The following is a 53,353-nucleotide window of genomic DNA, read 5'->3' as shown; positions in this document are numbered from 1 at the left end:
GCGGGATGTTCAGCCGCCACAGCATGCATTCGGCCCGGGCGCGGGCCTCGGCTTCGGGGGAGCCAAGCGCGCGTAGGGGTTCGGCCACGACATCGACGGCGGGAACGCGCGGCAGGACGCGCAGGAACTGGCTGACATGGCCAAGCGTCTCGCGGCGCAGGCGGGTGATGGCGCGGGGCTCGGCGCCGACCAGTTCGGTTCCGGCGATGCGGATGCTGCCCGCGCCCGCAAGGTAATTGCCCTGGATCATCCGCATCAGCGTGGACTTGCCCGCGCCTGACTGGCCGACCAGCCCCACGCATTCGCCCGGCCCCACATGCAGCGACGCGCCCGCCATCACCGGGATCACGGTGCCGCCCTGATTGTGCAGCGTGAAGGATTTGGAGAGGTTCTCGACGCTGATCATGGTTCACACCTGAAGCACGGATGAGACAAGAAGCTGCGTATAGGCGTCCTGCGGATCGTCCAGCACCTGATCGGTGAGGCCCTGTTCCACCACCCGGCCCGATTTCATCACCATCAGCCGGTCCGCCAACAGGCGCACCACCGCCAGATCGTGCGTGACGATGATCACCGACAGACCCATATCGCGCACGAGGCCGCGCAGCAGGTCCAGAAGCCGCGCCTGCACGCTGACATCCAGCCCGCCCGTCGGCTCGTCCATGAAGACCAGGCGCGGCCCCGTCACCAGATTGCGCGCGATCTGAAGCCGCTGCTGCATGCCCCCGGAAAAGGCGGTGGGACGGTCGTCGATCCGGGTCTCGTCGATCTCGACCCGGTCCAGCCAGTCGATGGCCTGCGCGCGGATCCGCCCGTAATGGCGCGCGCCCGTGGCCATCAGCCGTTCGCCCACATTCGCGCCTGCGCTGACGCCCATCCGCAGCCCCTCGCGGGCATGCTGATGGACATAGGCCCATTCGGTGCGGGCCAGCCGCCGTCTTTCGGTCTCGGGCATGGCCAGCACGTCGCGCCCGTCATAGGTGACGCTGCCCGCATCGGGGCGCTGATGCCCGGCCAGACAGGACAGCAGCGTGGACTTGCCCGAACCGCTTTCCCCGACCATGCCCAGGACCTCGCCCGGCCACAGGTCGAAGCCGACGCCGGTGCAGCCGATCCGCGCGCCATAGCGCCGTTCAAGGCCCCGGACGGACAGGATCGGCGCGCTCATGCCGCGGCCCCCTTGCTCTGGCCCGCCAGTCGGCCGGCATGGCCCGCCCGCACGCGGCCCATGCAGAAATCGGTGTCCGAGCAGACGAACATCCGCCCCCCACGATCGTCGGTGATCACCTCGTCCAGATAGCTGTCCGACGCGCCGCAGAGGTCGCAATCATGGTCGGGTTTTGACGCCACGAAGGGGTGATCGTCGAAATCCAGGCTGACCACCTGCGTATGGGGCGGCAGAGCATAGATGCGCTGTTCCCGTCCCGCGCCGAACAGCTGGATCGCGGGGCAGCCGGACAATTTCGGATTGTCGAATTTCGGGATGGGCGAGGGGTCCATGACATAGCGCCCCTCGACCTTGACCGGATAGGCGTAAGAGGTCGCGATCTGGCCGTGCCGGGCGATGTCCTCGTAAAGCTTCACATGCATCAGGCCGTATTCTTCCAGCTCGTGCATCTTGCGCGTCTCGGTCTCGCGCGGCTCGAGGAACCGCAGCGGTTCGGGGATCGGCACCTGATAGACCAGCACCTGATCCTCGGTCAGCGGCGTCTCGGGGATGCGGTGGCGGGTCTGGATCAGGGTCGCCTCGCGTGTGGCCTCGGTCACGGCGACGCCTGCGGTTCGCTGAAAGAACTTGCGGATGCTGACCGCATTCGTCGTGTCGTCGGCGCCCTGGTCGATGACCTTCAGCCGGTCCTCGGGGGTCAGGCAGGCGGCGGTCAGTTGCACGCCGCCCGTGCCCCAGCCATAGGGCATCGGCATCTCGCGGCTGGCGAAGGGGACCTGATAGCCGGGGATCGCCAGCGCCTTGAGGATCGCGCGGCGGATCATGCGCTTGGTCTGCTCGTCGAGATAGGCGAAGTTGTAATCGCTCATAGCAGGCCCCGTTCGGTCAGATCGGCCTCCAGCGCCTGAGGCGTGTTGAAGTGATGGGCCTGCATCCCCGCCGCCTGCGCGCCTGCGACGTTCCTGGGGCCGTCATCAATGAACAGGCATTCAGCCGGTGCGACCCCGGCACGCTGGCAGAGCGCGGCGAAGATGCGCGGATCGGGCTTGATGATCCCCTCTTGCCCCGAGACGACCGTGACGCCAAAGGCTTTTGCCAGACGCGGATGGGTCGCAAGGCCGATGGGCCATGTCTGGGCCGACCAGTTGGTGATCGCATGGATGGCAAACCCGCGCGCGCGCAGGCGGTCCATCAGCGCCCATGACCCCTCGATCGGTTCGCGGATCGAGGCCGCGTGCCCCTCCAGATAGGTCAGGAACAGCGCGCGGTCATCGGCATCGGGGATCTCGCGGGCGAGGTCCGCGAAGGTCTCGCCCCCGTCGGCGCGCAGGTTCAGGCTGAAGAAGTCGATCCGCGCGAGGAAGGCATCCACCGCCGCGCGGTCGGGCAGGGCGTGCAGAAAGGCTGCATGGGGGTCCCACCGGACCAGCACGTTGCCGATGTCAAAGACGATGGTGGTCAGGGCGGTCATGGCTGGGCCTCTTGCGCTTCGGCCCGCAAGCGTCGCACCAGTTCCAGTTCGGCCTGGAAATCGACGTAATGGGGCAGCTTGATATGTTCGAGAAATCCGGTCGCCTGGATGTTGTCGCAATGGGACAGCACGAATTCGGCATCCTGCGCCGGGGCGCCAGTGAAATCCTCACCCAGTTCCTGCCAGCGCAGCGCGCGGTCCACCAGGCTGACGGCGATGGCCTTGCGTTCGGACTGGCCCATGACCAGACCGTAGCCGCGCGTGAACTGCGCGGGCTCGGTCCGCGAGCCCTTGAACTGGTTCACCGTCTCGCATTCGGTCAGCTCGATCTCTCCGATCTCGATGGCGAAGCCCAGTTCGGGGATATCCATCTCGACCGGGACGCGGCCGATCCGCAATTCGCCGACAAAGGCATGGGTGCGCCCGTAGCCGCGCTGCGTCGAATAGGCTAGAGCAAGGGTGAACCCCTCATCCGCGCGGGCCAGCGCCTGAAGCCGCAGCGCGCGGCAGGCTGGCAGTTCCAGCGGCTCGCGCGTCAGGTCGGGGGCGGGCGTGTCGTTTTGGGGGACAGCCTCGATCAGCCCGTCGCGGTCAAGGATCGCGGTCACATGCGGAACGGGCGCGGTGTCGGGTGCGGCCAGCGGGGCCGGGTCGATCGCGGCCTGATCCGCGAAATCCAGCAGCCGGTGCGTATAGTCGAAGGTGGGCCCCAGAACCTGCCCGCCGGGCAAGTCCTTGAACGTGGCCGAGATGCGCCGGTCCACGGCCATCGCGCCGGTATCCACCGGGCGCGAGGCACCGATGCGGGGCAGCGTGGTGCGATAGGCGCGGATCAGGAACACGGCCTCGATCAGGTCGCCCCGCGCCTGCCGGATCGCCAGTGCGGCCAGATCGGGATCGTAAAGCGAGCCCTCGGCCATGACCCGATTGACGGCCAGTGCCATCTGCTCGCGGATCTGGGCGACCGACATCAGGGGCAAGGCGGGATCGCCGCGCCGTTCCTCGGCCAGCCAGGCATGGGCATTGTCGATGGCGCGCTCGCCCCCCTTGACGGCGACATACATCAGGCATCCCCCACGACGGTGCTGCGGGGCAGGCAGGCCAGCCGGTCGCCGCAGGTGAAGATGAAGTCCAGCCCCATCGGGAACAGCGCGCGGTTCGCGCGAAAGGGCGCGATGGCGGGCAGGGACAGGCTGGCATGGTTCCGGATGCCCGGCCCGGTCAGGCGGGGGCCGTCCGCGTCCAGCCGGTCCAGCTCCACGATCACCGTGGCCGAGCGGTCGGGATAATCGGGCAGGCCCACGGGCAGCAGGTCCAGCGGCAGATCGGGCCAGCGCCCGACGGCAAGGCTGGCGCCCTCGGGGCCGGTCAGCGGACTGCCTGCGTGAAATTGCAGCCAGGGCGCAAGGCCGGGCAGATCACCGGCCAGATGCAGCGGCGTCGTTGGATCGGCCAGAAGCAGCAGCACGCTTCCCGCCGCGGGCCCGAGCGCAGGCGGCTGCGTCAGGTTCAGGCGCTGGATCGTGCCGGGGCGCGCCATCGCCTGCATCAGCACGCGAAAGCCGCGCGAGGACTGGATCGCGCGATCGGCAAGGCCGGGGATCATCAATCCTCTCCTCTCTGCAGGGTGAAGAATTCGACGCGGGTGGCGGCGGCGCGGGCGGCGCGGCCCTCGCGCGCGGTCTGAGCCTCAAGGCGCAGCGTCTCGACCAGCGGCGCATGGGCGGCGGGATCGGTCTGCATCAGTGCATCCAGCGCGGCGGCGCGGGTGGCATGGGCGTGGCTGCGGCCCTGGACATGGCCGTGCCCCTCGGTTCCGCAGGGCAGGCGCAGGGCGCAGCGCGTCACGGTTATCTCGCCGATATTGAAGGGCGCGCCGGTCGCGCTGATGCGGCCCTGCACCATGACCGTGCCGGTTTCGGGGGCGCGCAGCCATTCATGCGCCGGCAGGTCCGGCAGCAGCGCGGCCAGCCGCTCGGGCGAGGATTTCGCCAGGATGGACAGCCAGTTGCGGCGTTGGGGAAGAGGGGAAGCAGACATCTTGCCGGTCGGTCCGTTTCACTATACAACTAGACAAGTGATAACCCGGCGCGACGCGTTCCACAACCGGAAGCTTGTGAATTTTCCATGACGGACAAGACGCCCCTTTGGCAGGCCATTGCCGCGACCCTGCGCGCCGAGATCGAGACCGGCCATTACCGCCCCGGCGACCGCCTGCCGACCGAGGCGCAGCTGGCGGCCCGTTTCGGGGTCAACCGGCACACGATCCGGCACGCCTTGTCGGATCTGGGCGCGGCGGGGTTGGTCCATGCGCGGCGGGGCGCGGGGGTCTTCGTTCTCGCGCGGCCCACCGATTACGCGCTTGGCCGCCGGGTGCGCTTCTCGCAGAACCTTGCGGCTGTGGGGCGGACGGGCTCGCACCGCTTCACCCGGATCGAGACGCGCCCCTGCGACCGGATCGAGGCCGAGGCGCTTGCCATCGCCCCGGGCGAGGCAGTCCATGTGATCGAGGGGTTGTCGCTAGCGGACGGCCAGCCGCTGGCGCTGTTCCGTTCGGTCCTTCCGGGCTGGCTGGAGGGGCTGCCCGATCAGGCGCGCACCCATGCCTCGATCACGGCGGCGCTGGCGGCTTGCGGGGTGGCCGATTACAGCCGCGCTAGCACCCGCATCACGGCGAAACTGGCCAATGCCACGCAGGCGCTGGCCCTGTAGATCCCGGAAAAGGCGCCGATCCTGCGATCCGTCGCCATCAACCGCGAGGGCGGCCCGGACAATCCCGGGCGCCCGGTGGAATACGGCCGCACCTGGTTTGCGGGCGACCGCGTGTCGCTGGTGCTGACGGGGCTCTAGTCGTCGCCAATCGTGACGCCGGTGATCAGCACATGGGTCTCATTCGCCGCGGATCAGTTTGCGGCGCAGCCAGCCAGACAGGCTGTCCATAGCCACCACCATCACCACGATCAGCAGGATGTAATAGCTGACCTTTTCCCAATCCTGCGTGGTCTGGATCGCCTGCGTCAGCAGAAGGCCGATGCCGCCGCCCACGATGGCGCCGATGATCGTCGCGCTTCGGGTGTTCGATTCCAGGAAATACAGCAATTGCGACAGAAAGACCGGCATGACCTGCGGGATCACCCCGAACCGGTAGCGCTGGACGGCATTGGCGCCGGTGGACTGGACGCCTTCGATGGGCTTCTTGTCGACGTTCTCCAGCGCCTCCGAGAACAGCTTGCCGAAGCTGCCGCTGTCGGTCAGCAGGATGGCCAGCGCGCCGGTCAGAGGGCCGGGGCCGAAGGCGCGTGACAGGATGATCGTGAAGATCAGCGCATCCACGCCCCGCACGAAGTCGAAGACGCGCCGCACGACAAAGCGCAGCCAGCGCGAGGGCGCGAAGTTCTGCGCCGCCAGAAAGGCCAGCGGCAGCGCCACGAAAGCCGCGCCGAACGTGCCGAGGAACGCCATCAGCATGGTCTCGAAGATGGCCCAGTAGACCTCGCCATGACGCCAGATGCCGTTGTTCCAGAAATTGCTGATCGCCAGCGACAGGTTGCTGACATCGGGCCGGATGCGCTCGCCCGCCAGCACCGTGGCGATGACCTGGGTCGCGGACATGCCCGAAAAGGGACTGTTCAGGTCGAAGAAGAACAGCTCCCACCCCCAGAAGTAGCGCAGCGTCTCGGTCCGGGCGCGGGTGACGGTCAGGCGCCCCTCGTCGGTGGTGATCGTCACGCGGCTGTCCGAGGCGTTGATGCTGGCCGGCCAGTCGGGCGAGGGCAGGTCCAGACCGATCGTCTCGCCGATCTCCAGCCGGGCGGTGCCGTGATCGGGGATGTCGAACAGGACGCGCGGGCCGTCATAGGTCACGACCTGCCCGCCGCCCAGCAGGATGCGGGTCTGTTCGCCATCCGTCTGGACCCAGTCGGGGATGCGGTCGGGGGCAAAGGTGGCGCGGTTGTTGCCCTCGATCGAGACCGACAGCGTCTCGCGCCGGTTGTCGCGGGTGACGTGGGTCTTGTAGCTGACCGTGTCGGCCAGCAGGATGCGGGCATTGTCCATCCGCGCCCGCTGCGCGAGGCCGCCCAGATCGAAGGCGAAGAACACATAGACCAGATAGGCGAGGATCACCGACGGGACGGCCAGCGCCAGAAGGCGCTTGCGGCGCATGATCCGCAGGACATGGCTTTCCGGGGCGGGCGTGGCGGTCAGGGTGCTCATGCCGGGGCTCCATGGGTCAGGCGGTGGCGCAGGCTGGCGGAGAGCTGGTCGACCAGCACGATCGTCGCGAAGAGCAGCAGGAAGATCGCCGCCGCCTGATCGAACTTGCCTTGGCCAAAGGTCATGGCATTGCGCAATTCGTAGCCGATGCCGCCCGCGCCCACGAAGCCCAGGATGGCCGAGGCGCGGATGTTGATTTCCAGCCGCAACAGCGAATAGGACATGTAGTTCGGCGCCACCTGCGGGATCACGCCCAGCCACATCCGCTGCGACCAGTTCGCGCCGACCGAGGCCAGACCCTCGACCGGCTTGAGGTCCACGTTCTCGTTCACCTCGGAGAACAGCTTGCCCATCGCGCCCGCCGTGTGGATGGCGATGGCGATGACGGCGGGGACCGGGCCGCCGCCGAGGACGAAGATCAGGACCAGCGCGATCACGATTTCCGGAATGGCGCGGAAGATGTCCGACAGCCGCCGCGCCACCGGCACCATGCGCGGCCAATAGGCCAGCCCCCGCGTCGCGGCGAGTGACAGGAACAGACCCAGGATGCAGCCCAGCAGCGTGGCGACCAGCGCGATGTTCAGCGTCTCGATCAGCGCGGGGATGGCGCGGATCATGTGACCGGGCAGGTTCGCGGCCTTTTCGATGGCCTCGCGGACCAGATCGGCGGGAAAGTCGCCGATCTGGTGCAGCCCCTGCCAGAAGCCGCCCGCATTGCGCCCGTCCGCGATGCGGAAGCCCGAGACGAAGATGGCGACGAAGACGATCAGAAGAAGCCCGCCATAGATGCGGCGGCGGCGTGTCAGCGCCAGATACTCGGTCTGGACATGGGCAAGGGCCGGTGCGGACATGGGAACCTCGGAATGGAAAAAGGGCCGGACCCCGGGCTAGCAGGGTCCGGCCCGCCGGATCGGCAGGATCAGTTCATCTCGGCGCGGCGGATCTCGATGATGGTGTTGTATTCCTCATGCGTGACCGGAGTGAAGCCGGCGGTCTCGCCCGCCGCGACGCCATAGGCGCATTCCGGGTCGTTGGCATGCAGGTTCGACAGCAGGTCGATGATCGTGGCCTTCGTCTCGTCCGACAGTGCCTTGCGCAGCACGACCGGCCCCTCGGGGATCGGCGACGAGCGCCAGATCTCGACGATGTCGTTCATGTCGACGATGCCGCTATCGGCCGCCTTGCGCAGCGCGCCCGAATTGTAGCCGTCCTCCCATTCGCCCTGGGCGTCGGCCCAGACCACGCCCGCATCGAAATCGCCGTTCAGAACCGCGATGATCGACTGTTCGTGACCGCCCGAGAAGCCGATGCGGCTGAAATACTCGCCCTCGGTCATCGAATAGCCCAGCTGCGGCAGTTCCACGTTCGGGATCAGATAGCCCGAGGTCGAGTTCGGATCGGCAAAGGCGAAGCTCTTGCCCTCCATGTCGTCCAGCGAGGTGATGCCGCTGTCGGCGCGCGCGAAACCGATCGAGTGATAGGTGTAGCTGCCGTCGAGGTTCGTCTTGACCAGCACGGGCTCGACCGCTTCAGGGTCGTTCACATAGACCGCCGCATAGGCCGAGGCGCCCAGCCAGGCCATGTCCAGCGAGCCGCCCAGCAGACCCTGAATAACGCCGTTATAGTCGGCGGGCGTGAACAGGCGGACGGGCACGCCCAGGGCTTCCTCGGCATAGGCGCGGAAGCACTCGTTCGAGGCCATGCGGTCCTGCGCGTTCTCGCCGCCCAGCAGGCCGATGCGGAATTCGGTTTCCTGCGCCGTCGCGGCGGCGGCGGTCAGGGCGGTGGTGGTCGCAAGGGCGATCAGCAGCTTGGTCATCGTCATCTCCGATGGATGCGTTGTCAGTGAGAAGGAAGGAATGTCACGCCAGCATCGTGGCGGCGTATTGGTCGTCGGCCTCGTGATCCGTCGGGATCGCGGTCGAGGTCGCAGCCTCGTTGAAGCCCGCATCGGCGCCGTAGATGTCGCGGGCGACGCCGGTGGTCAGCTGGCTGGGCAGGCCGTCGAAGACCACCCGCCCGTCACGCATCCCGATCACCCGGTCGCAATAGCGCCGGGCGGTGTCCAGCGTGTGCAGGTTGGCGATCACCATGCGCCCGTCCTCGACATTGATGCGCTTCAGCGTGTCCATCACGATCTGGGCGTTCATCGGGTCGAGGCTGGCGATGGGCTCATCCGCCAGGATGATGCGGGGGTCTTGCATCAGGGCGCGGGCGATGGCCACCCGCTGCTGCTGGCCGCCCGAAAGGGCCTCGGCGCGTTTGGGGGCCTGCTCGGCGATGCCCAGACGATCGAGGATCGCCAGGGCCTGCACGATGTCGGCGCGCGACCACAGGTTGAACACCGTCTGGATCGTGGATCGACGGTTCAGGATGCCGTGCAGCACGTTCGACACCACGTCCATGCGCGGCACCAGGTTGAACTGCTGGAAGATCATCGCGCAGTCACTTTGCCAGGCACGGGCCTCGCTGCCGCGCAGGGCCAGGATGTCACGGCCCTCGACGATGATCTCGCCACCCGTGGCGGGGGTCAGCCCGTTCATCATCCTCAGCAGCGTGGACTTGCCGGCGCCCGAGCGGCCGATGATCCCGACAAAGGCCGGACCGTCCACCCGGAAGGTGACATGGTCCACCGCGGCCTTGCGGCCGAAGATCTTCGTGACTTGTCTGACGTCCAGCATCGGGTCCTCGTCTTGCCTGCGGCTCAATTAGGAGCAGCGCGTGACGGGGTGCTGACGCTTTCGTGAAAAGACCATGACAGGGGCCGATCCCTGCCGGCGGAGCCTGGGCAGGGGAACATCCGGCGCCCCGCGCGTGTTCGGCTGAGGACGGGCTGGCAGCGAAATCGAGGGACCATGCCTCAATGGCTTGAAACGACGGCGATCTTTCTTCTTGCACAGGTGGTCTCTTGGGCGGCCTGCTATCTGGTGTTCCGGCTGGGGTTGCGCGCGCTCGGGCGGGTGGACGAATTCTGGGCGACCTTGTTGCGTCGGGCGCGGGGGCCGGTGCAATGGCTTCTGATGGTGATCGCTGGCGTCGCGGCGATGAACATCGCCCCCCTCACCCCCGGTCGGCAGAGCCTGATCGCGCATATCCTGCTGATCGCGCTGATCTTCGGGCTGACATGGCTGGCGCGGCGCGCGCTGGACATCTGGATGACGCTGCATCTGCGCCGCTTCCGGCTGGACGTGGAGGACAACCTGCTGGCCCGAAAGCATGTCACGCAGGGCCGCATCCTGCAGCGCGTCGGCTCGGTGCTGATCCTGGCGATCGGGATCAGCGCGGCGCTGATGACGGTCGAGGGCGTGCGGCAATACGGGGTCAGCCTGCTGGCCTCGGCGGGGGCGGCGGGCCTGGTTGTCGGTCTGGCGCTGCAGCCGGTGCTGCGGAACCTGCTGGCGGGGATCCAGCTGGCCATCACCCAGCCCATCCGGCTTGACGATGCGGTGATCGTCGAGGGGGAATGGGGGAATGTCGAAGAGATCACGGCCACTTATGTGGTGGTCCGCGTCTGGGACAAGCGGCGGCTGGTCGTGCCGCTGAACCATTTCATCGAGCAGAGCTTCGAGAACTGGACCCGCAGCGACGCGACGCTGATCGGCACCGTGCTGCTTTATGTCGATCACGAGGTCTCGATCCCCGATCTGCGGGCCGAGGCCGAGCGCATCGTCCGGGCCTCGCCGCTCTGGAACGGGGATGTGTTCGCGCTGCAGGTGACGGATTTCCGAGAAACCGTGGTCGAGGTCCGCATCCTGGCCAGCGCCACCCATGCGGGCCGCGCCTTCGATCTGCGTTGCGAGATCCGCGAGCGGCTGCTGGACTACCTGCAATCCAGCCAGCCGCAGGCCATGCCGCGCCTGCGCGCCACGCTGCGCGAGCAGGCGGCCAGCTAGACGCTCAGCGGGTCGGACTTGGCCAGCGCGTCGAACCGCATCAGCGAGGCGACCAGCGCCGGCATCCGGTCCAGCGGGATCATGTTCGGTCCGTCGGATGGTGCGCGGTCGGGATCCTCATGCGTTTCGATGAAGACGCCCGCGACGCCAAGCGCCACCGCCGCCCGCGCCATGACCGGGGCGAATTCGCGCTGTCCGCCAGAACTGCCGCCCTGGCCGCCGGGCTGCTGCACCGAATGCGTGGCGTCCATGATCACCGGATAGCCCGTCCGCGCCATGATCGGCAGAGCGCGCATGTCGGCCACCAACGTGTTGTAGCCGAAGCTCGCGCCGCGTTCGGTCAGCAGGATGTTGCGGTTGCCGGTCGAGGCGACCTTGTCCGCAACATTGGGCATGTCCCAGGGCGCCAGGAACTGACCCTTCTTGATGTTGACGACCGCGCCGGTCCGGCCCGCCGCCAGCAGGAGGTCGGTCTGACGCGACAGGAAGGCGGGGATTTGGATGATGTCCACGGCCTCCGCCGCGCGGATGGCCTGTTCGGCGTCATGCACGTCGGTCAGGACCGGGCAGCCGATCTGCGTCCGGATGTCGGACAGGATCGCCAGCCCCTCGTCGATGCCAAGCCCGCGCCGGCCCGAAAGCGAGGTGCGGTTCGCCTTGTCGTAGCTGGCCTTGAAGACGAAGCCCGCCCCCGCATCCGCGCAAGCCTGCGCCATCCGCTCTGCGATCATCAGCGCGTGGTCGCGGCTTTCAAGCTGGCAGGGACCGGCGATCACCACCAGCGGCAGGTCGTTGCCGCAGGCGATCGAACCCAGTTGGACGTGGTGGTGCTGTGTCATGTGGATACCTGTTCGCGCAGGATCGAGGCCGTCAGCGACAGCATCAGATAGATGCCCGCAAACAGCAGGAAGGCCACGATCGAGTTCTGGAATGCCTTGGGATAGGTCGCCTCGTCCGGTGCGACGGGGGCGACGGACAGCGACAGATAGCGGACCTGCTTGTTGGCCTCGATCCGCGCGGTCTCCATCTGAGCGGCGGCGGCGGCGAGCAATTCCTGGCGCGTGGCCAGTTCGGCCTCGGCCACGCGCAATTCGCCCGAGATGGCGGTCAGCGAGCGGCGCATCTCGTTGCCTTCGGTCAGTTGCAGGCGGGTCTGTGCGATCTGCTGCTGCAGCCGTTCGATATCGCCACGAGCGGCATCCACGCGGCTCTGGACCGGGCTGGGATTGCTGAGAAGCTGCCCCAGTTCCAGCTGGCGGTTGGTCAGCTGACTTTCCAGCGACGAGATCTGCCCCATCACGACCGAGCTTTCGGCCTGCGGGTCAAGCACGCCCAGCCGCTCCTGCAATTCCTGCACGCGGCGCTGCGCCTGAAGCATCTTCGCCTCGGCATCCTCGTAATTCTCGATGGCGCCGCGCATCTGGTCTTCGCGCAGCCGAGCGGTGAACCGGTCCACCTGCTCCTCCGCGTAGCGGATCAGCGCCAAAGAAAACTCGCGGCTGAGCACCGGGTCCGGCGCGATCACCTCCATGTTCAGGACGCCTTCGGTCGGGTCATAGCCGATCTTGACCGAGTTCTGATAGACGCGGAAGGCTGCCTCGTTGGTGGCATCCTCAGGCAGGCGGCGGATCGCATCCATCGCCGGGTCCTGGAACGCGCGCGTGAAGCCCAGTTCCTCGTTCAGGCGCATCATCGCCTCGCGCGATGTCAGGTAGCTCTGCACCCCGACAGAGTCTGTATTCGCTGCCATCCCGCCCGCACCCAGCAGGCCCCCGATTCCGCCGCCGGAATTGCCGTCCGCGCTTTGAATCTGGAATTGTGAGACGGTCGCGTAGAGGGGGCTGGCGATCATCGTGTAATACCAGCTGACCGCTGCAGTCGGCAGAAAGACGAAGACCAGAAGGCGCATTGCCAACATCAGCATCCGCTTGCGGCGACGGCGTGCCAGATCGCGCTGTATGCGATAGATTTCCGCGGCCCTTTTTTCCTCGGTCAGTGCTTCGCGCGAAGGCAGAGGCATCGCGACGCCCTCGCCATCGGCAGTCAGGGCGCCCCTAGGCTTGCCAACGGGCACGAGCGACTTCGCGTTGCGCGGGCCCTTGGGCGCGTTGCCCGGTGTCTTGTCGGGAGTGGCGGCGCCTTCCCCGGACAGGACCTTGCCGATCGTGGCGCGCTGCGACGGGTCGATACCGCGCTCGCGCAGGCGCAGGATCGCCTCTTCGTCGGACGAGACCGGGATCTGGTGCAGGGCGGCGATGCGGCGGGCGATGCGCAGGTTGCGCTCGGACAGGTTCTCTGCGCGGATCGCGGCCAGCTTCGCCTCGAGATCGGCATCCTTGGCCGGCTGATCCTCGGCGCGGTTTCGGTCGGCGTTCAGGCTGCCGAAGCCGTCATCGACGGGCCCGGTGCCGCTGAGCCGCGCCATCATGTCGGCCCCGTCGCTGTCGGCATCGCCCTGGGGGGCGGCCTGCTGGCGGCGCGTGACCTCGATCCGGACGGGGCCGGGATCGCCTGCGGCGGGCCGGACGGCGGCGGCTGCCTGCTCATCGGGCGCGACCGCTTCCGAGGCCGAGGCGTGATAGCGGCGCGCCTTAGGAGGTGTAGTCATAATATTGTCTGGCCTCGTCAAGGGTCTCGAACATGTAGAGCCGCCCATCGCGCAGGATGGCGGCGCTGTTGCAGAATTTCTCCAGCGTCGAAGCCTGGTGCGACACGATCACGGTCGTCGAGGTCTGCAACCGCTCGTAAAGCACCTTTCCGGCCTTGCGGTTGAATTCGGCGTCGGTGGTCTGGGGCATGCCTTCGTCGATGAGGTAGATGTCGAAATCCAGCGCCAGAAGCAGCGCGAAGTTGAAGCGCTGGCGCATGCCGCTGGAATAGGTGCCGACCGGCATGTCGAAATATTCTTCGATATCGGTCAGCCAGCGGGTGAAGGCGGCGACGTAATCGGGGTCCAGCCCGTAGATCCGGGCGATGTAGCGCGCATTCTCGTTTCCGGTATGCTTGGTGACCAGCCCGCCCATGAAGCCAAGCGGAAACGAGATCCGGCAGTCGCGGCGGATCTTGCCCTCGTCGGGCTTCTCAAGGCCGCACATCATGTTGATGATCGTGGTCTTTCCGGCACCGTTCGGTGCCAGGATTCCGAGCGAATTGCCAAGCTCGATGCGGAAGGACGCACGGTCCAGAATGATCTTGTGCTGTTTCCCCGTCCAGAAGGCCTTGGAAACGTTATCGAATTCGAGCATGGCGATGACTGACCACCTAAACATCTGCGCGAGGTATGCCATGCCGGTAGCCTCGGCCGGACAGGGCGGACCATAGGCTGCGGCCCGCATCCTGTCCAGCATGGCCGCAAAAGACTGACGAAAAGTGAAGAACGCGCCTTTCTTTCACGCAATTCGTCGCTAGATCGGGGCGATGCCCTCGCATCCTCCCCCAGACGATCCGCCCGACCATCCGCTGGTCGCCGACATCCGCCAGTGCCGGCTGTGTGCCGAGCGTTTCGCCGCGACCGCGACGCGCCACGCGCCCCGGCCGGTCGCCTGGTTCCGCCCTTTGGCGCGGGTGCTGATCGTGGGGCAGGCGCCGGGCGCGCGGGTGCATGACAGCGGGCGGCCCTTCACCGACCGTTCGGGCGACCGGCTGCGCGACTGGATGGGCGTCGATGCCCAGACCTTCTATGACCGCGACCGGGTGGCGATCGTGCCAATGGCCTTCTGCTTTCCGGGCTACGACGCGCGCGGGGCCGACCTGCCGCCGCCGCCGCTTTGCGCGGCCACCTGGCGCCAGCCGGTCATGGATCTGCTGAAGCCGCGCCTGACGCTCCTGGTGGGCGGACACGCGCAGGCCTGGCATCTGGGCCGGCGCAATGTCACCCAGACCGTCGCCGATTGGCACAGTCACGCGCCCGCCATCTTTCCCCTGCCGCATCCCAGCTGGCGCAATACCGGCTGGCTGCGACGCAATCCCTGGTTCGAGGCGATGCTGCTGCCCGAGCTCAAGAAGGCCGTCGCCGCCGCTCTCCAGCCTGTTTGAGCGCACAAAATTCGTGCAAAGACTGGTGAATGGCGGGAACCGGCGGTATGGATAACGACTTGTCCCCACGGGACCGTGGGGATGACGAGCGTGGATCACGCAGCGGCGACGCGCCCCCTGCGCGAATTCCCGCGCATCCAAGGCGACAGACAAGACAAGGGAGAAGCCGAATGAGCCTCATGAAATCCGCCCTTCTGGGCAGCGCGCGGGTCCTGGCCTCGGGGCCGGTGCTGGCCCAGCAGGAGCAGTTCATCACGATCGGCACCGGCGGCCAGACCGGTGTCTATTACGTGGTGGGGCAGTCGATCTGCCGGCTTGTGAACCGCGAGACCTCGGAACACGGGCTGCGCTGCACCGCGCCTTCGACCGGCGGCTCGATCGCCAACATCAACGCCATCAAGGCGGGCGACATGACGATGGGCGTTGCCCAGTCGGACTGGCAGTTCCACGCCTATAACGGCAGCTCGGACTACGAGGGCGACGCCTTCCCCGAACTGCGCGCGGTCTTCGGGGTGCATCCCGAACCCTTCACCGTCGTCGCCCGCGCCGATAGCGGCGTGACCACCTTCGAGGAACTGGCGGGCAAGCGCGTGAACGTCGGCAACCCCGGTTCCGGCTCGCGCGGGACATTCGAGATCGTGCTGGACGCCAAGGGCATGTCCATGTCCGACTTCGCGCTGGCATCCGAATTGCGCCCGGCCGAGCAGTCGGCGGCGCTTGGCGACAACCAGGTCGATGCGATCAGCTACACGGTCGGCCATCCGAACGGCTCGATCCAGGAGGCGACCTCGACCGTTGACGCGCGCCTGGTGACGGTTGCGGGCGAGGCCATCGACCGTCTTGTCGAGGAGAACCCCTTCTACGCCAAGGTCACGATCCCCGGCGGCATGTATGCGGGCAATGACGAGGATACCGAGACCTTCGGCGTTCTGGCGACCTTCGTGACCTCGGCCGATGTCCCCGAGGAGACGGTCTATCAGGTCGTGCGCGCGGTCTTCGAGAATTTCGACCGCTTCAAGCAACTGCACCCGGCATTCGAGACGCTGGAGCCCGAGACGATGATCTCGGAAGGCCTCAGCGCGCCGCTGCATGACGGCGCCGCCCGCTATTACCGCGAGCGTGGCTGGATCGACTGATCCGCCCCGGACGGGGCGGCCTTGCGGGCCGCCCTTTCTGCCACAGAACAAGAATGACCAACGCATCGCCGGGGGGCCGTGATGAGTGACAGGGACAGCAGGGACGAGGAGACGCGCCAGCAACAGGCCGCCGCCGTCGAGACAGGGGCCGCGGGTCGCGGCGCGCTGAGCCAGGACGAGCTGGACGAGCTGGTCGCCTCCAGCGATACGGGCGCGCGCACGCCGCCCGGACTGGTCGGCAAGCTGATCCTGGGCGTGGCGCTGTGCTGGTCGCTGTTCCAGCTGTGGATCGCCTCTCCGCTGCCCTTCATGCTGAATTTCGGCATCATCAGCGCGACCGATGCCCGTGCGGTGCATCTGGCCTTTGCGCTGTTCCTGGCCTTCATGGCCTATCCGGCCGAGCGTTCGCCCATCCAGCTTGGGCTGGGCATCCTGGCACCGATCGTGCTGTCGGGGCTGTTCATCTATGGCGCGCCTGCCAGCTTTCCGGCGTGGTGGATCGGGCTGACCGGGGCGGGCGTCATCGCGGCGATCCTGCTGGGCAGCCCAAAGAACCGGGTGCCGGTCTGGGAATGGGCGCTGGCGCTGGTCGCGGCGGGGGCTGCGCTTTACGTCTTTGTCTACAGCGACGCGTTGGGCCGCCGTGTCGGCGCTCCGATCCAGACCGACCTGCTTGTCGCCGTCATCGGCATCATGCTGCTGCTCGAGGCCGCGCGCCGCAGCCTTGGCCCTGCGCTGATGATCGTTGCGACGGTGTTTCTGGTCTATACCTTCCTCGGGCCCTACATGCCCTCGATCATCGCGCATCGGGGCAATTCGCTGTCCGAGGTTGCCAATCACCAATGGGTCACGACCGAGGGCGTCTTTGGCATCGCGCTTGGCGTCTCGACCAGCTTCGTCTTTCTGTTCGTGCTGTTCGGCGCGCTTCTGGACAAGGCGGGGGCCGGGAACTACTTCATCCAGGTCGCCTTTTCGCTGATGGGGCACCTGCGCGGCGGCCCGGCCAAGGCGGCGGTGGTCAGCAGCGGCATGACGGGCCTGATTTCCGGGTCCAGCATCGCCAACGTGGTGACGACCGGCACCTTCACCATCCCCCTGATGAAGCGCGTGGGCTTCTCGCCCGAAAAGGCCGGCGCGGTCGAGGTCGCATCCTCGGTCAACGGCCAGATCATGCCGCCCGTCATGGGCGCGGCCGCCTTCCTGATGGTCGAATATGTCGGCATCCCCTATTTCGAGGTCGTCAAGCACGCCTTCCTGCCCGCCACGATCAGCTACATCGCGCTGGTCTACATCGTCCATCTGGAGGCGATGAAGGCCGGGATGAAGGGCCTGCCGCGCGCCTATGAGCCGCCTCCGATCCTGCGTCGCCTGCTGGTCGCGGCCTTCATCATCGCCGGCATCTGCGCGCTGTCGCTGGTCGTCTATTACACGATGGGCTGGATCAGGCCGGTCTTTGGCGCCAATGCGGGCTATGTCATCTTCGGCCTGCTGACGGCGGCCTATGTCGGGCTGATGTGGATCGCCTCGCGCGAGAAGCCGCTGGAACTGGACGATCCGAACGCGCCCGTCACCGCGCTGCCCTTGCCGGGGCCGACGGTGCGGTCGGGGCTGCACTACATCCTGCCGGTCGTCGTGCTGGTCTGGTCGCTGATGGTGGACCGCCTGTCGCCGGGCCTGTCGGCCTTCTGGGCGACGGCCTTCATGATCTTCATCCTGTTGACGCAGCGCCCGCTGATGGCGGTTCTGCGCGGCGAAAGCGCCGTGCCGGCCCGCATCCGCCAGGGCTTTGACGAACTGGTGGACGGGCTGATCTCGGGCGCGCGGAACATGATCGGCATCGGCATCGCCACCGCGACGGCGGGCATCATTGTGGGCGTCGTCAGCCAGACCGGCGTCGGCGCCGCGCTGGCCGATGTGGTCGAGCTGCTGTCGGGCGGCAACCTGATGCTGATCCTGCTTCTGACGGCCGTGCTGTCCCTGATCCTGGGGATGGGCCTGCCGACCACGGCGAACTACATCGTCGTCTCGGCGCTGCTGGCGCCGGTGATCGTGACGCTTGGCCAGCAGAACGGGCTGATCGTGCCGCTGATCGCGGTGCATCTGTTCGTGTTCTACTTCGGCATCATGGCGGACGTGACGCCGCCTGTCGGTCTGGCCTCGTTCGCGGCGGCGGCGGTGTCGGGCGGCGATCCGATCCGCACCGGGGTCGTGGCGTTCTTCTACAGCCTGCGCACCGCGGCGCTGCCGTTCCTGTTCATCTTCAACACCGACCTTCTGCTGATCGATGTCGGATGGATCATGGGCATTTTCGTCTTCGTCACGGCGACCATCGCGATGCTGCTCTTTGCCGCCGCGACGCAGGGCTGGTTCCTTGTGCGCAACCGGATCTGGGAATCGGCGCTGCTGCTGTTGATCGCCTTCACGATCTTCCGTCCGGGCTTCTTCTGGAGCTACGTCTATCCGCCCTTCGAGGAACGGCCCGGCACCGAATTCGTGCAGGCGCTCGAGGACAGCGCGCCCGGCGACGGGCTGCGCCTGCGGATCGCGGGGCTGAACGATATCGGAAGCCCTGTCGAGTTCGTGGCGATCCTGCCCGTCCCCGCCGGAGAGACCGGCGAGGAGAGGCTGGAAGCCGCCGGGATCGACCTGATCCAGGACGGCGACCGGCTGATGATCGACAACGTGGCCTTTGGCAGCCCGGCGCAATCGGCGGGGCTGGACTGGGATCAGACCATCCTGACGGTCGAGGCCCCGGTCGAGGCGCCCTCGCGCTATTGGGCCTATATCCCTGCCTTCCTGCTGCTGGGCGTCGTGATCTGGCTGCAGCGCCGCCGCCTGCCGGCCCCGGAGCCGGGCCGCGACAAGGAGATGCGACATGCATGAGAGCATCCTTCTGCCCATCGACCTGCAACATCCCGAGACATGGGAGACCGCCCTGCCTGCCGCGATCCGGCTGGCGGGCGAGACGGGGGTGATCCATCTGCTGGGGATCGTCCACGATTTCGGCAGCTCGATGGTGGCGACCTTTCTGCCAAAGGGCTACGAGGCGCGTATCCTGCAGACGATGAAGGACGATCTGGACCGCTTCGCAAGCGAGAACCTGCCCGACAATGACCGGGTCCGGATCCATGTCGGGCATGGGCACGTGGCCGAAACGATCCTGAAATCGGCGAAGAAGTTCGGCGCCGACCTGATCGTCATGGCCAGCCCCAAACCCGATGAGCTGCGCAGTATCCTGGTCAGCCGCGACGTGAACGCCGTGGTGCGCCACTCGCCCGTCTCGGTGCTGGTCGTTCGTTGACAGCGGCGGGCGGCTGGTGAAGCTGGGCGCCATGCAGTCCGACATCCAGATCGCCCGCGCCGCGCGCAAGCGCCCCATCTCCCAGATCGCCGCCGGGCTTGGCCTTGGCGGCGATCAGATCCTGCCCTATGGCCACGACAAGGCCAAGATCACCCATGACGCGCTGGCCGTGCTGAGCGGGCGCCCCGAGGGGCGGCTGATCCTTGTCACGGCGATCAACCCGACCCCTGCGGGCGAGGGGAAGACGACCACCACCGTGGGGCTGGGCGATGCGCTGAACCGGATCGGCAAGCGCGCCACGATCTGCATCCGCGAGGCAAGCCTTGGCCCCAATTTCGGCATGAAGGGCGGGGCCGCTGGTGGCGGCTTCGCGCAGGTCGTCCCGATGGAGGAGATGAACCTTCATTTCACCGGCGATTTCCACGCCATCACCTCGGCCCATAACCTGCTGGCCGCGATGATCGACAACCACATCCACTGGGGCAACGCGCTCAGGATCGACACGCGCCGCGTCACATGGCGGCGGGTGATGGACATGAACGACCGCGCGCTGCGCGACATCGCGGTGGGTCTGGGCGGGCCGGCGAACGGCTTTGCGCGCCAGACGGGCTTTGACATCACCGTCGCCTCCGAGGTGATGGCAATCCTGTGCCTGGCCCGCGATCTGGCCGAACTGAACGACCGCCTTGGCCGGATCGTCGTGGCCGAGGATATGGACCGCAGGCCTGTGACCGCGCGCGATCTGGGCGCGGACGGGGCGATGACGGTCCTGCTGAAGGACGCGTTGCAGCCCAATCTGGTGCAGACGCTGGAGAACAATCCCGCCTTGGTCCACGGCGGGCCCTTCGCCAACATCGCGCATGGCTGCAACAGCCTGATCGCGACCCGCGCGGCCTTGCGCCTGTCCGACTATGTCGTGACCGAGGCGGGCTTTGGCGCAGATCTGGGGGCCGAGAAATTTCTCAGCATCAAGTGCCGGCTGGGCGGGCTGAGCCCTTCGGCGGCGGTGCTTGTGGCCACGATCCGGGCGCTGAAGATGAATGGCGGCGTCGCAAAGGCCGATCTGGCGCAGGAGGACGTCAGCGCGGTGACGCGCGGCTGCGCCAATCTGGGGCGGCATCTCGAGAACCTTGCCCAGTTCGGCCTGCCCGTGGTCGTGGCGCTGAACCATTTCGACGGCGACAGCCCCGCCGAGATCGCCGCCCTTCAGGATTACTGCGCCAGCCACGGCGTGCAGGCCGTTCCGGCGCGGCATTGGGCGATGGGCGGTGCAGGGGCCGAGGATCTGGCTCGCGCGGTTGTCGCGCTGGCCGAGGGCGGTGCCGCGCTTCGCCCGCTTTATGCCGATGACATGCCGCTCTGGGACAAGATCGAGACGGTCTGCACCCGCATCTATCGCGCCGCGCGGGTCGAGGCCGCACCGGGCATCCGCGAGCAGCTTGCCGCATGGGAGGCTGCGGGCCACGGGCCGATGCCGGTCTGCATCGCCAAGACGCAATACAGCTTCTCGACCGATCCGGGGCTGCGCGGCGCGCCCGAGGGGCATGTGGTCCCGGTGCGCGAGGTGCGGCTGAATGCGGGCGCGGGCTTCGTCGTGGCGATCTGCGGCCAGATCATGACCATGCCGGGCCTGCCCCGCGTTCCGGCGGCCTTGTCGATCCGGCTGGACGAGGACGGACAGGTCGAGGGCCTGTTCTAGGCCACCATGGCCGGGGCCGGCGGCTGGTCAAAGACCGTTGCCAGCAGGATCACGCGCTCCAGCGCCGCGGCAAGCTGCGTGAAGGACGCGTCCGACCGGCAGCCTTGGGCCAGGGCGGTGCCTGCGAGCCTGCGGGCAAGGCCATGGGTGCAGGGATCGGGCAGGGCGCCATGGCGCCGCGCCTGCGCGATCAGCGCCATGAAGGCCGGGCCGTCGCCCTGCCGCACCGCACGCATCCAGATCGCGCCGTCATCTGCAGGCAGCCGCCCCGTCTGCCGCACCGGCGCACCGCTCAGCCAGGCCAGTTCCGGCGTGACCAGCCGTGCGGGCTGCCGCCAGCCGAGATGCCGCCGCAGCGCCAGCGCCGCGACCGGATCGCCGAAGACGATCGAGGCCAGCCGTCCCACCAGCGCCCTGTCGGGCAACACCAAGTCCGTGCCCATGTCTGCCAGATGGTTGCGCCCGGTCGCGCGCATCAGCAGAACCTGCCCCAGAAGCCGCGCCCGTGGGTCCAGGTCTTCGGTCTCGATCCGCTGCGCCATCGCGGCGGCCAGTTCCAGCACCGCGCCCGTGATCGCCCGCTCGGGCAGGGCTGCGGGCGCGATGCGGCGGCCGGGCCTTGTCAGCTGAAAGGCAAGCAGCGTCGACAGGGTCGGGCCGATCCCCTCGGCCAGAGGGGTGGGCGTCTCAGGGCGGCGCAGGCGTGCGGGAAAGGCGCCGTCCGGGCCCTGCAGGTCCATGATCCGGGTCAGCATGTCGGCCACGTCATGATGCGGATCGACCAGCAACAGGCCGCAGACCGCCTCGGCCAGAAGCTGCGTGTCGCCCATCTGACGCGCGAGGCCTGCCCAGTCCCGCAGCGCGCGCAGCAGATCGCCGTGCCGGCCGGGCGATGACAGGCGGGGCGGACCTCCGGCCTGCCGCCACCATGCCAGCAGAAGGCGCAGGCGCGCCGACAGGCTGGCGCGATCGATCACCGGGGGCAGGGGCGCCAGCAGCATCGTCTCGGCATCCGGGGGCGGGCTTGCGCCCAGCATCAGGCGCAGCGCCGCTGGCCGGGCCTCGTCATGCGCCAGATCGGCCTGCGCCAGCCGACAGGCGGCATCCTCGGGCGCGACCAGCCGTGCGGCCAGGATCAACCGCGCCCGCGACCCCGGCCCGGACAGATGGTCAAGCGCCGCGCAGCGGACAGTGTCCGGGCAGAGGCGGCGGCGGGCCAGAACCTCGACCGGCGAGGGTCGTCCCGTCAGCGCCCCGAGGATCGGGCCGATGATCGCGGCCTTGGCCAGCGCATCCGTCGCGGGATCGTCGGCAGGCAACGGATCGGGAAGCGCCATCACCGACTGGCGCATCCATTCGACCGCACGATGGCCGAGAAGCCGCATCACCTGTTCCAGACCCTGTTCCATCATCCCGCCACCGAAGCCCGTGACAAGATTTGTCCCGGCCCCGCATCCCGGCAAGCGCAAGGTAGTGACAGAACGAGCCAGTTCAGCGCCCAAGGCGCCGATTGCCTTGCGCTTGCGGGCGCGGTAAAGCGCCCCTCATGAGCAACCGCCCCGAACTTCCGCCCGAAATCGCCCGCCGCCGGACCTTTGCGATCATCTCGCATCCCGATGCCGGCAAGACCACGCTGACCGAGAAATTCCTGCTGTATGGCGGCGCCATCCAGATGGCCGGTCAGGTGCGCGCCAAGGGCGAGGCGCGGCGCACCCGGTCGGACTTCATGAAGATGGAACAGGATCGCGGCATCTCGGTCTCGGCCTCGGCGATGTCGTTCGATTTTGACGCATATCGCTTCAACCTGGTCGATACGCCGGGCCACAGCGACTTTTCCGAGGATACCTATCGCACGCTGACGGCGGTGGATGCGGCGATCATGGTCATCGACGGTGCCAAGGGCGTCGAATCGCAGACCCGCAAGCTGTTCGAGGTCTGCCGCCTGCGCGACCTGCCGATCCTGACCTTCTGCAACAAGATGGACCGCGAAAGCCGGGACACGTTCGAGATCATCGACGAGATCCAGGAGAACCTGGCCATCGACGTGGCGCCTGCAAGCTGGCCCATCGGGGTGGGCCGCGACTTCATCGGCTGCTACGACATGCTGCGCGACCGGCTGGAACTGATGGACCGCGCCGACCGCAACAAGGTCGCCGAAAGCATCGCCATCGAGGGGCTGGACGATCCCAGGCTGGCCGCTCACGTGCCCGCCGACCTGCTGGCCAAGCTGCGCGAAGAGATCGAGATGGCGCGCGAATTGCTGCCCGCCTTCGACCGGCAGTCCTTTCTGGAAGGCCACATGACGCCGATCTGGTTCGGCAGCGCGATCAACAGCTTCGGCGTGCGCGAATTGATGCGCGGGATCAGCGAATACGGGCCTCCGCCCCAGCCGCAGAACGCCGCCGGGCGCCAGATCAGCCCCGAAGAGACGCCCGTGACCGGCTTCGTCTTCAAGGTGCAGGCCAACATGGACCCCAAGCACCGTGACCGGGTGGCCTTCGTGCGCCTGGCCTCGGGTCATTTCGAGCGCGGGATGAAGCTGACCCACGTGCGGTCGAAGAAGCCGATGGCGGTCACCAACCCGGTCCTGTTCCTCGCCGCCGACCGCGAACTGGCCGAGGAGGCCTGGGCGGGCGACATCATCGGCATCCCCAACCACGGCCAGCTGCGCATCGGCGACGCGCTGACCGAGGGCGAGGCCCTGCGCTTCACCGGCATCCCGTCCTTTGCGCCGGAACTCCTGCAGACCGTGCGCGCGACCGATCCGATGAAAGCCAAGCACCTGGAAAAGGCGCTGATGCAGTTCGCAGAAGAAGGCGCGGCCAAGGTCTTCAAGCCGGCCATCGGCTCGGGCTTCATTGTCGGGGTCGTCGGCGCGCTGCAATTCGAGGTGCTGGCCAGCCGGATCGAGCTGGAATACGGCATCCCCGTTCGCTTCGAGGGCAGCCAGTTCACCAGCGCCCGGTGGGTCAGCGGCCCCACGGACAAGGTCGATGCCTTCGCCAATGCCAACAAGGGCCATCTGGCGCATGACCATGACGGCGATCTGGTCTATCTGACCCGCCTCCAATGGGACATCGACCGGATCGGCCGCGACCATCCCGACCTGAAATTGACCGCGACCAAGGAGATGATGGTCTGAACCCGTCTCAGCTTTCGTCGAAGGTCTCGATCATCAGGATGGCGGCGCAATTCGCGGGCTCGATCGTGCCGACCCAGATGTCGTAGAGCCCGCTTGGCGCGGCGGCGATGCGGATGATCGGGTTCAGCCCGTCCTCATCGTCGGAATAGACATATTGCTCGTCGGGCAGGTTCACCAGCAGGGTCGTGTCGCAATCGGCCTGAACCCGAATGTCCAGCAGCCTGCGGTCGCCCTGGCCGTCATATTCGACGCTGAGATCGGGTGCTTCCTGAACATAGCCGATGCCCGGCATCTCGAGGCACGAGGTCAGATTGACCGACCCCCCCGCCACCAGCGGGGTCTGGTAACGCTGGAACAGGCTGTCGGCGCTGGCTTCGATCGTCTTGGGGGCGAAAAGCCGCCAGTTCGGGCAATCCTGCGCGGCGGCGCCCAAGGGCAGCGCCATGACGGCAAGGCCAAGGCAGGCGGACAGACGCAAGGGTGAGGGAAACATCGGGCAGCCTCTGATGCGGCGGGTTCAATGGCCCATCTCCACATGCGCGCCCGCCCGATGTCAAATGGCAAAAAGCGCCGGTCAGCCCAGACGGACCTCCATCGTGATCTCGGCGTTCAGCAGCTTGCTGATGGGGCAGCCCGCCTTGGCCTTTTCCGCCGTCTCGCGCAGCGTTTCGGGATCGCCATCGCCCCGGATCGTGGTGGTCAGATGCGCCTTCTTGACCGCGAAGCCCTCGCCCTCTCGGTCGAGCGAGATGTCCGATCGCGTCTCGATCTCGACCCCGGTGACGCCGGCCTGTTCCAGCATCATCGCCAGCGCCATCGAGAAGCACGAGGCATGGGCGGCGCCGACCAGTTCCTCGGGATTGGTGCCGGGACCGTTCTCGAACCGGGTGCCGAAGCCATAGGCCAGCCCGTCCAGCGCGCCCGACGCGGTCGAGACCGTGCCCTTGCCGCCCTTGAGACCGCCTTGCCATTTCGCCGAACCGCTGCGGGTGATCATGTCCTGCTCCCTTCGTGTTGAGGGGCCGATGCCAGCCGCTTCGCGCCCTGAGGCACGCCGGGACCGGCGGTCCGGCCGCCGTATCTGCGCGCCTCAACACCAGGGGGGTGGTGAAAGTTCCGGAAGGGTCAGCGGCGAAACAACCGCTGATGTTCCGCGATGGCATAGCGGTCGGTCATGCCCGAGACGTAATCCAGCACCAGGCGCGCGCGCTCGGTCTCGTCGTTCAGGGCGCGGGCGGTCTGGTGCCACTGGTCGGGCATCGCCTCGGGATGCGCGAGGTAATGGGGGAAGAGGTCGTTCACCATCCGCGTCACCGATTCGCGTTCCACCACCACCGAAGGCGCGCGATACATGCGCTGGAACAGGAAGGACTTGATCGCCTTGATGTTCTGGTAGAGCGGCTTCGAGAAGCGGATGATCGGCCCGTCCATCGCGCGGATCTCGTCCACATGGCGGGGTTGAAGGCCGGCGAGGCGGTTCTGGGCCACCGCGATCACATCCTCGACCATGACGCCGAAGACGCGGCGCAGGGCCTCGTAGCGGCGGCGCGTCGGGTCGAGGCCGGGATAGAGGGCGTCCACCTCGGCGAAGGCGGGGCCGATCACGGGCAGTTCCGACAGTTCGGCCTCGGTGAACAATTCTGCGCGTAGCCCGTCATGCAGGTCGTGGTGGTTATAGGCCACGTCGTCGGCCACGGCGGCGACCTGCGCCTCGGCGCTGGCATTGCTGTGCAGTTCCAGATCCCAGGCGGTGTTCACCTCGGCCAGGGCATAGGGCAGGGGACCGGTCACCGGGCCGTTATGCTTGGCGATGCCCTCCAGCGATTCCCAGGTCAGGTTCAGCCCGTCGTAATCGGCGTAATGCCGTTCGAGCCGGGTGATGATCCGCAGCGCCTGGGCGTTGTGGTCGAAGCCGCCATAGGGTTCCATCAGAACGGCCAGCGCATCCTCACCGGTATGGCCAAAGGGCGGGTGGCCCAGATCATGGGCCAGGGCCACGGTCTCGGCCAGATCGGTGTTCAGGCCAAGCGCGCCGGCGATGGTGCGGGCGACCTGCGCGACCTCGATCGTGTGGGTCAGGCGGGTGCGGAAATAGTCACCGCGCCATGCCTCGCCATCATGTTCGACGAAGACCTGCGTCTTGTGCTTGAGCCGCCGAAAGGCCGAGGAATGGATGATCCTGTCCCGATCCCGCTGCCAGGGCGAGCGGAAGGTGGACAGCTTTTCGGGAAACAGCCGTCCGCGGCTCTGATCGGGCTGGCAGGCATAGGGCGCGAGGGCGGTCATGGGCGTGGGGCTTCCTTGCGGGACGTGCGCGCCAACCCTATATTTCGCAGCAGAGGTCGAAAACCGGAACGCCCCATGAACCTGCCGCCGAAAGTCACCGAACGCGCCTTTGAGCGCCTGGCCCAGATCAATGCCGGCAAGGAGCCGCAGCCCCTGCGGGTCGCGGTCTTGGGCGGGGGGTGTTCGGGGTTCCAGTATGACATCCGTCTGGACCAGCCCGCCCCCGACGATCTGGTGCTGGAGGGCGCGGGCCAGCAGGTGCTGGTCGATCCGGTCTCGCTGCCCTTTCTGGCAGGCGCGGTGATCGATTTCTCCGAGGAACTGATCGGCGCGCGTTTCGTGATCGAGAACCCCAACGCCTCCAGCAGCTGCGGCTGCGGCACGTCCTTCTCGATGTAAGCGGGCTTGCCAAGCGGGATGGCCGGACGCATGGTCGCGCCATGAAAATCGCAAGCTTCAACATCAATGGCGTAAAGGCCCGGATCGAGGCCCTGACCGCTTGGCTGGGCCAGACCGATGCCGATCTGGTCGTGCTTCAGGAAATCAAGTCGGTGGACGAGGCCTTCCCCCGCGCCCATTTCGAGGATCTGGGCTGGCAGGTCGAGACGCATGGGCAAAAGGGCTTCAACGGCGTGGCGATCCTGTCGCTGCTGCCGCTGGAGGACGTGACGCGCGGCTTGGCCGGCGATGATGCCGACGAACAGGCCCGCTATATCGAGGCGACCGTGACCGGCGCGCAATCCGTGCGGATCGCGGGGCTCTACCTGCCCAACGGCAACCCCGCGCCGGGGCCGAAATACGATTACAAGCTGGCCTGGATGGAACGCCTGCGCCTGCGCGCCGCGGAATTGCTGGCGCTGGAAATGCCGGTGGTGATGCTGGGCGATTACAACATCATCCCCGAAGCGCGCGATGTGGCCAATCCGCAGAACTGGCTTGACGATGCGCTGTTCCGCCCGGAAAGCCGCGCGGCCTTCCGCGCCATCCTGCATCAGGGCTGGACAGATGCCGTCCGCATCCGCGACCCTTGGGGAACGCGCGGGCCCTTCACCTTCTGGGATTATCAGGCGGGGGCGTGGAACCGCGATGACGGCATCCGCATCGATCATCTGCTGCTGTCGCCGCAAGCCGCCGATCTGATGGTCGATGCCGGGGTCGAGCGCGAGGTCCGCGCGGGCGAGAAGCCAAGCGACCACGTCCCGGTCTGGGTGCGGCTGGCCGCCTGAAGCGCGTCAGATCACCAGAACGCCCGAATGCTTGGCCTTGTGTTCGGGCTCGACATGAATGGTGATCTGGGCGTCGGGCAGATATTCCTTCAGCGCGGCCTCGATCCGGTCGCAGATGTCATGCGCCTCGGCCACCGTGGTCTGGCCATCCACGACCAGGTGAAAGTCGATGAAGGTCGCGCGGCCCGCATGGCGGGTGCGCAGGTCATGGGCCTCGATTGCGCCCTCGGCACGGTCCGAGATGATCTGGCGGATCTCGGACAGGGCACGGTCCGACACGGCCTCGTCCATCAGGCCCGACAGCGAGGCTGTCACGACCTTCCAGCCGGACCACAGGATGTTGACGCCGACCAGCATGGCAAGGATCGGGTCAAGGATCATCCAGCCCGTCGCCAGCGCCAGCCCGATCCCCGCCAAGACGCCCATGGACGAGATCACGTCGGTCATCAGATGCTTGCCATCCGCCACAAGGGCAGGCGAGCGCCGCCGCCGCCCTTCGCGGATCAGGACCCAGCACCACAGGCCGTTCAGGACCGAGGCGAAGGCGTTGATCGCCAGCCCCAGGCCCGGCTGTTCCAGCGGGCGCGGCGATTGCAGCGCCGCCCAGGCCTGATGCAGGATCAGCAGCGCCGCCAGGATGATCAGCACGCCCTCAATCACCGCGCTGATGAATTCGGCCTTGTGGTGGCCATAGGGATGGCCCTGATCGGCCGGGCGCTGCGCCACGCCGATCGCCACCAGCGCGGCGATCGCCGCCGCAACGTTCACGATGCTTTCCAGCGCATCCGACAAGAGCGCCACCGAGCCGGTCAGCCACCAGGCCAGCGTCTTGAGCGCAAGGACGGCGACGCCCAGCAGGATGCTGCCTGCTGCAAGTTTCATCGTTGTGGTCATGGCGGCCCGGTCGCGCTGATCTTGTCCCGACTGCCTTTGACAGAAGCGCGCCGCGATCTCAACCGTCAGACATGACGGAATCTTGATTGACGCAACAATCAATATACGTCAGTCTGGCGGGAACATCCTGATCAGCGGCCCATGGGGTCGCGCCGGCGACGATCCGGCGGCCACCGACCCTGCGCCTGCGGGGCCGGGCAGGGCTGCGCGGCTGCGAGCCGGTCCCCTGAAGACGCGAGGCGTATCCCGGCACGAGGACGATCCATGACACCCATCATCACCCTGGCCTATCTCAGCGTGCTTGGCTGCGCCCTTTTCGTGCTGCTGCGCTATCCGCGGCTGAAATGCCGCGGCGAGAGTCCGGTCGGGCTGTTCACGCTGATCGCACTGCTGTTCACGGCGGGGCTGGATATGGGTCTGGTGATGCTGCCGCTGAACGAGTTTCCGATCTACGAGACCGATCCCGCCTTTGGCTTCACCAATGCGCTGGCGATCGAGTTCGGGATGTGGGGTCCGCTGGTCTGGCTGATGTATTTCGTCACGACCTTCTACTTTGTCGCCATCGAGCCGCGCCTGCGGCTGTTCGAGATCCCGGCGATCAAGCTGGTCTACAACCTGACGATCATCGCGACCTGCTCCTTCACCTGCTATCTGTTCATGATCAACCTGCCGGGTTACGCGCCCGACCTGCCGCAGGGCGTGATCTGGGCGCTGGTTCTGGTCGTGATCGCGACCTCGGTCGTCTCCAGCGGCGACATGCGTGTGATGAAATGGCTGGCCATCGTGTCCAGCTACGGCTTTGGGGTGCTGGCCTTCACCGCGCTGGCGATGATCGCCTTCGTCTACAGCCGGGTGGGCCTGGGCGATTTCTTCGGCAGCGTCGCGATGCTGGGCGATTACTTCCGCCATCTGCCGCGCTTTGCGACGCCCATCGGAGATTACCACGAATTCTACCTGTTCTGGTGGTTCGCCTGGTCGATCATGATCGGACAGTTCGTAGCGCGGTTCGTGGGCGGGCTGCCGGTCTGGCAACTGGCGCTGGCGATGGTGGCGCTGCCCGCACTGCCCTTGGGGCTGTGGTTCTCGGTGCTTTACGTCTATCACGCGAACCAGATCGTGATCCCGACCTGGCTGAACTGGTTCATGATCACCGTCGGCGTGGTTTTCGTGATCAACTCGCTCGACAGCCTGATCCGGCTTTACTCGGCCAATCTGGGCTGGACGCGCGAAAGGCTGGGCGGGCGCTATTACCCGGTCCATGCCGTGCTGCAGGCGACGCTGGTCGCGGCCTATGTCTTCACCCCGTTCGAGATCCAGTGGGTCGGGCTGGTCGTGGCGGGGCTTTATGCAGTGATCTACGTCCTGCTGGCGCGGCGCCTGACGAAATTGTCGGCGCTGGCCGGACCCGCCACGCCCGGCTGAGGCCGGGCCGCGGCGGGCTGGCGGTTCATTCCTCGTCTTCCTTGTCGTCACCGAAAGCCGCGTCATCGGCGAATTCGTCCTCGCCCTCGTTGACGTATTTCGCGCTGAGCGTGATCGAGTGATTGTCGTGGATCGGGTCCATGACCACGTCCGAGGGGATTTCCCCGGTGAGCCAGTCCCGCAGCTCCTCGCGGATTTCCTCGATCTCCTGGCCGGTCGCCTCGGCCAGATAGGCGATGAAGGCGCGCTGGTCGCCGTCGATCTCGTCAAGGTCGGCTTCGTCGGCCTCGGGCCATTTGTCCAGGATCGCTTCGTAGAATGCAGGCCAGTTCGCGGCCACATGATGCCATTTCATCAATATCCTCCTGCGGGGATGCCGCCCTGAACCCAACGCGCAACCCCGGTGATGTCCTCGCCGACACCGGCGACTGTGTTGCACCCGGCCAGTATGGCACAGGCTATCACCGTAACCAAAATGATCCGCATCAGTTCGCCTCCTGCCACCACGTTTCGGGCATGAAGCCCGGCCAGTCACCGTAAATGGGCGTTCTCTCAGGATATTTCAGGTCCGAGGCATGTGCCAGACGCGAGATGGGCGAAAAGCTGACCGGAATAACGTAGCGCCCCGCCATCAGGATCCGGTCCAGCGCCTGGACCGAGGCCGTGAACTCTTCGGCATCTTCGGCTTGGACCATCCGGTCGATCATCGCCTCGGCGGCGGGGCTGGACATGCCCATCCAGTTGCGCGTGCCGGGTTCGGTCACGCCCTGCGATCCCCAGTAGAGCCGCTGCTCGTTGCCCGGGGACAGCGACAGGCCGCGCTCATACCAGGCCATGTCGAACTGGTAATTGTTCGTCCGCTCGACATATTGCGCGGAATCCAGCAGCGTCACGCGGGGCGTGATGCCAAGCGGGCGCAGGGCCTCGACATAGATGTTAACGATCTGCTGCGTCTCGGACGAGGTCCGCATGGCGGTGCCCGACTGGTTCAGCAGGATCTCGAAGGCGAAGGGCTGGCCCGCCGCGTTGCGCATCTGGCCGTCCTGCACGGTCCAGCCGGCCTCCTCCATCAGTGCCAAGGCGCGGCGCACGGCGCCCCGGTCCATGGCGCGGTCGCTGCCCTCGGGCAGGCTGTAGCCTTCCAGCGTGCCGGGCGGCAGTTCGGCGGCAAAGGGTTCCAGCAGTTCGGCCACGCGGCCCGTGGCGGGGCCGTGATCCATTCCCAGAACCGAGTTCGAGAAATAGGACGTGATGCGCGGGTCCGCGCCGCCGTTCAGCGTCTGGTTGATGAAGGGGAAGTTGAACATCTCGATCATCGCCTGACGCACCCGCCAATCGTCAAAGATCGGATTGCGCGTGTTCATCACCAGACCGACGATCCCCGAAGGACGCTGGTTCGGAATTTCGGACAGCGTCACGTCGCCCCGCGTCACCAGGGGGAAATTGTATTCCTGTGCCCAACGCTGCGCGCTCAGTTCGCGCCAGACCGTCACCTCGCCCGCCTTGAACGCCTCGAACATGGCATTGGCGTCTCCGAAGTAGTCATAGCGGATCACGTCGAAATTGTGCAGGCCCTGCGTCACCGGAAGATCGTTGCCCCAGTAATCCGGATTGCGCCGGAAGGTGATCACGCGGCCCGGATCGACGCGGTCGATCACATAGGCGCCCGAGCCGATGGGCGGCTCGAGGCTGCTGTCGGTGAAGTCCTTGCCCTCCCATTGCGCCTTTTTCAGGATCGGGCGCAGCCCCATCAACAGGGGCAGTTCGCGGTCGATCTCGGAGAAGGTGAAGCGGATGCTGCGCTCGCCCGTCTGCTCCATCGAGGCGACCTTGGCCCATGCCGAATGATAGCGCGGATGGCCCTGCGTTCCGAGCGTCTCGTAGGACCACATCACGTCTTCGACGGTGACCGGGCTGCCATCCGAAAAGCGCGCCTCGGGGCGCAGCGTGAATTCGACCCAGGACCGGTCGGGCGCGGTCTCGACCGTCTCGGCCAGAAGACCATACAGCGTGAAGGGCTCGTCGATGGAGCGCATCATCAGCGATTCGGCGACATGCACCCCGACGCCCCAGGCCGCGTTCCCCTTGAGCACCCAGGGCTTGAGGCTGTCGAATCCCCCCGGCTCGGCCAGGCGAATCGTGCCCCCCCGAGGGGCCGCGGGATTCGCATAGGGCAGGTGATCGAAGCCCTCGGGCAGGGCAGGTTCTCCATAGATAGCAATGCCATGGGCCGGCTCGGCGAGGCTTGCCAGCGGCATTGCTGCAACACCGATTCCGAAGGCCGCGATCACGGGAACGAGACCCCTGATCGCGCATTCGTTAAGGATTCCGAAGATTCGCATCGCCCGCTGCCTCGTTCCGTTTTCTTTGCCGGCGATATCAACAGCCTTGCAAAGGATGCGTCAACCAAGGGGGGAAGAACTCTGTTGGACTCGGGCGAACACTCGCGTATAAATAACGCACTGCTCGATAGGTTTCTTGCCTGTATGAAACCTGCCTCATGACTTGCGCCCGCCTTGTGCGGGCGCTTTTTTTTGCCCATGCTGCGCCTGCGAAACCGGCGGGAGGGCGCCTTGCGTTTCGCGGCAGGCAACCGAGGAGCAGCCGATGTTTCAGAAATTCCTGACGGGCAAGACCGCCATCGTGACGGGCTCGAATTCCGGCATCGGGCTGGGCGTGGCCACGCGGCTGGCCCATGCCGGGGCCGATGTGGTGCTGAACAGCTTCACCGACCGCGACGAAGATCACGCGCTGGCCGAAAAGCTGGCGGCCGAACACGGCGTCAGCGTCCGATATATCGCCGCCGACATGTCCAAGGGCGATCAATGCCGCGCCCTGGTCGAAAAGGCGGGCGCCTGCGACATCCTGGTGAACAATGCGGGCATCCAGCATGTCGCCGCCATCCCGGATTTTCCGGCCGAGAAATGGGATGCGATCATCGCGATCAACCTCAGCTCGGCCTTTCACACCACGGCGGCGGCGCTGCCGATGATGCGCGCGGCGGGCTGGGGGCGGGTGATCAACATCGCCAGCGCCCACGGGCTGACGGCCAGCCCCTACAAGTCGGCCTATGTCGCGGCCAAGCACGGCATCGTCGGGCTGACCAAGGTCACGGGTCTGGAAACCGCGCGCGAGCCGATCACCGCCAATGCGATCTGTCCGGGCTACGTGCTGACCCCGCTGGTCGAGGCGCAGATCCCCGACACGATGGAGAAATACGGCATGGGCCGCGAGGAGGTGATCGAGAAGGTCCTGCTGGAGCGTCAGCCCTCGAAGGATTTCGCCACCACGGACCAGCTTGGGGACACCGCCGTCTTCCTGTGCAGCGACGCGGCCGCCCAGATCACCGGCACCACGATCAGCGTGGATGGCGGCTGGACCGCGCTGTGAGACGACCGGTTCAGGAACTTGTGATCGCCTGAGACGTTCGCCTGTCAGATCGACGCATAAATGACGAAGGAGACGGGCGATGAAAGGTCTTGTGGCATGGTTTCTGGGTGTGCCGTTCTTCGTGATCATCCTGCTGTATCTGTTCGGCATCTTCTGATCACGACCGGGAACGGCATCCCGACATGAGAAAGGCGCCCCGCGGGGCGCCTTTTTCGTGTCGGCAGGGCGGGTCCTGTCAGGTCAGGGCCTCGGCGATGGCGGCGCTGTCGGCATTGGTCAGCGTCTTGGCCAGTTCGCGGCGCAGTCGGAACTGCAGCTCCTTGTGGTAATGCTTGCGCATCACGCCAAGGGTCGAGGGATCGGCGACGATCACGATGTCCTCGACCTTGTTCTTCAGCACCAGCCCGTTCAGGTGACGCGTCAGATCGACCGCGAATGCGGCCTCTTCCTCGTCGCGGGGGGTGTTGATTTCGTCCAGTTCCGGGGTCGTCGCCGGATCGGCAAGGCTTTCGGGCGTGATGCGCCGAGGGTCCGCCAGATCGATGCCGTGGCGGGCCTGGTTGCGAAAGAGGGTGGCGGAATGGCCGTCGGCCACCACGACAAGCGCGTTATGGGGCAGCATCGGGATTCTCCTTTTTGCTTCTGCTCGCCCCGTCTCAACGCGCCCGGTCAGGCGGGGTTGCAGCCTTCGCAGAACCGGCGGATCCGTGCCACCGCCTCTGTCAGGCGTTCGTCGCTGGTCGCATAGGAGACGCGGAAATGCGGGCTGAGGCCGAAAGCCGCGCCGAAGACCACCGCCACGCCTTCCTCGTCCAGCAGCGCATTGGCGAAATCCTCGTCGCTGTCGATGGGCCGCCCGCTGCGCGAAACCGTGCCGATCAGCCCCGCGATCGAGGGATAGACGTAGAACGCCCCCTGCGGCACCGGGCAGTCCAGACCGGGGCAGGCGTTCAGCCCGGCGACGACCAGATCGCGGCGGCGCTGGAACACGGCGCGGCTGTCGCGGATGTACTCCTGCGGCCCTTCCAATGCCGCCTCGGCGGCGTATTGACTGACCGAGCAGGGATTGCTGGTCGATTGCGATTGCAGCATCGCCATGGCCTTGATCAGCGCCTGCGGCCCCGCGCCATAGCCGATCCGCCAGCCGGTCATCGCATAGGACTTGCTGACCCCGTTCATGGTCAGCACCCGGTCCGTCAGGCGCGGCTCGATCTGGGCGGGGGTGCAGAATTCGAAATCGTCGAAGACCAGATGTTCATAGATGTCGTCGGCCAGCACCCAGACCTGGGGATGGCGCAGCAGCACGTCGGTCAGGGCCTTCATCGCCTCCCGGTCATAGCCGGCCCCCGACGGGTTCGAGGGCGAGTTCAGGATCAGCCATTTCGTGTGCGGCGTGATCGCGGCCTCCAGCGCCTCGGGCGTCAGGCGAAATCCCTGATCGGCGGGGCAGGGGACGACGACCGGAGTGCCGCCCGCCAGCAGCACCATGTCGGGATAGCTGACCCAGTAGGGCGCCGGGATGATCACCTCGTCCCCCTGATCCAGCGTCGCCATCAGCGCGTTGTAGAGGATCTGCTTGCCCCCGGTCCCGACCGTGATCTGCGAGGGCGCGTAATCCAGCCCGTTCTCGCGCGCGAACTTGGCCGCGATGGCGCGCTTCAGCGAGGCCGTGCCATCCACCGGCGTATAGCGGGTATGGCCCGCATCGATGGCGGCCTTCGCGGCGTCGCGGATCGTCTGGGGCGTGTCGAAATCGGGCTCGCCCGCCGACAGGGCGATGATGTCGCGCCCCTCGGCCTTCAACTCGGCCGCGCGGGTCGTCATGGCGATGGTGGGCGAGGGCTTGATCTGGTCGAGTCGGGCGGACAGGATCGCCATGGCGGGCCTCGTGTTTGTCATCATGCCCGTCAGGGCTTACGCTGATGAAGATGAACGGGCAAGGATGGGCAGGATGGACAGCGACATCTACGGCGACACCGTGGCGACCCTGGGCGATCGGCTGACCGCCGCGCGAGAGGCTGCGGGCCTGAGCGTCGAGGATCTGGCCGACGAGCTGGGCGTGCGGCCCGAAACGCAGGCGGGATGGGAGGTCGATCAGGCCGAACCCGGCGCGCCGCTGATCGGTCAGATCGCCGCAAGGCTGGGTGTCACGGCGCAATGGCTGTTGACGGGCGAGGGCGAGCCGCCGCAAGAGAGCCCCCGACAGGCGGCGCTGGTCGAGGAACTGGCGGCGCTGAGGGCGCTGCTGGCCGAGGCCGAGCGGCGCATAGATCGTTTGCAAGAGGCACTGAGCCATGGATGACACCGCCACCGAATCGCCCGAACATCGCCTGAAGCGGCTGCACATGCGCAGCTGGCGCCGCGGCATGAAGGAGATGGACCTGATTCTGGGCCATTTCGCGGATGACCGGCTGGCCCGGCTGGAGGCCGCCGAACTGGACCTCTACGAGCGCCTGCTTTCGGAAAACGATCAGGATCTCTATCTGTGGGTAACCGCGCGGATCGGGGCCGAGGCGCCGGCCGGGCGCAGCCAGCCCGATCCGGTGCTGGAGCCCATGCTGGACGTGATCGCCGCGCATGCTGCAGCGCGTTTCGCCGCTGACTAAAATTCTTCGTATTGGGGCGCGGAATAATATGAGCGATTAACCGGCAATTCGGCTTTTGCTGTCATCGTCAGATCATGACGAACATGACAGGACGGCGAAAGATGCTTGCCCAAGCCCCGCAGGATCCGCGATCCTCCCTTGGTCTGCCCCAGGACGAGGCCCTCTCGGACACGTCCGAGGCCTATCTCGAGGCGTTGCGCCTGCTTGAACGGATGCACCGGCTGATGCTGGATCTCGTCAAGGACGAATTCGAGCGGCTGCGCCAGACTGACCTTACCCCCGTGCAGGCGATGATCCTCTACAATCTGGGCGAGGCCGAGGTCAGCGCGGGCGAGCTGCGGTCCCGCGGGATGTATCAGGGCTCGAATGTCAGCTACAATCTCAAGAAGCTGGTAACGATGGGCTATGTCCATCACGAGCGCTGCGATCTGGACCGCCGCTCGGTCCGCGTGCGGCTGACGGCCGAGGGCCAGCGCATCCGCGAGATCGTGCGACGGCTCTTTCTGCGCCACGCACAGGGTCTGGCCATGTCGGGGGTGCTGGATGATCCGCCGCTTGACGAGGTGAACATGCAGACCCGCCGCATCGAACGCTTCTGGAGCGAGCAGATCCGCTACATCTACTGACGGCATGTCCGGCGCGACCTTGGGCCGCGCCGGAAACCGGGGTTCACCAATGGCCGGTATTTTCTATGCTGACCCAAGGCTCTTGCGGGGGCAGGTGGTCGCCCTCCTGCAGCAATTCGATCGAGACGTTGTCGGGGCTGCGGACAAAGGCCATGTGCCCGTCGCGCGGCGGGCGGTTGATCGTGACGCCCGCATCCATGAGCCGCTGGCACATCTCGTAGATGTTGCCGACGCGATAGGCCAGATGGCCGAAATGGCGGCTGTCCGAGGGAAGACCCTCGTCGCCATCCCAGTTGTAGGTCAGTTCGACCGGGCATTCCGGCTGTCCCGGCGGCGCCATGAAGACCAGCGTGAAGCGGCCCTTCTCGTTGTCGATGCGGCGCGTCTCTTCCAGGCCCAGCAGGCGGAAGAAGGCCATCGTCTTGTCCAGATCCTTCACGCGGACCATCGTGTGCAGATAGCGGATGTTCATGGGGACTCCTGTTCTTGCGCGCAGAGGCTGCCACGGCCCTGCGCCGGGTTCAACGTGGAGCATCCCCCGGAGGTTGCCGGCGACCCTGTCGCGGAGGTTGCCGCAGACCGCATCTTGACTTAGGACGAGGGCACCGCGACCGCCCGAAGGGCGGTTCATCACGATCGCCTGAGAGGACCCTCTGCCATGCCCCTGACCCCCGAACAGCAGGCCGAGATCGAGTCCGAACGCGCCACGCCGCGCCAGACGCTGCGGGCGGTGTCGCCGGGGATGGAGGCGCGCCTTTACACCGCCCATCCGGTTCTGGATCACGGCTTCGTCCGGGTCATCGACTATATGGGCGACGATGCGGCGATCTGTCAGGCGGCGCGCGTCAGCTACGGCAAGGGGACGCGCTCGGTCCAGAACGACGAGGGGCTGATCCGCTACCTGATGCGGCACTGGCACTCGACGCCGTTCGAGATGTGCGAGGTCAAGTTCCACGTCAAGCTGCCGGTCTTCGTGGCGCGCCAGTGGATCCGCCACCGCACCGCGAATGTGAACGAATATTCGGCCCGCTATTCCATCCTCGACCGCGAATTCTACATCCCGCGCGCCGAGCATCTGGCCGCACAATCCACCCAGAACAACCAGGGCCGCGGCGAGGTTCTGCAAGGCGCCGAGGCGCAGCGCGTCCTCGATCTGCTGCGCGAGGATGCGATGCGCAGCTACGATCACTACGAATCGATGCTGAGCCAGGACGGCCAGCAGGGCCTCGCTCGCGAATTGGCGCGCATGAACCTGCCCGCCAACATCTACACCCAGTGGTACTGGAAGGTGGATCTGCACAACCTGCTGCATTTCCTGCGGCTTCGGGCCGATTCCCATGCCCAGTACGAGATCCGCGCCTATGCCGACCTGATGTGCGAGATCGTGGCCGATTGGGTGCCGGCGGCCTTTGCGGCCTTCCGCGATTACCGGATGGATGCAGTCAGCCTGTCCGCGCAGGGCGCCGAGGCGCTGCGGCGGCGGCTTGCGGGTCAGGTCGTGACGCAGGAGAATTCCGGCATGGGCGCCCGCGAATGGCGCGAATTCGTCGAAGCCTGGGGCGAGTGATCAGCGCTCGAGCACCAGCAGGTTGCCCTCGAAACTGACGCGCGCGAAGCGGCGCAGATAGGACATGCCCAGCAGCGACACGCCCAGATCGCTGTTCAGCACCACCGCCCGCACGTCGCGGTCGACGATGTCGCCGATGGCGAATTCGCGGATCGTCACGGGCGCGGTCGGCACCTGGCCGTTCGCGGTGACGGCAAGGCCGGTATAGGTCAGCCGGTCCGGGTCCAGTCCGATCCGGCGCGCATCGTCCGGTGCCAGCGCCACGCTGGTGGCGCCGGTATCCACGACGAACTCGACCTCAACCCCGTTCAGAAGCGCGCGGATGTGGAAATGGCCGCCGCGCCCGGCCGGGACTTCGATCCGGTTGCCCTCGAAGACCTGCTGCTGCGGCTGGTTGCGGCTCATCCACCAATCGGCTGCGACGGCGAGGCCCGCGAAGATCACCAGCCACAGGATCAGCTGGCGCAGCGCGCGGCCGCCCCGGCCCGACAACTCGAAGAGCATCGCCCCGCCGATCACCACCAGCAGCAGCGTCAGATAGGCCAGCCGGGCGATCTCGTCCCCCGCCATCAGACCAGACCCGTCCCGATCAGCCCGTCGATGACGAACTGGACCGACAGGGCCGCGAGCAGCATCCCCAGAAGCCGGGTCACGACCATCGTGCCGGTGCGCCCGAGTGCGCGCGCAAGCGGCGTCGCCAGCACGAAGAGCAGCATCGCGATGCCAAGGACCGCCAGCATCATCACGTTGATCATCACCACATGGCCGACGCCCCGGCCTTCGCCCACCAGCAGGATCATTGTGGCCAGCGCGCCAGGCCCGGCCAGAAGCGGCATGGCCAGCGGAAAGACCGAAGGGTCGTGGCCGGGCGGGTCGGCCTCGGCCTGACCCTCGCGGCGTTCGGTGCGCCGTTCGAACAGCATGTCCAGCGCCGTCAGGAACAGAAGCAGCCCGCCCGCGATTCGGAAGGCGGGCAGCGAGATGCCGATGCCGGTCAGGATCGCCTCGCCCACAAGGCCGAAGAGCATCAGCAGGATCGCCGCCACGACCAGCGCGCGCAGGCCGATGCGGCGACGTTCCGCCGCGCTCATGTCGGGGGTCAGCGCGATGAAGATCGGTGCCAGCCCCACGGGGTCGATGACCACGAAAAGCGTCACGAAAGCGGTGATGTAGGTGGCCATGTCCATGCGCCCTTATCGCCCGTTCGCCGCGCCGTGCCAAGCCGCCGCGCCTGCGGCGGGACGCGCAGGCATCCCGATGCAGGGGGCGGGGGAGGCGTCGGCATCACGGCCTCACGGGAAAGGGCTTTGCAATCCGCGTTGCGAGAAACTAAATCTGGGGCGCGGGCGGTCGGGCCGCCCGCAGAGGGAGTTTCTCATGTTGAACAATATCGGCCTTCCCGGCCTTCTTCTGATCGCGGTCGTCGTGCTGGTGCTGTTCGGGCGCGGCAAGATCTCGTCGCTGATGGGCGAGGTCGGCAAGGGCATCACCGCCTTCAAGAAAGGCGTCAAGGACGGCTCTGACGAGGTCGACAGCGCCTCGCAGGAAGCCACCCGCGATCTGCCGGGCGCCGTTCCGGGCGATCGCGCGCGCGACGTGACGCCGGGGACGACCCCGACGCAGGGTACCGACCGCAACTGATCCGCGAAAGGCGCGTCCCATGCTGGACATCGGCTGGACCGAACTGCTTTTGATCGGCATCGTGGCGCTGATCGTGGTCGGTCCCAAGGATCTGCCGCATCTGTTTCATTCACTTGGCCGGATCACGGCCAAGCTGCGCGGCATGGCACGCGAATTCAGCTCGGCCATGGAGGATGCGGCCAAGGGTTCGGGGCTGGACGAGGCGGCGGGAACGCTGCGCGACGTCAAGTCGCTGACCTCGAAGAAGGCGCTCGGCCTTGATGCGCTGGACCGCGCCACCGAGCGTTTCGAGAAATGGGAGCCGGGCCGCCCCGCCCGCCATCAGGACAGCGCGCCGAAGCCTGATCCGGCGGCGCCTGCCCCTGCGCCAGCAGCCCCGGCCGAGGCCAAGGCACCGGATGCGGGCGATCCCGCGCCCGCGCCGCAGCCTCAGGGGCGCCGGCTTCATGCCGTGCGCCGCTCTGACATGAAAGACCAGTGACTTGGCCGCAAAGATCCCGCAGGACGACGATATCGACGACAGCTCTGCCCCGCTGATCGAGCATCTGGCCGAGCTTCGGACCCGCATCATCTGGTCGCTGGTGGCGTTCATCGCCGCGATGGTGCTGTGCTACACGGTCTGGAACCCGATCTACAACTTCCTGACCCGCCCCATCTGCGCCGCGCTGGAGGATCGCAGCCAGGAATGCGGCCTGATCCTGCTGAAGCTTCAGGAAGGCTTCTTCGTCGCCATCCGGATCTCGCTGCTGGGCGGCTTCGTGCTGGCCTTCCCGGTGATCGCCTACCAGATGTGGCGCTTCGTGGCGCCGGGCCTCTACCGCAACGAGAAACGGGCCTTTCTGCCGTTCCTGATCGCCTCGCCAGTGATGTTCTTCATGGGCGCCGCCTTTGCCTATTACATCATCCTGCCAATGGCTTACGCGTTCTTCCTCGGATTTCAGCAGGGGCCGCTGCAACTGCCTGACGATCCGGCGGCGGCTGCCGATACCGCATCGAACATGGCCGCCATCGTGTTTCAGGGATCGGTCGACGAATACCTGTCGCTGACGACCAAGTTCATCCTGGCCTTCGGCCTGTCCTTCCAGTTGCCGGTCCTGCTGACGCTGATGGGCCGGGCGGGACTGGTGTCGGCGGCGGGTCTGGCCAGCGCGCGCCGTTACGCGGTGCTGGCGATCCTGGTCCTGGCGGCCCTGGCGACGCCGCCGGACGTGATCTCTCAGGTGGTGCTGTTCACGGTGGTCTACGGGCTTTACGAGATCTCGATCCAGCTTGTCCGCCGCATCGAGAGGCGCCGCGAGGCCGAATTGCGCGCGCAGGGCCTGTGGGTCGAGGACGAGCCGTGAGCCGCGCGTCCCTGGACCGCATCGCCGATGCGCTTGAGCGGCTGGCACCCCCGCCGGTGCCGCTGCCAGACCTGACGGGCGCGGATGCCTATGTCTGGCATCCCGATCCCGACCGGCTGGAGCCGGTGGCGCGGGTGGACCGCGTGGACCTGACGCAACTGATCGGCATCGACCGGTCGCGCGACACGCTGCTCGCCAACACGCTGCAATTCGCGCGCGGGCACGGCGCGAACAACGCGCTGCTCTGGGGCGCGCGGGGGATGGGAAAATCCTCGCTGGTCAAGGCCGTCCATGCCGAGGCCGTGGCGCAGGGCCTGCCGCTGATCCTGGTCGAGATCGCACGCGACGACCTGTCCTCGGTCGGGCGGCTTCTGGCGGTTCTGGGCGCGGCGCCTCGGCACCGCTTCCTGCTTTTCGCGGACGATCTGTCCTTTGGCCATGATGACGCGCAATACAAATCGCTCAAGGCGGTGCTGGACGGGGGGATCAGCGGGCGTCCGGCGAATGTGATCTTTTATGCCACGTCGAACCGGCGCCATCTGATGCCGCGCGACATGATCGACAACGAACGTTCCAGCGCGATCCATCCCGGCGAGGCGGTCGAGGAAAAGGTCTCGCTGTCGGACCGCTTCGGGCTGTGGCTGGGCTTCCATCCCTGCGATCAGGACCAGTATCTAGCGATGATCCAGGGCTATTGCGCGGCGGCGGGGCTGGTCATCGACCCCGACAGGCTGCGGGCCGAGGCGATCGAGTGGCAGGCTACGCGCGGGGCACGATCCGGCCGGGTTGCCTGGCAATTCTTCTGCGATCTGGCGGGCCGTCATGGCCTGTCGCCCTGACCGCTCATTCCGCTTGCCTCGTCAGTCCCTTGCGGGTTTCATGCCGCCATGACCGAACGTGGCGCCCTTCATGTCCTGACCGGAACCCGCATCCGCGAGCGGCGGCTTGCCCTGTCGCGCAGGCAGGCCGAGGTCGCACGCGCGGTCGGCATCTCGCCCGCCTATCTGAACCTGATCGAACATAACCGCCGCCCGGTCACGCCCGAATTGCTGGGCAAGCTTGCGGCCGAATTGCAGGTGCCCCCCGACGAGTTGTCCGAGGGCCGCGAAGAGGCGCGCATCGCGGCGCTGCGCGAGGCGGCGGCGCATCCTTCCTCGCAGGGGGTGACGCCCGAACTGGATCAGGCGGCCGAATTTCTGGCCCGCTTTCCGGGCTGGTCGGCGTTGCTGCTGGCGCAGAGCCGCCGCGCCGTTGCGATGGAGCGCCAGTTGATCGACCTTTCGGACCGCATGACGCATGACCCCTATCTGCTGGCGGCGCTGCACGAGGTCCTGTCGGCGGTGACATCGCTGCGCTCGACCGCCTCGATCCTGGTCGAGGAGGACGAGATCGCCCCCGAATGGCGCGCGCGCTTCCATGCCAATCTGGCCGAGGACAGCCAGCGCCTGTCCGTCACCGCGCAGGAGCTGGTCCGTTACGTCGACAGTTTCGAGGCCGAGGGCACGCCCCTGACGCCGCAGGAAGAGGTCGAGGCCTGGCTGGATGGCGGCGCGGGCGATCCCGACAGCGCGCCCGAACTGGCCTCGGACGCGGCGCGGGCGCTTGCCTCGCGCATCGCGCGCGAGATGCTGGCCGACCGGATCGAGTTGCCCGATGCGCGGCTGGCGGCGGTGCTGAACGCCACGCGGGCGCGCGATCCGCTGCTGCTGGCGGGCGATATGGGGCTGCCGCTGGATCTGGTGATGCGGCGGCTGGCGATGCTGCGCCCTGCGGGCTACGAGGGCGCAGGTCTGGTCATCTGCGACGGTTCCGGCGCGCTGACCCTGCGCCGCGCCGCGCCCGGCTTTCCGCTGCCCCGACCGGGCGATGCCTGCCCGCTCTGGCCGCTTTATCTGGCGTTGGCGATGCCGCAGACGGCGATCGCGCGTCATGTGCTCACCCCCGAGGGGCGGTTGTTCCGCTCGCTCAGCTTCGCCACGCGCAGCCAGCCTCTGGGGCTGGACGGGCCGGTCCTGCTGCGCGGGCACATGCTGCTGCTGCCCGCCGAGGGGCCTGCGCCGGCCGATGCGCTGCTGGTCGGCCCGGCCTGCCGCATCTGCCCGCGCAACGAATGCCCTGCCCGGCGCGAGCCCTCGATCTTGGCGCCGATGCCCGCGCGCCAGCCCCGCACGCCCGCCCGTTCGCGCGGCTGAGACCACGCGGGCTTTGACACAGGGGCGCTTTCCGGCCCATTATCTGCCCGCGTTGAGGGGGAGGCGCCGGATGGCCATGGACATCCTGATGATCGAGGATGAGCCCAACATCGCCGAGGCGGTGCGGTTCATCCTGACGCGCGAGGGCTGGCAGATCGGGCTGCATGACGACGGAGCGGGCGGGATCGAGGCGATCACGCAGCAGCGCCCGCGTCTGGTGATCCTGGACCTGATGCTGCCGAACCGTTCGGGGGCCGAGATCCTGGGCGACCTGCGCGCGGCCGACGATCCCGATCTCGCGGCGACGCCGGTCCTGATGCTGACCGCGCGCGGCGAGACGACCGAGGCCGGACAAAAGGCCGATGCGGTCCTTGCCAAGCCCTTTGCCAATGACGAATTGCGCGCGATCGTGCGCCAGATGCTGGGATGAGAGGGGCGCGCGGCATCGCCCCGCGGCCCGCGCCCACCCTCGCGCTGCCCGCAGGGAAGGGCCATGCCTGACAAGCCGCTTTTCCTCGAACGTGCCTCGTTCCACCGCCGCCGTCTGGGCGACGCGGCGCGGGTTCTTCCCGTCCTGTCCTCGGCCCTTGTGCTGGTGCCGGTCTGGTGGGCGCCCGCCCTGGTCAGCTTTGCGGGCGGGGTTCTGTGGTTCTTCCTGCTCTGGGCGGGGCTGATCCTGGCGGTCTGGGCGCTGCATCGCGCGCTGCTGAGGGCCGAGGCCGCGACCATGCGCGCCAGCGAGGCCGTCGCAGCGGGCCAGAGCCGCCCCGAGGGCAAGGCGCAGGCCCGCCCGGCCCAAGGCGATGCACGCCAGAATACGGGGGGCAGCCCGGATGCCCTTTGAGACGCTGCTGGCGATCTGTCTGGCCTATGTGGTCCTGATGTTCGTGGTGGCCTTCGCCGCCGACCGCGCGGCGGCGCGCGGCCATGTGCGCTGGCTGGATCATCCGCTGGTCTACACGCTGTCGCTGTCGGTCTATTGCTCGGCCTGGACCTTCTATGGCGCGGTCGGCTACGCCTCGCGCTCGGGGCTGGAATTCCTGACCATCTATCTTGGCCCGACGCTGGTCTTCACCTGCGCGTGGTGGGGCCTCAGGCGGCTGGTGCGGGTGGCGCGGATGCACCACGTCACCTCGGTCGCGGACCTCGTCTCGGCCCGGTTCGGCAAGTCGAACAGGCTGGCCGCGCTGGTCACGCTGATCGCGGTGATCGCTTCGACCCCCTATATCGCCCTGCAACTGAAATCGGTCAGCCTGTCCTTCGAGGTATTCGCCACCGACACGCCCGAGGCGCCGATCATCAACGGCGCCACGCTTGGCGGCACGGCGGGCTGGGTCGCGGCGGGTCTGGCGCTGTTCACGATCCTCTTCGGCACGCGCAACCTGGCCGCGGACGAGCGCCATCACGGCGTCGTCACCGCCATCGCGCTGGAGGCCGTGGTCAAACTGCTGGCCTTTCTGGCGCTTGGCGTCTTCGTGGTCTGGGGGCTGGCGGACGGGCCGGCCGACATCATGGCCCGCATCGCCCGCGCCGCCGAGGCACCCGAGAATGCCGAAGGCTGGCTTCTGCGCGCCGATCGCTGGACGGCGCTGAACATGGTGGCGGCGGCGGCGATCCTGACCCTGCCGCGCATGTTCCAGGTGATGGTCGTCGAGGCCGCCGACGAAGAGCGCCTGACCGTCGCGGGCTGGGCCTTTCCGGCCTATCTGTTCGCCATGTCGCTGTTCGTCATGCCCATCGCCGTGATGGGGCGGGAGCTTCTGCCGGCCGAGGCGAACCCGGATCTTTACGTGCTGACGCTGCCCGCCACGCAGGGTCAGGACATGCTGGCGATGCTGGTCTTTCTGGGCGGCTTCTCGGCGGCGACCTCGATGGTCGTGGTCTGCGCCATCGCGGTGGCGACGATGGTGTCGAACCACTGGCTGGTGCCGCTGTGGCTGGCGATGCGCAAGACGACCGAGGGCGAGGCGACCGATCTGCGCGGCTTCGTTCTGAACGCAAGGCGCCTGGCCATTCTGGCGGTGGTGGCGGCCGGCTGGGTCTATCATCAGGCCTCCGAGGGTTCGGCCGCGCTGGCGGCGATGGGGCTGGTGGCGTTCGTCGGCATGGCACAGGTCCTGCCCGCGATGATCGGCGGCCTTCTGTGGCGCGGCGCCAACCGCAAGGGCGCCTATGCCGGGATCGGCACCGGCTTCGTTCTGTGGATGGCGCTGATCTTCCTGCCCTCGGTGGGGATGGGGGGCGATCTGCCGGTGCCGGGGGTGATGGATCCCTGGGCCGCGGCGGTGTTCCTGTCGCTCTCGGCCAATACGCTGGCCTTCATCGCGGTCTCGATCTTCGGCTTTCCCGACCCGGTCGAGCGCCTTCAGGGCCTGAGCTTCGTCTCGGCGGTCGAGCCGATCCGCCACAGCCGCATGATGCGGTCGGACGACCGGGCCGAGCCCCTGCTGGCCATGGCCCGCCGGGTCTGGGGCCCCGAAGAGGCCCTGCGCTACTTCCAGGCCGAGGCCCGCGCCCAGGGCAAGTCCGGCTATCTGCCCGATCTGACCCCGCGTTTCCTGACGCGGCTGGAACGCCGCTTGGGCGGCTCGATCGGCTCGGCCACGGCGCATGCGATGATCGACCGCGTGGCGGGGGGCGTCGCGCTGACGGTGTCGGACCTGCTGCAGGTCGCCGACGAGGCGCAGCGCGCCAAGGAAGAGACGCAGAGGCTGGAAAGCGCGCGGGCCGAGCTGGCCGTCACGGCTCGGCAGCTGCGCGAGGCCAATGACAAGCTGACCGCGCTTTCGGTCCAGAAGGACGCGTTTCTCAGCCAGATCAGCCACGAATTGCGCACGCCCATGACCTCGGTCCGGGCCTTCTCGGAAATCCTCAAGGATCCCAGCCTGACGCCCGAGGAGCGCGCGCGCTTCGCCGGGATCATTCATGACGAGGCAGGCCGTCTGACGCGCCTTCTGGACGATCTGCTGGACCTGTCGGTTCTGGAAAGCGGGCGGGCGCAGCTGTCGATCTCGGTCGCCAACCTGCACGACCTGATCAACCGCGCGCTCAGCGCGGCCTCGGCCACCCGCCCCGAGCGCAGCTTCCTGATCGACCGCGACATGAGCAGCGAGCATCTGGGCATCATCACCGATGCCGACCGGCTGCTGCAGGTGCTGATCAACGTCATCTCGAATGCGCGCAAATATTGCGATTCGGCGCGTCCCCTGCTGATCGTGCGCGTCCAGAACCTCGAGGCCGACGGCACGATCATCGACATCATCGACATCATCGACAATGGCAGCGGCATCGACAGCGCGCGTCAATCGCTGATCTTCGAGAAATTCGCCCGCCTGAACGATCCGGCACGGGCGGGCGGGGCGGGTCTTGGTCTGGCCATCTGCCGCGAGATCATGGCGGCGCTTGGCGGTGACATCTCGTATCTGCCGGGGCAGGGGGGCGCGGCCTTCCGCATCACGCTGCCCAAGCGCCCCCCGGTCGGGGTCGCGGCGTCGGGAAGCTCGGCTGCGTAAACCCTTTCTCAACCCTTGGCGTGCAGTCTGGCGCGGATGAAAGGGGATTCGGGGCGCGATGACGATCCAGCACGATGACAGCGACCGCGATCCGGGGCAGGCCGTGCCGCCGGGGGCGATGCCGGGGCTGCTGCGGCGCATGCTGGCGGCGCGGCACCGGACGGAGCGCGATCAGGGCAAGCCGCCGCAACTGCCCAAGGCCTCGCCCGTCACGCCCGCGCGCGCGGCGGCGACGGCCTGCGGGCGCGTGGCGGACAGGCTTTACGGGCTGGCGGTGCGGCCGCTTGCGGTGGAACCGGGGGCGATGACGCTGGCAGAGCTGCCGGAATTGCTGCCCGAACGGGCGCTTCTGGCGGTGCTTCAGGGACCGGGCGATTGCATCGGCACGCTGGCGCTCTGCCCCGAGGTGGTGGCGGCGCTGGTCGAGGTTCAGGCCCTTGGCCGCGTCACGTCGCGCCCGGTCGAACGCCGCCGCCCGACGCGCAGCGAATCGATGCTCTGCACCGACTTCGTCGATGCGCTGATGGCGGAATTGCAGCTGTCGCTGCAGGGTCTGCCGGGCTTTCACCAGATGCCTGGTCTGCGTTTCGCCACCGCGCTGGACGATCCGCGCCCCCTGTCGCTGATGCTCGAGGACAGGCCCTTTCGCAGCATCGCCTTCCATCTGTCCCTTGGCGGCGCCGAGGCGCGCGAGGGGCGGATGCTGCTGGTCATGCCCCAGTCTGACGAGGCCCAGCCGCTTGCGCCGCCGCCGCCCGCCGCCGCTCCATGCGAACCCGCCGCGCCGCCGGCCCGGACGATGCCTGACATCCCGGTCGAACTGGTCGGTATCCTCTGCCGCCGGACGGTGACATTGGGGGAACTGCGCGGGCTGGGCGCGGGCAAGCTTTTGCACCTGCCGCGCGTGCGGCTGGGCGATGCGCGGGTCGAGACGCTGCAGGGCCAGCTGCTGGCCAGCGGCAAGTTTGGCGAATACGAGGGGTGCCACGCCATCCGCCTGCACGACCCCCATGCCCCTGCAGCCGGTGGCGCGACGCCCGATGCCGTGATGCACGGCCTGACGGGCCCCGACCCCCTGCTGCCCCCGCCGGCCGGCCACGACCATCCCGAATTCGGCGAAGACCCGTTCCGCCCCGAACCGGCCCCCCCGATCCCGATTCCGCTGCCCGTCGGGCGCGTCGCCGGATGACCCGCCATGCGGCTTGGCGCTTTTTCCTTGAATTCCTGCCGTTCCGGACGCATTTAACAGCCGTCCCGAATCCTGCGGGGCGACTTCAGCGGAGTGAACATGGCCAAGGAAGAAATGCTCGAATTCCCCGGCGTCGTGAAGGAACTCCTGCCCAATGCGACATTCCGGGTCGAGCTCGAGAACGGCCATGAGATCATCGCGCATATGGCAGGCAAGATGCGCAAGAACCGCATCCGAGTTCTGGCAGGCGACAAGGTTCAGGTGGAAATGAACACCTATGACCTGTCCAAGGGGCGGATCAATTATCGCTTCAAGTGAGACGGGCAGCGACGCCCCGCAAGGGGCCGTGATGCCGGCCCGTGACCGACCGCGGCTGATCCTCGGATCGGCCAGCCCCAGGCGGCTGGAATTGCTGGGCCAGATCGGGATCGTCCCCGACGCGCTGCGTCCCGCCGATATCGACGAGACCCCTCATCCGGGCGAAGCGCCGCGCGATTACGTGCGGCGGATGGCGCTTGGAAAGGCCGAGGCGCTGAGCATCGCGGCGGACGAGGCGGTGCTGTGCGCCGACACGACCGTCGCGGTGGGCCGGCGCATCCTGGGCAAGCCCGTGGATCGGGACGAAGCCGCCTGCTTCATGCGCCTGATGTCCGGGCGCAGGCATCTGGTGCTGACCGCCATCGCGCTGCGCCATGACGGGCGGACGCGCCTGCGTCTGGTCGAGACCAGGGTGCGGATGCGGCCGATCGAGCCCGCCGCACTGGACCATTATCTGGATGTCGGGGACTGGCAGGGCAAGGCGGGCGCCTATGCCATCCAGGGCGCGGCCGCGGCCTTCATTCCGTGGATCCAGGGTTCGTTTTCCGCCGTCGTGGGCCTGCCGCTGTCCGAGACGGCGACGCTGCTGGCCTCGGTCGGCATCCATCCGGCTCGGAAAGGACGTGACGCATGAAGGGCAGACAGGTCGTTCTGGGAAGGCTCTTCGGGCAAGAGGCCGCCGCGCTGGTCGAGGATGGCGTTCTGGTCGACCTGCTGCCCTCGGCCGAGGCGCTGACGCCGCTGGCGCCGGGCGCGATCTGCCGTGCGGTGACCGACCGGCTGATGAAGGGCCAAGGCGGCGCCTTCCTGCGGCTGCCCGACGGTCAGACCGGCTATCTGCGCGACCGCAAGGGCCTGGGCGAGGGCAAGCCTGTTCTGGTTCAGGTGACGGGCGTGGCCGAGCCGGGCAAGGCGGTGCCGCTGACCTCGCGCCTGATCTATCGCGGGCGGCATGTGCTGGTGACACCGGGCGCGCCGGGTGTGAACGTCTCGCGCCGCGTCCGCGACCCCGAGATCCGCGACGCGCTGCAGGATCTGGGCGAGACCGCGCGCGGTGCGCGCGAGCACGGGCTGATCCTGCGAGGCATCTCCGCCGAGGCCGACCCCGACGAGGTCGCCGCCGAGATCGTCGAATTGCTGGACCTGGCCGATCAGATCGGCGCCGAGGCCACCGGCGCGCCCGAATTGCTGCTGGATGCGCCTGCTCCCCATGAACTGGCATGGCTGGACTGGGGCGATCCCGAGCCCGACGCCGTCGAGGAGGGCGAGGACAGTTTCGAACGCTGCGGTGTGCTGGATGCGGTGGATGCGCTGCTTTCGCCCCGGGTCCTGCTGGGCGGCGGCGCGGATGCCTGGATCGAGCAGACGCGCGCCCTGGTCGCCATCGACGTGAATACCGGCAGCGACAACAGCCCGGCCGCCTCGCTCAAGGCGAATATCGCGCTGGCCCGCGACCTGCCGCGACAGCTGCGCCTGCGTGGTCTTGGCGGGCAGATCGTCATTGATTTCGCGCCGATGCCCAAGCGCGACCGCGGCACGCTGGAACAGGTGCTTCAGGCCGCCTTCCGCAGCACGGGGGCCGAGGTGACGCTGACCGGCTGGACCGCGATGGGACTTTTCGAGATGAACCGCAAACGCGATCGCGTGCCCCTGCGCCGGCTGGCCGAGGCTGCTTCCGAGGTCCGCTGATGGCCTGCCCGATCTGCGCCCGCCCGGTCGATCCGCGCTATCGTCCATTCTGTTCGAAACGCTGCGCCGATGTCGATCTGGCGAAGTGGCTGCGGGGCGATTACGTCGTGCCCGGCGAGCCCGTCGAGGATCTGCCGCCCCGTGACGACGAACCGCCTTCGCGCGACTGAAAAAAGTGCGATTGGGTCTGGACAGCGCCGTCGCTGCTTCGTAAACACCGCTCACCCGACGCGAAGCAGCGTCGAAACGGTGCCCGGATAGCTCAGTTGGTAGAGCAGCGGATTGAAAATCCGCGTGTCGGCGGTTCAAATCCGTCTCCGGGCACCATTTGTTTCAAGCAAGTAGCCGACTGCATTTTGAGCGTCATTCATGCTCGGCAACAGGGTTCGCGACATTCCCGTTCTACTCTTTTCCGCCTTGGACTGACCGCAAGCGCCTTCCGCCCGGCTGCCATTCGCCTGCGGCATATCGAGCATAGCAGGGGCAAAAGCGCGGGTAATACGCAAGCGCCGTTTGCCTTCGGGGCGCGATCAGCCTTTGGCGGTCTTGGTCTGGATCGAGTGGAAGGCCTCGAACTGGGGCGCTCCGGCATGAAGCTTGCGTGTCTCGCCGGCATTGGCATGGGCGGCACGGAACTGGTCCGAACGTGTCCAAGCGCGAAAGCTGTCCTCGTCCCGCCAGATCGTGTGCGACGCGTAAAGCCGGTGGCCGTCGCCTTCCGGGCCCCTCAGCATGTTGAACTCGACGAAACCCTCCATCTCGTGAAGGCGGCTGTCGCGGTTCAGCCAGAGGTCCTCGAAGGCCTCGGCATTCTCGAGGGGGACGATAAAGCGGTTCATCGCAAGAAACATCGGTGGCTCCTGACCTGCTGGTCCTGATCGTTCGGGATGGCTGGCGATTGCTGGCGACGCACCCTTGCCCGAGGAGCGGCCGCGGTCAAGAGCCGGGGGCGGGTCTTGCCGACCTGCGTGCCGCGTCCTAGGCTGGACCCATGAGCGCGCGACCACGGATCGAGATTCACTATTGCACCGGATGCAACTGGCTGTTGCGGGCGGGCTGGATCGCGCAGGAATTGCTGCAGACCTTCGGCACCGATCTGGCCGAGGTCGCGCTGGTGCCGGGGCAGGGCGGCATCTACCGCATCACCGTCGATGGCCACGCGATCTGGGACCGCAAGGCCGATGGCGGATTTCCCTCGGCCGCCCAGATCAAGCAGCGCCTGCGCGACGTGATCGCGCCGGAGCGCGATCTGGGCCATGTGGACCGCTAGCGCCTAGAGGCTGTTGTAGAGCGCCAGATCCTCGGCCATGGCGGCGCGCAGGGATGCCTCGTCCTCGGGCGTCAGGCGCACATCGACACTGGGCGGCACGTTGATGCGCGGCAGTTCGATCATGCAATCCAGGCGGTTCTCGAGGAAATCGATGAAGGCGTCGATCCGGTCATAGCGGAAGATGCGGTCGGCGCGGTGCTGGCCGCTCAGAAGGAATTCCGACTGGCTGCCGATGCCCAGTGCCGCCCGCCCGCCCGGTGCGACATAGCGGCGCGCGAAATCGGCGAAGCTGACGCCCTCCATTGGGTGGGTCGGGTCGTCGCTGTCGTCGCGCAGCTTGAAGCGGTACCAGCTGCGCAGCCAGTCGAGCGGTTCGCGCATCAAGGCGACGGTGGTGAAGGTCTCGCCGGTCTGCTCGGTCAGCCAAGGACCCAGATGGCGGTGAAAGCTGGCGATGCCGGTATGCTTGAGCGCCTCGGGCCGTTGCAGCGAGGCCGAGGCGAGGGGTTCCAGCGCCATCTCGATCGCGGTCGATCCCGTCTTGGGTGTTGCCAGAAAGACCAGTCGCTTTTCCCAGAAGATCAACATGCTTGCCGTCATTTCCATCGTGAAGGGTTTTCCCAAAGGGGAATAACGCGCCGCCGTGTGGCTGTAAACGGTTTGTTAACCGGCTTGGGGTGATGCTTGGTCCGGGCGAATCGACTTCCTGCGACGGGACGCTTGAAACCGGGGACGAACTGGTCCAATTATGGTGAACAAGACATGAACATCCGGCTGGTCCTGCGATTGCCCCGCCGGGAGGGCTGTGGAATAACAGGGTAACGACATGGCACAGGCGAGCATTTTCGACATGAGTGACAAGCGCAGCGCGGACAAGCAGAAGGCGCTCGACAGCGCCCTGGCGCAGATCGAACGGCAGTTCGGCAAGGGCTCGATCATGAAACTGGGCAAGGACAACCCGGTGGCAGAGATCGAGGCGACATCGACGGGCTCTCTGGGTCTGGACATCGCGCTTGGCATCGGGGGGCTTCCCAAGGGCCGGATCATCGAGATCTTCGGGCCGGAAAGCTCGGGCAAGACGACGCTGACGCTGCATGTCGTGGCCGAGGAGCAGAAGAAGGGCGGCGTCTGTGCCTTCGTCGATGCCGAACATGCGCTGGACCCGCAATACGCCAAGAAGCTGGGCGTGAACCTCGATGAGCTGCTGATCAGCCAGCCCGACACGGGCGAGCAGGCGCTGGAGATCGTGGACACGCTGGTCCGCTCGGGCGCGGTGAGCCTCGTGGTCGTCGACTCGGTCGCGGCGCTGACGCCCAAGTCCGAGATCGAGGGCGATATGGGCGACATGCAGATGGGCAGCCAGGCCCGCCTGATGAGCCAGGCGATGCGCAAGCTGACCGCCTCGATCGGGCGCAGCAACTGCATGGTGATCTTCATCAACCAGATCCGCATGAAGATCGGCGTGATGTTCGGCAACCCCGAGACGACGACGGGCGGCAACGCGCTGAAATTCTATGCCTCGGTGCGTCTGGACATCCGCCGCACGGGTGCGGTGAAGGACCGCGACGAGGTGACCGGCAACACGACGCGGGTCAAGGTCGTCAAGAACAAGGTCGCGCCTCCGTTCCGGCAGGTCGAGTTCGACATCATGTATGGCGAGGGGATCAGCAAGGTCGGGGAATTGATCGACCTGGGCGTGAAGGCCGGCGTGGTCGAGAAGTCGGGCGCCTGGTATTCCTATGGCGACGAACGCATCGGGCAGGGCCGCGAGAATGCCAAGCAGTTCCTGCGCGACCGGCCCGAAGTGGCACTGGCCATCGAGGACAAGATCCGCGCCAGCCATGGCTTGGAATTCGGTGTCGACGGGGGCGAGGACGAGGCCCTGACCGAGGACTGATCGCAACCTTGCGGCGCGCGCAGGTATGCCTGCGCGCAAGACCTTTCTCCCTGTGGCCGGTGCGATGCGCCGGCCACACGGCTGTTTGCGCCCTGCCTTGCTGGACAGCGCTGCGGGGCGCGGTTAGACCGTTGCGCAGGCCGGCGATGCCGGACAGACCCGTTTTGCGATGAAGGCCCGCCATGCCCAGTCTGAATGACATCCGCCAAACCTTCCTTGGCTATT

The 53,353-nt window shown here is 67.0% G+C and carries 58 protein-coding genes, 1 tRNA gene and 1 pseudogene (1 of these 60 cut by a window edge); 32 read left to right on the top strand and 28 right to left on the bottom strand.

Translation table 11 applies throughout. From position 1 onward, the window contains the following. The 7 genes in view from phnL to phnG are tightly spaced (at most 3 nt apart) and all read right to left on the bottom strand, a layout consistent with a single transcriptional unit that may run on beyond the window. Positions 1-406, bottom strand: the 5' portion of a protein-coding gene (phnL, locus tag QAR72_RS06050) for a phosphonate C-P lyase system protein PhnL (RefSeq protein ID WP_304616466.1). The gene continues 278 nt to the left of window position 1, outside the view; the window shows 406 of its 684 coding nt (coding positions 1-406); it begins with the start codon at positions 404-406; the stop codon falls past the left edge of the window. A gap of 3 nt (positions 407-409) precedes the next feature. Then, positions 410-1,168: a phosphonate C-P lyase system protein PhnK gene (gene phnK / locus QAR72_RS06045; RefSeq protein ID WP_304616465.1), complete on the bottom strand. Its 759-nt coding sequence runs from the start codon at positions 1,166-1,168 to the stop codon at positions 410-412. Then, positions 1,165-2,037 carry an alpha-D-ribose 1-methylphosphonate 5-phosphate C-P-lyase PhnJ gene (locus tag QAR72_RS06040; protein ID WP_304616464.1) on the bottom strand — a complete coding sequence of 291 codons (873 nt, stop codon included), beginning with the start codon at positions 2,035-2,037 and terminating at the stop codon, positions 1,165-1,167. Before QAR72_RS06040 ends, phnK begins: the two co-directional genes overlap by 4 nt. After that, complete coding sequence (locus QAR72_RS06035; RefSeq protein WP_304616463.1) at positions 2,034-2,639, bottom strand: HAD family hydrolase; 606 nt, start codon at positions 2,637-2,639, stop codon at positions 2,034-2,036. The genes QAR72_RS06040 and QAR72_RS06035 overlap by 4 nt, the downstream gene beginning before the upstream one ends. Next, positions 2,636-3,703, bottom strand: coding sequence for a carbon-phosphorus lyase complex subunit PhnI (locus QAR72_RS06030; protein ID WP_304616462.1), 1,068 nt, complete (start codon positions 3,701-3,703; stop codon positions 2,636-2,638). Before QAR72_RS06030 ends, QAR72_RS06035 begins: the two co-directional genes overlap by 4 nt. Next, on the bottom strand, positions 3,703-4,245 hold the full coding sequence (phnH, locus tag QAR72_RS06025; RefSeq protein WP_304616461.1) for a phosphonate C-P lyase system protein PhnH: 543 nt from the start codon (positions 4,243-4,245) through the stop codon (positions 3,703-3,705). Before phnH ends, QAR72_RS06030 begins: the two co-directional genes overlap by 1 nt. Further along, on the bottom strand, positions 4,245-4,679 hold the full coding sequence (gene phnG / locus QAR72_RS06020) for a phosphonate C-P lyase system protein PhnG (protein WP_304616460.1): 435 nt from the start codon (positions 4,677-4,679) through the stop codon (positions 4,245-4,247). The genes phnH and phnG overlap by 1 nt, the downstream gene beginning before the upstream one ends. Positions 4,680-4,766: 87 nt before the next feature. On the opposite strand from phnG, the pseudogene phnF reads away from it, so the two are divergent. Next, positions 4,767-5,489 (top strand): annotated as a pseudogene (gene phnF, locus QAR72_RS06015) (phosphonate metabolism transcriptional regulator PhnF). A 39-nt stretch (positions 5,490-5,528) separates the two neighbouring features. On the opposite strand, the gene phnE (QAR72_RS06010) reads toward phnF, so the two are convergent. The 4 genes from phnE (QAR72_RS06010) to phnC form a co-directional block, all read right to left on the bottom strand. Then, a complete protein-coding gene (phnE, locus tag QAR72_RS06010) occupies positions 5,529-6,854 on the bottom strand; it encodes a phosphonate ABC transporter, permease protein PhnE (RefSeq protein ID WP_304616459.1) in 1,326 nt (441 codons plus the stop codon). Beyond that, on the bottom strand, positions 6,851-7,705 hold the full coding sequence (gene phnE / locus QAR72_RS06005) for a phosphonate ABC transporter, permease protein PhnE (RefSeq protein WP_304616458.1): 855 nt from the start codon (positions 7,703-7,705) through the stop codon (positions 6,851-6,853). The genes phnE (QAR72_RS06010) and phnE (QAR72_RS06005) overlap by 4 nt, the downstream gene beginning before the upstream one ends. 68 nt (positions 7,706-7,773) lie before the next feature. Then, the gene (gene phnD, locus QAR72_RS06000) at positions 7,774-8,673 is read right to left on the bottom strand and encodes a phosphonate ABC transporter substrate-binding protein (RefSeq protein WP_304616479.1); all 900 of its coding nucleotides are present in this window, start codon (positions 8,671-8,673) and stop codon (positions 7,774-7,776) included. A gap of 43 nt (positions 8,674-8,716) precedes the next feature. After that, positions 8,717-9,535 (bottom strand): phosphonate ABC transporter ATP-binding protein, encoded by an 819-nt coding sequence (gene phnC / locus QAR72_RS05995; protein WP_304616457.1) that lies wholly within the window; start codon positions 9,533-9,535, stop codon positions 8,717-8,719. Between the two features lie 219 nt (positions 9,536-9,754). On the opposite strand from phnC, the gene QAR72_RS05990 reads away from it, so the two are divergent. After that, positions 9,755-10,747, top strand: coding sequence for a mechanosensitive ion channel family protein (locus QAR72_RS05990; RefSeq protein WP_304616456.1), 993 nt, complete (start codon positions 9,755-9,757; stop codon positions 10,745-10,747). Here QAR72_RS05990 and kdsA read toward each other — a convergent pair. The 3 genes from kdsA to QAR72_RS05975 are packed head-to-tail and all read right to left on the bottom strand — an operon-like array spanning position 10,744 to position 13,992. Then, on the bottom strand, positions 10,744-11,586 hold the full coding sequence (gene kdsA / locus QAR72_RS05985) for a 3-deoxy-8-phosphooctulonate synthase (protein ID WP_304616455.1): 843 nt from the start codon (positions 11,584-11,586) through the stop codon (positions 10,744-10,746). The genes QAR72_RS05990 and kdsA overlap by 4 nt on opposite strands. Then, the gene (locus tag QAR72_RS05980) at positions 11,583-13,355 is read right to left on the bottom strand and encodes a capsule biosynthesis protein (protein WP_304616454.1); all 1,773 of its coding nucleotides are present in this window, start codon (positions 13,353-13,355) and stop codon (positions 11,583-11,585) included. The genes kdsA and QAR72_RS05980 overlap by 4 nt, the downstream gene beginning before the upstream one ends. After that, positions 13,339-13,992 carry an ABC transporter ATP-binding protein gene (locus tag QAR72_RS05975; protein WP_304616453.1) on the bottom strand — a complete coding sequence of 218 codons (654 nt, stop codon included), beginning with the start codon at positions 13,990-13,992 and terminating at the stop codon, positions 13,339-13,341. Before QAR72_RS05975 ends, QAR72_RS05980 begins: the two co-directional genes overlap by 17 nt. Before the next feature lie 172 nt (positions 13,993-14,164). Here QAR72_RS05975 and QAR72_RS05970 point away from each other — a divergent pair, with 172 nt between their 5' ends. From QAR72_RS05970 to QAR72_RS05950, 5 genes are all read left to right on the top strand, one after another. Next, positions 14,165-14,782 (top strand): uracil-DNA glycosylase family protein, encoded by a 618-nt coding sequence (locus QAR72_RS05970; protein ID WP_304616452.1) that lies wholly within the window; start codon positions 14,165-14,167, stop codon positions 14,780-14,782. A gap of 170 nt (positions 14,783-14,952) precedes the next feature. Further along, positions 14,953-15,918, top strand: a complete 966-nt coding sequence (locus QAR72_RS05965; RefSeq protein ID WP_304616451.1) for a TAXI family TRAP transporter solute-binding subunit — start codon at positions 14,953-14,955, stop codon at positions 15,916-15,918. 81 nt (positions 15,919-15,999) lie between these two features. Beyond that, positions 16,000-18,801: a TRAP transporter permease gene (locus QAR72_RS05960; RefSeq protein ID WP_304616450.1), complete on the top strand. Its 2,802-nt coding sequence runs from the start codon at positions 16,000-16,002 to the stop codon at positions 18,799-18,801. After that, entirely contained in the window at positions 18,794-19,219 is a 426-nt protein-coding gene (locus QAR72_RS05955) for a universal stress protein (protein ID WP_304616449.1), read from the top strand. Before QAR72_RS05960 ends, QAR72_RS05955 begins: the two co-directional genes overlap by 8 nt. Positions 19,220-19,250: 31 nt before the next feature. After that, complete coding sequence (locus QAR72_RS05950) at positions 19,251-20,918, top strand: formate--tetrahydrofolate ligase (RefSeq protein ID WP_304616448.1); 1,668 nt, start codon at positions 19,251-19,253, stop codon at positions 20,916-20,918. Here the strand turns inward: QAR72_RS05950 and QAR72_RS05945 are convergent. Beyond that, positions 20,915-22,327 carry a hypothetical protein gene (locus QAR72_RS05945; protein WP_304616447.1) on the bottom strand — a complete coding sequence of 471 codons (1,413 nt, stop codon included), beginning with the start codon at positions 22,325-22,327 and terminating at the stop codon, positions 20,915-20,917. The two genes, QAR72_RS05950 and QAR72_RS05945, sit on opposite strands and share 4 nt — an antisense overlap. Positions 22,328-22,464: 137 nt before the next feature. Here QAR72_RS05945 and QAR72_RS05940 point away from each other — a divergent pair, with 137 nt between their 5' ends. Then, on the top strand, positions 22,465-24,060 hold the full coding sequence (locus QAR72_RS05940; protein WP_304616446.1) for a peptide chain release factor 3: 1,596 nt from the start codon (positions 22,465-22,467) through the stop codon (positions 24,058-24,060). A 7-nt stretch (positions 24,061-24,067) separates the two neighbouring features. Here QAR72_RS05940 and QAR72_RS05935 read toward each other — a convergent pair whose 3' ends face one another. The 3 genes from QAR72_RS05935 to QAR72_RS05925 all read right to left on the bottom strand — a co-directional run bounded on the left by QAR72_RS05935 (position 24,068) and on the right by QAR72_RS05925 (position 26,346). After that, positions 24,068-24,553: a peptidase S1 gene (locus tag QAR72_RS05935; RefSeq protein ID WP_304616445.1), complete on the bottom strand. Its 486-nt coding sequence runs from the start codon at positions 24,551-24,553 to the stop codon at positions 24,068-24,070. 81 nt (positions 24,554-24,634) lie between these two features. Then, positions 24,635-25,057 carry an OsmC family protein gene (locus QAR72_RS05930; protein WP_304616444.1) on the bottom strand — a complete coding sequence of 141 codons (423 nt, stop codon included), beginning with the start codon at positions 25,055-25,057 and terminating at the stop codon, positions 24,635-24,637. A 128-nt stretch (positions 25,058-25,185) separates the two neighbouring features. Next, entirely contained in the window at positions 25,186-26,346 is a 1,161-nt protein-coding gene (locus tag QAR72_RS05925) for a deoxyguanosinetriphosphate triphosphohydrolase (protein WP_304616443.1), read from the bottom strand. A 75-nt stretch (positions 26,347-26,421) separates the two neighbouring features. Here QAR72_RS05925 and QAR72_RS05920 point away from each other — a divergent pair, with 75 nt between their 5' ends. Next, a complete protein-coding gene (locus QAR72_RS05920) occupies positions 26,422-26,745 on the top strand; it encodes a HesB/IscA family protein (RefSeq protein WP_304616442.1) in 324 nt (107 codons plus the stop codon). 41 nt (positions 26,746-26,786) lie between these two features. Then, positions 26,787-27,572, top strand: coding sequence for an exodeoxyribonuclease III (xth, locus tag QAR72_RS05915; protein WP_304616441.1), 786 nt, complete (start codon positions 26,787-26,789; stop codon positions 27,570-27,572). 6 nt (positions 27,573-27,578) lie between these two features. On the opposite strand, the gene QAR72_RS05910 is transcribed toward xth, so the two are convergent. Beyond that, complete coding sequence (locus QAR72_RS05910; RefSeq protein ID WP_304616440.1) at positions 27,579-28,466, bottom strand: cation diffusion facilitator family transporter; 888 nt, start codon at positions 28,464-28,466, stop codon at positions 27,579-27,581. A gap of 264 nt (positions 28,467-28,730) precedes the next feature. Here QAR72_RS05910 and QAR72_RS05905 point away from each other — a divergent pair, with 264 nt between their 5' ends. Further along, a complete protein-coding gene (locus QAR72_RS05905; protein WP_304616439.1) occupies positions 28,731-29,888 on the top strand; it encodes a BCCT family transporter in 1,158 nt (385 codons plus the stop codon). 25 nt (positions 29,889-29,913) lie between these two features. Here QAR72_RS05905 and QAR72_RS05900 read toward each other — a convergent pair whose 3' ends face one another. Both QAR72_RS05900 and QAR72_RS05895 read right to left on the bottom strand, forming a co-directional pair. Next, complete coding sequence (locus QAR72_RS05900; RefSeq protein ID WP_304616438.1) at positions 29,914-30,243, bottom strand: hypothetical protein; 330 nt, start codon at positions 30,241-30,243, stop codon at positions 29,914-29,916. Between the two features lie 130 nt (positions 30,244-30,373). Then, on the bottom strand, positions 30,374-32,230 hold the full coding sequence (locus QAR72_RS05895; protein WP_442953556.1) for an extracellular solute-binding protein: 1,857 nt from the start codon (positions 32,228-32,230) through the stop codon (positions 30,374-30,376). A gap of 265 nt (positions 32,231-32,495) precedes the next feature. Between QAR72_RS05895 and QAR72_RS05890 the strand changes: the two genes are divergently transcribed. Next, positions 32,496-33,278, top strand: a complete 783-nt coding sequence (locus QAR72_RS05890; RefSeq protein WP_304616436.1) for a 3-hydroxybutyrate dehydrogenase — start codon at positions 32,496-32,498, stop codon at positions 33,276-33,278. A 235-nt stretch (positions 33,279-33,513) separates the two neighbouring features. On the opposite strand, the gene QAR72_RS05885 is transcribed toward QAR72_RS05890, so the two are convergent. Both QAR72_RS05885 and QAR72_RS05880 read right to left on the bottom strand, forming a co-directional pair. Next, on the bottom strand, positions 33,514-33,900 hold the full coding sequence (locus tag QAR72_RS05885) for a baeRF12 domain-containing protein (RefSeq protein ID WP_304616435.1): 387 nt from the start codon (positions 33,898-33,900) through the stop codon (positions 33,514-33,516). Positions 33,901-33,947: 47 nt separating this feature from the next. Further along, positions 33,948-35,156 (bottom strand): pyridoxal phosphate-dependent aminotransferase, encoded by a 1,209-nt coding sequence (locus QAR72_RS05880; RefSeq protein WP_304616478.1) that lies wholly within the window; start codon positions 35,154-35,156, stop codon positions 33,948-33,950. A 73-nt stretch (positions 35,157-35,229) separates the two neighbouring features. On the opposite strand from QAR72_RS05880, the gene QAR72_RS05875 reads away from it, so the two are divergent. The 3 genes from QAR72_RS05875 to QAR72_RS05865 all read left to right on the top strand — a co-directional run bounded on the left by QAR72_RS05875 (position 35,230) and on the right by QAR72_RS05865 (position 36,510). Next, positions 35,230-35,580: a helix-turn-helix domain-containing protein gene (locus QAR72_RS05875; protein WP_304616434.1), complete on the top strand. Its 351-nt coding sequence runs from the start codon at positions 35,230-35,232 to the stop codon at positions 35,578-35,580. Further along, positions 35,573-35,884: an FAD assembly factor SdhE gene (locus QAR72_RS05870; protein WP_304616433.1), complete on the top strand. Its 312-nt coding sequence runs from the start codon at positions 35,573-35,575 to the stop codon at positions 35,882-35,884. Before QAR72_RS05875 ends, QAR72_RS05870 begins: the two co-directional genes overlap by 8 nt. A gap of 212 nt (positions 35,885-36,096) precedes the next feature. Then, the gene (locus QAR72_RS05865; protein ID WP_304616477.1) at positions 36,097-36,510 is read left to right on the top strand and encodes a MarR family winged helix-turn-helix transcriptional regulator; all 414 of its coding nucleotides are present in this window, start codon (positions 36,097-36,099) and stop codon (positions 36,508-36,510) included. Positions 36,511-36,553: 43 nt separating this feature from the next. Here the strand turns inward: QAR72_RS05865 and QAR72_RS05860 are convergent, their stop codons facing one another. Beyond that, complete coding sequence (locus QAR72_RS05860; RefSeq protein ID WP_304616432.1) at positions 36,554-36,982, bottom strand: VOC family protein; 429 nt, start codon at positions 36,980-36,982, stop codon at positions 36,554-36,556. Positions 36,983-37,168: 186 nt separating this feature from the next. On the opposite strand from QAR72_RS05860, the gene thyX reads away from it, so the two are divergent. Further along, positions 37,169-38,077, top strand: coding sequence for an FAD-dependent thymidylate synthase (gene thyX, locus QAR72_RS05855; protein WP_304616431.1), 909 nt, complete (start codon positions 37,169-37,171; stop codon positions 38,075-38,077). Here the strand turns inward: thyX and QAR72_RS05850 are convergent, their stop codons facing one another. Next, the gene (locus QAR72_RS05850) at positions 38,078-38,647 is read right to left on the bottom strand and encodes a retropepsin-like aspartic protease family protein (protein WP_304616430.1); all 570 of its coding nucleotides are present in this window, start codon (positions 38,645-38,647) and stop codon (positions 38,078-38,080) included. Beyond that, positions 38,647-39,264 carry a MarC family protein gene (locus QAR72_RS05845; RefSeq protein ID WP_304616429.1) on the bottom strand — a complete coding sequence of 206 codons (618 nt, stop codon included), beginning with the start codon at positions 39,262-39,264 and terminating at the stop codon, positions 38,647-38,649. Before QAR72_RS05845 ends, QAR72_RS05850 begins: the two co-directional genes overlap by 1 nt. 190 nt (positions 39,265-39,454) lie before the next feature. On the opposite strand from QAR72_RS05845, the gene QAR72_RS05840 reads away from it, so the two are divergent. The 14 genes from QAR72_RS05840 (at position 39,455) to QAR72_RS05775 (ending at position 50,288) form a co-directional block, all read left to right on the top strand. Next, the gene (locus tag QAR72_RS05840; RefSeq protein WP_304616428.1) at positions 39,455-39,718 is read left to right on the top strand and encodes a twin-arginine translocase TatA/TatE family subunit; all 264 of its coding nucleotides are present in this window, start codon (positions 39,455-39,457) and stop codon (positions 39,716-39,718) included. 19 nt (positions 39,719-39,737) lie between these two features. Beyond that, the gene (tatB, locus tag QAR72_RS05835; protein ID WP_304616427.1) at positions 39,738-40,199 is read left to right on the top strand and encodes a Sec-independent protein translocase protein TatB; all 462 of its coding nucleotides are present in this window, start codon (positions 39,738-39,740) and stop codon (positions 40,197-40,199) included. Between the two features lies 1 nt (position 40,200). Then, positions 40,201-41,061 carry a twin-arginine translocase subunit TatC gene (gene tatC, locus QAR72_RS05830; protein ID WP_304616426.1) on the top strand — a complete coding sequence of 287 codons (861 nt, stop codon included), beginning with the start codon at positions 40,201-40,203 and terminating at the stop codon, positions 41,059-41,061. Further along, positions 41,058-41,900 carry an ATP-binding protein gene (locus tag QAR72_RS05825; RefSeq protein ID WP_304616425.1) on the top strand — a complete coding sequence of 281 codons (843 nt, stop codon included), beginning with the start codon at positions 41,058-41,060 and terminating at the stop codon, positions 41,898-41,900. Before tatC ends, QAR72_RS05825 begins: the two co-directional genes overlap by 4 nt. Positions 41,901-41,948: 48 nt before the next feature. Then, positions 41,949-43,253, top strand: a complete 1,305-nt coding sequence (locus QAR72_RS05820; protein WP_304616424.1) for an XRE family transcriptional regulator — start codon at positions 41,949-41,951, stop codon at positions 43,251-43,253. A 70-nt stretch (positions 43,254-43,323) separates the two neighbouring features. Continuing rightward, positions 43,324-43,683: a response regulator transcription factor gene (locus QAR72_RS05815; RefSeq protein WP_304616423.1), complete on the top strand. Its 360-nt coding sequence runs from the start codon at positions 43,324-43,326 to the stop codon at positions 43,681-43,683. Between the two features lie 63 nt (positions 43,684-43,746). Next, positions 43,747-44,097 (top strand): hypothetical protein, encoded by a 351-nt coding sequence (locus QAR72_RS05810; protein ID WP_304616422.1) that lies wholly within the window; start codon positions 43,747-43,749, stop codon positions 44,095-44,097. Continuing rightward, positions 44,087-46,765, top strand: coding sequence for an ATP-binding protein (locus QAR72_RS05805; protein ID WP_304616421.1), 2,679 nt, complete (start codon positions 44,087-44,089; stop codon positions 46,763-46,765). The genes QAR72_RS05810 and QAR72_RS05805 overlap by 11 nt, the downstream gene beginning before the upstream one ends. 58 nt (positions 46,766-46,823) lie before the next feature. Beyond that, positions 46,824-47,954, top strand: a complete 1,131-nt coding sequence (locus tag QAR72_RS05800) for a FliM/FliN family flagellar motor switch protein (protein WP_304616420.1) — start codon at positions 46,824-46,826, stop codon at positions 47,952-47,954. A 99-nt stretch (positions 47,955-48,053) separates the two neighbouring features. Beyond that, a complete protein-coding gene (gene infA, locus QAR72_RS05795) occupies positions 48,054-48,272 on the top strand; it encodes a translation initiation factor IF-1 (RefSeq protein ID WP_036636451.1) in 219 nt (72 codons plus the stop codon). A 31-nt stretch (positions 48,273-48,303) separates the two neighbouring features. After that, positions 48,304-48,906 carry a Maf family protein gene (locus QAR72_RS05790; protein WP_304616419.1) on the top strand — a complete coding sequence of 201 codons (603 nt, stop codon included), beginning with the start codon at positions 48,304-48,306 and terminating at the stop codon, positions 48,904-48,906. Beyond that, positions 48,903-49,961, top strand: a complete 1,059-nt coding sequence (locus QAR72_RS05785) for a ribonuclease E/G (protein WP_304616418.1) — start codon at positions 48,903-48,905, stop codon at positions 49,959-49,961. Before QAR72_RS05790 ends, QAR72_RS05785 begins: the two co-directional genes overlap by 4 nt. Next, positions 49,961-50,131: a DNA gyrase inhibitor YacG gene (locus QAR72_RS05780; RefSeq protein WP_304616417.1), complete on the top strand. Its 171-nt coding sequence runs from the start codon at positions 49,961-49,963 to the stop codon at positions 50,129-50,131. Before QAR72_RS05785 ends, QAR72_RS05780 begins: the two co-directional genes overlap by 1 nt. 81 nt (positions 50,132-50,212) lie before the next feature. Beyond that, positions 50,213-50,288: transfer RNA gene (locus QAR72_RS05775), tRNA-Phe, on the top strand. A 203-nt stretch (positions 50,289-50,491) separates the two neighbouring features. Here the strand turns inward: QAR72_RS05775 and QAR72_RS05770 are convergent. Beyond that, the gene (locus tag QAR72_RS05770; RefSeq protein WP_304616416.1) at positions 50,492-50,812 is read right to left on the bottom strand and encodes an antibiotic biosynthesis monooxygenase family protein; all 321 of its coding nucleotides are present in this window, start codon (positions 50,810-50,812) and stop codon (positions 50,492-50,494) included. Between the two features lie 140 nt (positions 50,813-50,952). Here QAR72_RS05770 and QAR72_RS05765 point away from each other — a divergent pair, with 140 nt between their 5' ends. Beyond that, on the top strand, positions 50,953-51,231 hold the full coding sequence (locus QAR72_RS05765) for a SelT/SelW/SelH family protein (RefSeq protein WP_304616415.1): 279 nt from the start codon (positions 50,953-50,955) through the stop codon (positions 51,229-51,231). Between the two features lie 3 nt (positions 51,232-51,234). Here the strand turns inward: QAR72_RS05765 and QAR72_RS05760 are convergent, their stop codons facing one another. Next, positions 51,235-51,819 carry a hypothetical protein gene (locus QAR72_RS05760; protein ID WP_304616414.1) on the bottom strand — a complete coding sequence of 195 codons (585 nt, stop codon included), beginning with the start codon at positions 51,817-51,819 and terminating at the stop codon, positions 51,235-51,237. Positions 51,820-52,057: 238 nt separating this feature from the next. Between QAR72_RS05760 and recA the strand changes: the two genes are divergently transcribed. Further along, positions 52,058-53,128, top strand: coding sequence for a recombinase RecA (gene recA, locus QAR72_RS05755; protein WP_304616413.1), 1,071 nt, complete (start codon positions 52,058-52,060; stop codon positions 53,126-53,128). Positions 53,129-53,353 lie beyond the last annotated feature (225 nt).

Origin of the sequence: Paracoccus sp. (in: a-proteobacteria), assembly GCF_030604785.1 — a bacterium.
GTDB lineage: Bacteria > Pseudomonadota > Alphaproteobacteria > Rhodobacterales > Rhodobacteraceae > Paracoccus.
The sequence above is the reverse complement of the archived record's forward strand: the minus strand, read 5'-3'. Positions and strand labels throughout refer to the sequence as shown.

What these genes read in the sequence shown, in the direction of transcription:
- QAR72_RS05945 (WP_304616447.1), bottom strand. Translation starts at nt 22,327, where the DNA reads ATGGAACAGGGTCTGGAACAGGTGATGCGGCTTCTCGGCCATCGTGCG.
- QAR72_RS05790 (WP_304616419.1), top strand. Translation starts at nt 48,304, where the DNA reads ATGCCGGCCCGTGACCGACCGCGGCTGATCCTCGGATCGGCCAGCCCC.
- QAR72_RS05810 (WP_304616422.1), top strand. Translation starts at nt 43,747, where the DNA reads ATGCCTGACAAGCCGCTTTTCCTCGAACGTGCCTCGTTCCACCGCCGC.
- phnE (WP_304616459.1), bottom strand. Translation starts at nt 6,854, where the DNA reads ATGAGCACCCTGACCGCCACGCCCGCCCCGGAAAGCCATGTCCTGCGG.
- QAR72_RS05785 (WP_304616418.1), top strand. Translation starts at nt 48,903, where the DNA reads ATGAAGGGCAGACAGGTCGTTCTGGGAAGGCTCTTCGGGCAAGAGGCC.
- QAR72_RS05900 (WP_304616438.1), bottom strand. Translation starts at nt 30,243, where the DNA reads ATGAAATGGCATCATGTGGCCGCGAACTGGCCTGCATTCTACGAAGCG.
- phnD (WP_304616479.1), bottom strand. Translation starts at nt 8,673, where the DNA reads ATGACCAAGCTGCTGATCGCCCTTGCGACCACCACCGCCCTGACCGCC.
- QAR72_RS05875 (WP_304616434.1), top strand. Translation starts at nt 35,230, where the DNA reads ATGGACAGCGACATCTACGGCGACACCGTGGCGACCCTGGGCGATCGG.
- QAR72_RS05975 (WP_304616453.1), bottom strand. Translation starts at nt 13,992, where the DNA reads ATGCTCGAATTCGATAACGTTTCCAAGGCCTTCTGGACGGGGAAACAG.
- recA (WP_304616413.1), top strand. Translation starts at nt 52,058, where the DNA reads ATGGCACAGGCGAGCATTTTCGACATGAGTGACAAGCGCAGCGCGGAC.
- QAR72_RS05845 (WP_304616429.1), bottom strand. Translation starts at nt 39,264, where the DNA reads ATGGACATGGCCACCTACATCACCGCTTTCGTGACGCTTTTCGTGGTC.
- thyX (WP_304616431.1), top strand. Translation starts at nt 37,169, where the DNA reads ATGCCCCTGACCCCCGAACAGCAGGCCGAGATCGAGTCCGAACGCGCC.
- xth (WP_304616441.1), top strand. Translation starts at nt 26,787, where the DNA reads ATGAAAATCGCAAGCTTCAACATCAATGGCGTAAAGGCCCGGATCGAG.
- QAR72_RS05910 (WP_304616440.1), bottom strand. Translation starts at nt 28,466, where the DNA reads ATGACCACAACGATGAAACTTGCAGCAGGCAGCATCCTGCTGGGCGTC.
- QAR72_RS05960 (WP_304616450.1), top strand. Translation starts at nt 16,000, where the DNA reads ATGAGTGACAGGGACAGCAGGGACGAGGAGACGCGCCAGCAACAGGCC.
- QAR72_RS05760 (WP_304616414.1), bottom strand. Translation starts at nt 51,819, where the DNA reads ATGTTGATCTTCTGGGAAAAGCGACTGGTCTTTCTGGCAACACCCAAG.
- QAR72_RS06035 (WP_304616463.1), bottom strand. Translation starts at nt 2,639, where the DNA reads ATGACCGCCCTGACCACCATCGTCTTTGACATCGGCAACGTGCTGGTC.
- QAR72_RS05865 (WP_304616477.1), top strand. Translation starts at nt 36,097, where the DNA reads ATGCACCGGCTGATGCTGGATCTCGTCAAGGACGAATTCGAGCGGCTG.
- QAR72_RS05940 (WP_304616446.1), top strand. Translation starts at nt 22,465, where the DNA reads ATGAGCAACCGCCCCGAACTTCCGCCCGAAATCGCCCGCCGCCGGACC.
- QAR72_RS05800 (WP_304616420.1), top strand. Translation starts at nt 46,824, where the DNA reads ATGACGATCCAGCACGATGACAGCGACCGCGATCCGGGGCAGGCCGTG.
- QAR72_RS05920 (WP_304616442.1), top strand. Translation starts at nt 26,422, where the DNA reads ATGAACCTGCCGCCGAAAGTCACCGAACGCGCCTTTGAGCGCCTGGCC.
- QAR72_RS05770 (WP_304616416.1), bottom strand. Translation starts at nt 50,812, where the DNA reads ATGTTTCTTGCGATGAACCGCTTTATCGTCCCCCTCGAGAATGCCGAG.
- infA (WP_036636451.1), top strand. Translation starts at nt 48,054, where the DNA reads ATGGCCAAGGAAGAAATGCTCGAATTCCCCGGCGTCGTGAAGGAACTC.
- phnE (WP_304616458.1), bottom strand. Translation starts at nt 7,705, where the DNA reads ATGTCCGCACCGGCCCTTGCCCATGTCCAGACCGAGTATCTGGCGCTG.
- QAR72_RS05930 (WP_304616444.1), bottom strand. Translation starts at nt 25,057, where the DNA reads ATGATCACCCGCAGCGGTTCGGCGAAATGGCAAGGCGGTCTCAAGGGC.
- QAR72_RS05980 (WP_304616454.1), bottom strand. Translation starts at nt 13,355, where the DNA reads ATGACTACACCTCCTAAGGCGCGCCGCTATCACGCCTCGGCCTCGGAA.
- kdsA (WP_304616455.1), bottom strand. Translation starts at nt 11,586, where the DNA reads ATGACACAGCACCACCACGTCCAACTGGGTTCGATCGCCTGCGGCAAC.
- QAR72_RS05955 (WP_304616449.1), top strand. Translation starts at nt 18,794, where the DNA reads ATGCATGAGAGCATCCTTCTGCCCATCGACCTGCAACATCCCGAGACA.
- QAR72_RS05935 (WP_304616445.1), bottom strand. Translation starts at nt 24,553, where the DNA reads ATGTTTCCCTCACCCTTGCGTCTGTCCGCCTGCCTTGGCCTTGCCGTC.
- QAR72_RS05860 (WP_304616432.1), bottom strand. Translation starts at nt 36,982, where the DNA reads ATGAACATCCGCTATCTGCACACGATGGTCCGCGTGAAGGATCTGGAC.
- QAR72_RS05840 (WP_304616428.1), top strand. Translation starts at nt 39,455, where the DNA reads ATGTTGAACAATATCGGCCTTCCCGGCCTTCTTCTGATCGCGGTCGTC.
- QAR72_RS05870 (WP_304616433.1), top strand. Translation starts at nt 35,573, where the DNA reads ATGGATGACACCGCCACCGAATCGCCCGAACATCGCCTGAAGCGGCTG.
- QAR72_RS06030 (WP_304616462.1), bottom strand. Translation starts at nt 3,703, where the DNA reads ATGTATGTCGCCGTCAAGGGGGGCGAGCGCGCCATCGACAATGCCCAT.
- QAR72_RS06040 (WP_304616464.1), bottom strand. Translation starts at nt 2,037, where the DNA reads ATGAGCGATTACAACTTCGCCTATCTCGACGAGCAGACCAAGCGCATG.
- phnK (WP_304616465.1), bottom strand. Translation starts at nt 1,168, where the DNA reads ATGAGCGCGCCGATCCTGTCCGTCCGGGGCCTTGAACGGCGCTATGGC.
- QAR72_RS05780 (WP_304616417.1), top strand. Translation starts at nt 49,961, where the DNA reads ATGGCCTGCCCGATCTGCGCCCGCCCGGTCGATCCGCGCTATCGTCCA.
- QAR72_RS05950 (WP_304616448.1), top strand. Translation starts at nt 19,251, where the DNA reads ATGCAGTCCGACATCCAGATCGCCCGCGCCGCGCGCAAGCGCCCCATC.
- QAR72_RS05815 (WP_304616423.1), top strand. Translation starts at nt 43,324, where the DNA reads ATGGCCATGGACATCCTGATGATCGAGGATGAGCCCAACATCGCCGAG.
- QAR72_RS05970 (WP_304616452.1), top strand. Translation starts at nt 14,165, where the DNA reads ATGCCCTCGCATCCTCCCCCAGACGATCCGCCCGACCATCCGCTGGTC.
- QAR72_RS05885 (WP_304616435.1), bottom strand. Translation starts at nt 33,900, where the DNA reads ATGCTGCCCCATAACGCGCTTGTCGTGGTGGCCGACGGCCATTCCGCC.
- QAR72_RS05765 (WP_304616415.1), top strand. Translation starts at nt 50,953, where the DNA reads ATGAGCGCGCGACCACGGATCGAGATTCACTATTGCACCGGATGCAAC.
- phnC (WP_304616457.1), bottom strand. Translation starts at nt 9,535, where the DNA reads ATGCTGGACGTCAGACAAGTCACGAAGATCTTCGGCCGCAAGGCCGCG.
- QAR72_RS05850 (WP_304616430.1), bottom strand. Translation starts at nt 38,647, where the DNA reads ATGGCGGGGGACGAGATCGCCCGGCTGGCCTATCTGACGCTGCTGCTG.
- QAR72_RS05895 (WP_442953556.1), bottom strand. Translation starts at nt 32,230, where the DNA reads ATGCGAATCTTCGGAATCCTTAACGAATGCGCGATCAGGGGTCTCGTT.
- tatB (WP_304616427.1), top strand. Translation starts at nt 39,738, where the DNA reads ATGCTGGACATCGGCTGGACCGAACTGCTTTTGATCGGCATCGTGGCG.
- QAR72_RS05905 (WP_304616439.1), top strand. Translation starts at nt 28,731, where the DNA reads ATGACACCCATCATCACCCTGGCCTATCTCAGCGTGCTTGGCTGCGCC.
- QAR72_RS05820 (WP_304616424.1), top strand. Translation starts at nt 41,949, where the DNA reads ATGACCGAACGTGGCGCCCTTCATGTCCTGACCGGAACCCGCATCCGC.
- QAR72_RS05890 (WP_304616436.1), top strand. Translation starts at nt 32,496, where the DNA reads ATGTTTCAGAAATTCCTGACGGGCAAGACCGCCATCGTGACGGGCTCG.
- QAR72_RS05805 (WP_304616421.1), top strand. Translation starts at nt 44,087, where the DNA reads ATGCCCTTTGAGACGCTGCTGGCGATCTGTCTGGCCTATGTGGTCCTG.
- QAR72_RS05880 (WP_304616478.1), bottom strand. Translation starts at nt 35,156, where the DNA reads ATGGCGATCCTGTCCGCCCGACTCGACCAGATCAAGCCCTCGCCCACC.
- phnH (WP_304616461.1), bottom strand. Translation starts at nt 4,245, where the DNA reads ATGATCCCCGGCCTTGCCGATCGCGCGATCCAGTCCTCGCGCGGCTTT.
- QAR72_RS05965 (WP_304616451.1), top strand. Translation starts at nt 14,953, where the DNA reads ATGAGCCTCATGAAATCCGCCCTTCTGGGCAGCGCGCGGGTCCTGGCC.
- QAR72_RS05925 (WP_304616443.1), bottom strand. Translation starts at nt 26,346, where the DNA reads ATGACCGCCCTCGCGCCCTATGCCTGCCAGCCCGATCAGAGCCGCGGA.
- phnG (WP_304616460.1), bottom strand. Translation starts at nt 4,679, where the DNA reads ATGTCTGCTTCCCCTCTTCCCCAACGCCGCAACTGGCTGTCCATCCTG.